The organism is Martinezella multihospitum (assembly GCF_900094585.1).
Lineage (GTDB): Bacteria > Pseudomonadota > Alphaproteobacteria > Rhizobiales > Rhizobiaceae > Rhizobium > Rhizobium multihospitium.
Genome location: NZ_FMAG01000009.1, coordinates 1 through 56385, shown reverse-complemented (window position 1 = coordinate 56385; position 56385 = coordinate 1). Strand labels below are relative to the sequence as shown.

The window sequence follows — 56385 nt, the reverse complement described above, 5'->3', positions numbered from 1 at the left end:
CCAAAGATCTGCATCGGGCTCAGCTGTTGGCCGAGCACTACCCATCCGAGGAGCACCGCCATGGTCGGGCTGAGAAAGCCAAGCGGCGAGACCACCGAAGGCTCGAGCCGCGAGAGACCACGGAACCAGAGAATATAGGTGAGCGCCGCGCCGATCAGCCCGAGATAGGTGAAGCCGAGAATGTTGGCGCCAGTCAGGTGCGGCAGCGGCGCCTCGAGCCACAGCGCGGCGGGCAATAGCAGCAGGCCGCCCGCCGTCAGCTGCCATGCCGTAAAGGTCAACGGCGAGACATCCGGACGCCAACGGCGGCTGAGCACGGTTCCGCCGGCCATCGAAAAGGCACCGGCAATACCGGCGACGATGCCGATCGAATCGAGCGTCGCATTCGGCGTCAAGATCAGCAGCGCGACGCCGCCGATACCGGCAATGGCAGCGACAATGGAGAGGCTGCGGATTGGCGAGCCTAGCAGCAACCGCGCCAGCACGATGACGATCAGCGGCTGGACCGCCCCGACGGTCGCCGCCACCCCACCGGGCAGCCGATAGGCCGAAATGAACAGCAGCCACCAGAAGATGGAGAAGTTCAGCGCGCCGAGCACCAGCGACTTCAGCCACCAGATCCCCTGCGGCAGCCTTCGAACGATCACAAGCAATAGCAGCCCGGCTGGCAGGGCGCGCAGCATGGCGACTGTTAGAGGATATCCGGCCGGCAAAAGCTCAGTCGTCACCAGATAGGTGCTGCCCCAGATCGCCGGTGCGATGGCTGTCAGCAGCAGGTCGAAATTGCGGTTCATGATCTTGGCCCCAGAATTTATCTTGACCTCAAGATAATACGAAATGTCTTGACGTCAAGATAAATCCATGGCGATGTCCAGACATGGATCGTATCGACAAAATTCTTGAGCAATGGCGCCGTGAGCGGCCGGATCTCGACACCACGGCCATGGGCCTCTTCGGGCGCATGCGCAATCTTACGCTCCACCTCTCGCGCGAAATGGAGAAGACCTTCGGCCGCTTCAACCTGAACTCGGCGAACTTCGACATGCTGGCGACGCTGCGCCGCTCCGGCGAGCCCTACACCCTCTCTCCCGGCGACCTGATGGATACGATGATGGTGTCATCGGGCACGATGACCAACCGCATCGACCAGCTGGAAAAGGCCGGCCTCGTCGCCCGCACCCAGAATCCCGAGGACGGCCGCAGCTTCCTGATATCACTGACGCCGAAGGGTTTCGACCTGATCGACGCAGCGGTGACGGCGCATGTCGAAACGCAGAGGCGTTTGATCTCGACCCTCTCGGAAGGCGAACGAAAAGCCCTTGACCGCCTGCTACGCAATTATTTAGCCGACTTTGAATCTCACTGATTGCTCCGAACGCAATTCGGCGCAGACATTGCGAATGCAGCCCCGCAGCCAGCGATGCGCCGGATCGGCATCCATGCGTGGGTGCCAAAGCAGCGAGATCATCACATCCGATGTCGGCACCGGCAACGCGAAACTGTGCATGTCGACCCGCAGATTGCCGGTATATCGCTCGGGCACGCTGACGATCAGGTCGGAGGCGCGCGCCAGAGCCAGCGCCGCCGAAAAGCTGCCGACGATCACAGCAATCTGCCGCTCCAGCCCCAATTCCTCCAACGCCACGTCGATCTGCCCTTTCTGCAAGCCACGCCGCGAGACGAGGATATGCTGGCCGGCAGCGTAACGCTCCGGCGTTATCACGCTCTCCCTGAGAGGATGGCCATTGCGCACCACGCCGATGAAGCGGTCGCGAAACAGCGGCTGCGTTCGCAATTCCGGGCCGGTATCGTCGCCCACAACACCGGTCTCCATATCGATCGTGCCGTCCCTGAGCAGCGTGCTGTCCTTGTCCAGCTTCTGCGTAAAATAGAGCCGCACGCCGGGCGCCTGCTCAGCGATGCGCGCGATCAACTCCGGCCCAAAATTTTCGACGAAGCCCTCGCGGGTGCGGATCGTGAAGGTCCGACCAAGCTGTTTCAGATCCAGCGTTTCGGCGGGCCGCAGGGCGGCCTCCGCCTCTTCGACAAGCGGGCCAACACGCTCGCGCAGTTCCAATGCCCGCGGCGTCGGCACGAGACCGCGCCCCGCCCTGACCAAAAGAGGATCGCCGGTTGTCTCGCGCAAGCGGGCGAGCGCCCGGCTCATGGCGGAGGGGCTTAGCCGCAAGCGCCGCGCCGCACGGGCGACGCTGCCTTCCGAGAGAAGCGCATTGAGGGTGACGAGCAGATTGAGATCGGGTGTGGACATGCCGGCGAACATAGCATGATTTCGCCGATATATAGCGTCATATGCACGAATGAAGTGCAAACGCTGCGCATTCCGCCACACATGCCAAAGAGCTACCTTTTCGCCGGGACTTTTTAATACGTCGCCAGAATTGGAGCTCATGTTGAAGCCGATCACTGAAAAACCGGACAAGACCGCATCCTCGGTCCGCTGGGCGCTTGCCAGCCTTTCTCTTTCCATGCTGATGCCTTCGCTCGATACCAGCATCGCCAATGTCGGCCTGCCGACACTCTCCGAGGCGTTCGGCGCCTCATTCCAGCAGGTGCAGTGGATCGTGCTTGCCTATCTGCTTGCCAGCACCACGCTAATCGTCAGCGTCGGCAAGCTCGGCGACATCGTCGGACGGCGGCGACTGCTGTTGACCGGAATAGCGCTGTTCACCCTCGCCTCGCTGTTCTGCGGGATCGCGCCGACATTGTGGCTGCTGATCGCGGCACGCGCCCTACAGGGCCTCGGCGCCGCCATGATGATGGCGCTGACGGTGGCGATGGTCGGCGAAACCGTGCCGAAGGAGCGGACAGGCAGCGCCATGGGCCTGCTCGGCACCATGTCCGCGATCGGCACCACGCTCGGCCCCTCGCTCGGCGGACTGCTGATCGCCTGGTACGGCTGGGAGACCATCTTCCTGGTCAACATACCATTGGGGATTGCGAACTTCCTGCTCGCCGCCCGCTTCCTGCCGGCAGATCGTCGGGACCGCAAGACGAGCAAGGGGCGACTGGATACGATCGGCACTTTGCTGCTCGCCCTGACGCTGGCCGCCTACGCACTGGCGATGACCCTTGGGCACGGCAGCTTCGGCGCGGTGAATATCGGCCTGCTGCTGGCGGCCGCGTTCGGCATCGCTCTCTTTGCGGTCACCGAAACGAAAGTGGAGTCGCCGCTGTTACGCCTTTCGATGTTCCGCGATGCGTCGCTGAGCGTGGGGCTTGCCATGAGCACCCTGGTTTCCACTGTTATCATGACGACGCTGGTGGTCGGGCCTTTCTATCTCTCCCGGGCGCTGAGCTTCGATGCCGCCCATGTCGGTGCCATCATGTCCGCCGGCCCACTGGTCTCCGCACTGACGGGCGTGCCCGCCGGCCGCATCGTCGACCGCTTCGGCGCCCACCGCATGACCATGATCGGTCTTGTCGGCATGGTTGTCGGTCTATCCTTGATGGCTCTGCTGCAAGGCAGGTTCGGCGCTGCCGGCTATATCGGACCGCTCGTCATTGTCACCTCGAACTATGCGATGTTTCAGGCGTCCAACAACACGACGATCATGAGCAACATCACGCCGGAGCGGCGCGGCGTCATATCAGGCATGCTGAGCCTGTCGCGGAACCTGGGCCTTATAACAGGCGCATCCGCCATGGGCGCCGTCTTCACGCTAGGGTCGGGAACAACTGACATCACCACGGCGCGTCCGGAAGCGATTGCAACGGGCATGCAGATCACCTTCGCAGTCGGCGCCCTGCTCATCGTCGCGACACTGGCCATCGCCATCACCAGCATGGCCCATGCAAGACGAATCGTCCTGTCGCCTAAGGAATTGTAGGATGCTTAACCGTATCTTCTGACGCTTCCCCGGCAGTGCGTAGAATATTAACCGACGTCAATTGTCATAAGCGCCGGGAATAATATTCAGGGTTGAGTTTCCGCAAATGCTCCTCGGAGAGGACAAGGTACCCAAGACGGCGCCTACCAAACTGACGCCATTGGAAGCGATGCGCGGCATCGCCTCCATAATCGTGATGTTTCACCACTTTTGCCTGGCCTTTCTGCCTTGGATCAAGGAGCCCTTTCCCAAGGGTTTGGCTGCGACGCCATTCGCCTGGCTTATGCGCGGCGAATCCGCGGTCACCTTCTTCTTCGTGCTATCCGGATTCGTTCTGGCTTTGAAATTCTATCGACGACCCGACTACAAGACGTTGCTGGCATCTACTTTGAAGCGGCTTCCGAGATTGATGGGGCCGGCCGCCATCTCGATCGGCTTCGGCTTTCTGATCTTATTTTTTCATCTCAACTATAACGCGGAAGCCGCCCTGATAACGGGATCGGATTGGCTCAGGACATTCGGCGACGCTCCTTTGCCGCCAGGCTTCACGCCGACACCGGCATCGGCAATCAGGCAATCCCTGCTCGTTTTCCTGCTGCCGGATCAATTCTGGTACAATTCCAATCTGTGGACGATGAGATTCGAATATTACGGCAGTCTCCTGGTCTTTCTGCTCTGCGCCCTGACCATGCGTGCATCGTCGATCGTGCAGCTTCTATCGATGATCGTTTCGGCCTACCTGCTATGGACCTACGTCCATCCTTTCCTGCCGTTTATCGCCGGAGCCTATCTGGCGTTTCTGGTTACCTGGAGCGGGCCGCGGGCCATCAATAACATCTGGATTGCAGCCTTTATCAGCCTCGTTTCGATCCTCCTGCTGTGCTCGCTGGATCAGCATCTGAAGGTTGCCGGATCCATCGGCCTATTGGTCAGCCTCATTTTTTGTCCCAAACTCGCGCGCCCATTGTCCGGCAAGCTCGGCCGGCTGTTGGGTCGCTTCTCCCTCCCCCTATACCTCGCCCATTTCCTGGTGATCGCATCGGCATCATCTTTCGGCTTCACCACCATATACGACTGGTCCGGCTCCTACGCATGGGCCGCCGTGATCGCGGGGATCATCACCATCCTCGTGAGCCTAGTTGCCGCAACTCCGCTGCTGCTTTTCGACGAGTGGTGGGTTGCAACGGTGAATACCGTGGCCGCGACATTGAGCAAGAGCGTGACGACCACCCGCCGAACGCACACTTTCCAATCGAGTTGAACGCTGAAATGCGCGGCACGCTCGGGAGTGTTGTGCGGCTGGGAGGATCGCTTCGTCGGTCGCCGCCACCCGGTCACACCGATCCGTGGCCGCCGAATTCTGCCGAAACGAAATCGAGAAAGCTGCGAAGCTTCGGGGTGACGCGGCGATCCGGCGCGTAGAGAACATGCAGCTGGCGCGTCGGCACGCTATACCCAGGCAGAAGCGGCACCAGCGCACCTGTTTCCAAACTGGATTGGATGAGCTCGGACGACTGCAGGACGATGCCGAGCCCGGCGACTGCAGCTTTCAGCAGCGCTTCGCCATTGTCGATCATCAGCCGGCCGGAGATCGGAACGCTCACATTCCCCTCCGGCCCCTCGAAATCCCAGTGCGTCCTCAGCATGGTATGCGAAAAGATCAGGCATTCATGATTTCGAAGATCATCCGGCGTGGAGGGGGTGCCGTGGGCGCGCAGATAGCTCGGCGCTGCGCAGACCACCAGGCGATAGGGGCCGAGACGGCGGGCGATCAATCCGCTGTCGGCAAGCTCACCGATGCGAAAGACCGCGTCGTAGCCCTCGTCGATCAGATCTACCATGCGGTTCGAGAGCGACAGATCGATCGAAACCTCCGGATTCGCACTCAGATATTGGGGAAGCATCGGTGCGAGCGCGTGAATACCGAAGGTGACGGGAGCGTTGACCCTCAGCTTGCCACGTGGCACGGCCCGGCTTTCCGCCGCCAGAGCCTCCGCAGCCTCGACCTCGGCCAGAATATTGCGCGAGCGCTCGTAGAACTGACTGCCGACCTCCGTCAGGTGCTGGCGGCGCGTGGTGCGGTTCAGAAGCCGAACGCCGAGATGCTGTTCGAGAAATTGCACATGTTTGCCGACGAGCTGCGGCGACATGTTCAACGCTTCCGCCGCGGCGCTGAACGAGCCGAGCTCGACCGCCCTGACGAAAATGCTCATGCTGGAGAAGCGATCCATTAGAAACAATCCGTTTCAAGTATTGCATCATATAGCTCATTTATCCGGATATGGCGATAATTGTATCTGTTTGTCAGCAACAACAAGGAGCTGACGGACATGAAAATCGCTGTCATTGGTACCGGAAACATGGGCGCGGGACTGGCCCGGCTGCTAGCCGGAGCGAGGTCTGACGTGGTCATCGGTCATCGCGATCCTGCAAAGGCCGCCGCCTTTGCCGCCGAACTGGGCGCGGGCGTCGAAGCAGGCGGGGTTGCCGCCGCCGTCAAGCTTGCCGATATCGTCCTGTTGGCGCTGCCTTACGGCGCTATCGCGGACATGCTGAAGGAAGCCGGAAATCTCAAGGGCAAGGTGCTGATCGACATCAGCAATCCCGTCACCGCAGATTTCCGCGGCCTCGTCGTCGGGCACTCGAGCTCGGCGGCCGAAGAGATCCAGGCGCTTGTGCCCGAGGCGACGGTGGTGAAGGCTTTCAATACGATTTTCGCGCCGCTGCTGCCCGCCGAAGGACGTAACGGCAAGGTACTGCAGGTCTTCATTGCCGGAGACGACGAGAAGGCCAAGAATGCCGTATCCCGCCTCGTCAAATCAATCGGCTTCGAGGCGGTCGATGCGGGTCCGCTCACCAATGCCCGCTTCATCGAGCCGATCGGCGAGATGAACATCCAGTTCGGCTTCTTCCTCGGCAAAGGCCCGACGGTGGCACCGGCCTGGGTTCAGCTCTGAAGACACGCGGCGCACCAGCAAAACGAAAGAGGCTCGGAATCTTTACTCCGAGCCTCTTTGCATAAACGGATGGCAACCTGTGATCAGAAACTCGCCGTCAGCGGATCCGGGCCGATACGGCCACCCGCCGAATCGAGCTTGGCCATGTCAGCCAGGTCGTCGCTGTCGAGCTTGAAATCGAAAACCTTGAGATTTTCCTCGATGCGGCTCGGCGTCACCGATTTCGGGATGACGATCAGGCCGTTGTCGATATGCCAGCGGATGATGACCTGTGCCGGCGTGCGGCCATGCTTGGCGGCGACCTTGCCGATGGCGGCGTTGGTGAGAAGCTTGCCTTGGCCGAGCGGGCTCCAGGATTCCGTCTTGATGCCGAGCTTGTCGTGAACGGCGCGCAGTTCCTTCTGCTGGAAGGTGGGATGCAGCTCGATCTGGTTCAGCACGGGCGTCACGCCAGTCTCGCCGATGATACGTTCGAGATGCGCGGCGGCAAAATTGGAAACGCCGATCGAACGGGCGCGGCCTTCTTCCTTCAGGCGCACGAAAGCCTTCCAGGTGTCGAGATAGCGGTTGCGGTGCGGCGATGGCCAGTGGATCAGGTAGAGGTCGACATAGTCGGTGCCGAGACGCTTCAGGCTTTCGTCGAAGGCTTTCAGCGTGGAATCGAAGCCCTGTGCCTCGTTCCAGAGCTTGGTTGTGAGGTAGATGTCCTTGCGGGCGACGCCGGACTGGCGCATGCCTTCGCCAACGCCATCCTCGTTGGCGTAGATGGCGGCAGTATCGACATGGCGATAGCCGGCTTTCAAAGCCGTGCTGACGGCCATCGGTGCGACATTCTCCGGCGTCTGCCAGACGCCGAGGCCGACCTGCGGAATGGAATTGCCGTCATTGAACGTGATTGTCGGTTGCGTGGTCACGATAAGTCTCCAAAGGATGAGAAGCGGGTGGAGTGAAGGCGTGATTTAAATTCTAAAAGAAAAGGGCCGGACCGGTCCGCATGGATGCACCAGTCTGGATGCCATATAGTGGAGAATGTTGGGATTTTAACCCCGACCGACATTTCAGACAACCCGAACGGTCGTACCTCTTCGCAGCGATGGCAGAATGCGCCTCATGTCGCGAAGGCTGACTGCGACACACCCGGCCGTCGGCTCATATCCCGGCCTGATCAGGTGAAAGAAGATCGCCGAGCCGCGATTGCGCCGGCGCGAGCTCACATTCCAGTCAAGCACTAGGCAGATATCGTAGAGGCCGTCGCCCCGCTGCAATTCCTCGTGGCTCGGCCTGAAAGGAGCCTTCACCAGCCTGTTGTAGTTGGGATCGTCGGGCTGGTCGCACCAAAGCATACCCTTCCGGATCCGCTGCATCGGCAAGGCTGTTTTCAGGGAACGGACCCGATCGCCCCGCGTGAAACCGTAGAGTAGTTTCATATCCGCGATCGGTGTCGCGCCGTCCCCTTCGCGCTTCAATATACTGCGTCCGGACCGGCCGATCGCCGCCGGCACGGTCATGCCTCCCACCTGCACCAGCGCCCGCGTTTTCTTACCCGGCTGAGCACGCACGACGATCGTCGAAGCGCTCCGCCTGGCCTCCGCCCTTGTCTTTTGCATTTTCCTCACATGTTTTTGCTTTGCGCGTGATTTCATTTGAAATCATAGCAGTTTCAACCAAACGACCAAGCCTGAGCCGCGTCGCGACTTGCTAAAAATGCAATTTGGCGTAGGACTTAAGTGGGATTAGAACGAGGACCCGAACGGCATGACCGCACGCACCATTCTCCTGGTGGACGATGACAACGACCTGCGTGAGATGTTGGTCGAGCAATTATCGCTTTACGAGGAATTCAACGTCCTGCAGGAGGCGACCGCCGGAAAGGGCGTGCAAACCGCGCGCACCGTGCCCGTCGATCTCCTGATCATGGATGTCGGCCTGCCCGATATGGACGGTCGCGAGGCCGTGAAGCTGCTGCGCAAGAACGGCTTCAAGGCGCCGATCATCATGCTGACGGGTCACGACACGGACTCCGACACCATCCTCGGCCTCGAAGCCGGCGCCAACGACTATGTGACGAAGCCATTCCGCTTCGCCGTGCTGCTCGCCCGCATCCGCGCGCAACTGCGCCAGCACGAGCAGAGCGAGGATGCGACCTTCACTGTGGGACGCTACCTCTTCAAACCGAGCCAGAAGCTTTTGACCACCGAAGACGGACAGAAGATCCGCCTGACGGAAAAGGAAGCAGCCATCATCCGCTATCTCTATCGCGCCGACCAGAAGGTCGTGACCCGCGATATCCTTCTCGAAGAGGTCTGGGGCTACAATTCCGGCGTGACCACCCACACGCTCGAAACGCATGTCTACCGCCTTCGCCAGAAGATCGAGCGCGATCCTTCCAACGCCGAAATTCTGGTGACGGAAAACGGCGGCTACAAGATCATTCCATAGGCGATCGATGGCGCTGAACGACGATATCCGACTGCTATCGCAATTGCCGCTGTTTCACGGCATGGGCGATGAGCCGCTGCGGCTGATCGCCTTCGGCGCCGATCGCCGCCATGTGAACGAGGGCCAGACGCTGTTCCGCGAAAAATCGCCGGCCGAATGCGCCTATGTCATCACGCGCGGCAGTTTCGAGCTCAGCACCATCGATGCCGACGGCCAGACGCAGGTGGAAGCGGTGGTCCAGGCCGGCACCATGCTTTCGGAGCTGGCAATGGTGACGCTGGTAGAGCGGAAATATACGGCTGTTGCCGCCGAGGAATCCGACGTGATCCGCATCACGCGCGCCCTCTTCCATCGGCTGATCGAAGAATACCCAGACGCCGGCCTGCTGATCCAGAACCGTATCCGCGAAAACTTCGCCGCCCTTGCCAGGCAAGCGGCCGCAATGCTTGGCCGCTTTTCCTAAAGCAGGCGCTCGCTTTTACAGATCGAAATGCGCCGTCACCGGCACGTGGTCGGACGGACGATCCCAGCCGCGCGCCGCTTTCAGGATCTCGATCCGCCGCAGATGCGGGCCAAGATCGGGGGACGACCAGATGTGGTCGAGGCGGCGGCCGCGATCGGCGGCCTCCCAATCCTTGGCGCGGTAGCTCCACCACGTATAGAGCTTCTCGCTTTCCGGCACCTGCTGCCGCATCAGGTCAAGCCAGGCACCGCGCTTCATCACCTCGATTAGGCCATCGGTCTCGACCGGCGTATGGCTGACGATCTTCAAGAGCTGCTTGTGCGACCAGACGTCATGCTCCAGCGGCGCGATATTGAGATCGCCGACGAGGATCGCCGAGGTGTTCTGCTCGGCATTGGCATGCAGCTTTTTCATCTCTTCGATGAAATCGAGCTTGTGGCCGAACTTCGGATTGATTTCCCGATCCGGCTCGTCGCCGCCGGCCGGGACATAGAAATTGTGCAGGCGGATACGACGGCCGCCACGCTCGAAGATCGCCGAGATATGTCTGCTGTCGCCGACATTGCAGTAATCCTGGCGATGATCCTCGGTCAGCGGGAAACGCGAGGCGATCGCGACGCCATGATAGCCCTTCTGGCCATGAATGATGATATGCTCATAGCCAAGCGCCCTCAGCGGCGCATAAGGGAAAAGCTCGTTCGGAACCTTGGTTTCCTGCAGGCAGAGAATATCGGGCCGGGCCTGCATGACGAATTGCTCGACGATCGGCATGCGCAGCCGCACCGAATTGATGTTCCAGGTCGCAATCGAAAATCCCATGCCCAAACCTTCCCCTTAGAGCAGTTCCAGGAAAAGTGCGCAGCGATTTCGCGTCCGGAATTGCATCAAAACAGACAGATGGAGCGGCTCGGCGATTCCTTTAAACGCTCCAGTCAGGCTAAGGCTTTAGACCGCCTGTGATGGAAAGAAAAGCGCCATTCGGCGCTTCTCCGCTACAAGGGCTGGAACGAGGTTCAGCGCGTGTAGTCGATGCGGAAAACGCTGTCGTCGAAGGCGACGTTCGTCTTCACATTGTTGATGATCACGTCGGTCGTCTTGCCCTGCGGATCGATGACGGTCCATTGGCGCAGATCGTAGGTCTTCGAATCGAAGATCATCGTGATGGTGGAATCGCCGAAGACAGTGCGATTGCCGAGCGTGATCTTGGTCAGATCCGGCTGCGAATCGACGTTACGCACCATGTCGGCGGAAAGGTCGATCTTGTTGGCGAGCAGCAGGCTCAGCGGCGTCTTCGACAGCTGATACATGTTTCTTGTCTGCGTCTGGTCGTTGATGACCTGTACGTTGTTGCCATCGCAGATGACGCGCATGCGCGACGGCAGATCGTAATTGAAGCGCATCTTGCCGGGCCGCTGGATGAAGAATGCACCGCTCATCTGGTCGCCGCGCGGCCCGATCTGCAGGAAGCCGCCCTTCATCGACTTGATAGACGAGAAATGATCGGCAATGGCCTGGGCAATACCGGGATTGAGGGTAGCTGCGGCTGCCTGCGTCTGGGCCTGCGCGAAAGCCGAAATCGGCAGAACGCCTGCCGCGCCAACCGCGACCACGGCGCCGAGAAGGTGCCGGCGGGTCAGGGAAAGTCGGCTGGACGGCTGCGCATCAAACTTTGTCATCGAATTCTCCTTCATGCTTCGTCCATGGCGCGCAAAATCGGCGTCTTCATGGCGCGGCGGCCCATGGCCGGTTGTGGACCGCGATCAAATTTCGCTGAACATTGGCTGGATACGCAATACCGGAAGACGGATCGCCTCAGCGATCCAGAATATCGGCCTCGGTCGGAACAAGGATTTCACGCTTCCCGGCATGATTGGCCGGACCGATCACGCCTTCCTGCTCCATGCGCTCTATCAGCGACGCCGCACGGTTGTAGCCGATGCCGAGGCGGCGCTGGATGTAGGAGGTCGAGGCCTTGCCGTCACGCAGCACGATCGCAACCGCCTGATCGTAGGGGTCTTCCGAATCGGAGAGGTTGGACGTACCTGCCGGGCCGTGGCCATCTTCATCCTCGTCATCATCGGCGGTGATGGCATCGAGATATTGCGGTGCGCCCTGCGTCTTCAGATAGGCGACGATATCCTCCACCTCGCCATCGGAGACAAAGGGGCCGTGAACGCGCTGGATCCGCCCGCCGCCGGCCATGTAGAGCATGTCGCCCATGCCGAGCAGCTGCTCGGCGCCCTGCTCGCCAAGGATGGTGCGGCTGTCGATCTTCGACGTCACCTGGAAGGAGATGCGCGTCGGGAAGTTTGCCTTGATCGTGCCGGTGATGACGTCGACCGACGGGCGCTGCGTGGCCATGATGACATGGATACCGGCGGCACGCGCCATCTGCGCCAGGCGCTGCACGGCACCTTCGATATCCTTGCCGGCGACCATCATCAGGTCCGCCATTTCGTCGATGATGACGACGATGTAGGGCATCGGCTTCAGGTCGAATTCTTCCGTCTCGTAGATCGCCTCGCCGGTCTGGCGGTCGAAGCCGGTCTGCACGGTCCGGCTGATCGCTTCACCCTTTGCGACGGCCTGCTCGACGCGCGTGTTGAAGCCGTCGATGTTGCGCACCCCGATCTTCGACATCTTCTTGTAGCGCTCTTCCATCTCGCGGACGGTCCATTTGAGCGCGACGACGGCCTTCTTCGGATCGGTGACGACGGGCGACAGAAGATGCGGGATACCGTCATAGACGGAAAGTTCCAGCATCTTCGGATCGATCATGATCAGACGGCACTGCTCCGGCGTCATGCGATAGAGCAGCGACAGGATCATGGTATTGATGGCGACCGACTTGCCCGAACCGGTGGTGCCGGCGACGAGCAGATGCGGCATCTTGGCGAGATCGGCGATGACGGGTTCGCCGCCGATCGTCTTGCCGAGCGACATGGCAAGCTTCGCCTTGGAGGTCTCGAAATCGCGGCTGGCGACAAGCTCGCGGAGATAGACCGTCTCGCGCGTCGAGTTCGGCAGCTCGATGCCGATGGCGTTGCGGCCGGGAACGACGGCTACGCGGGCAGCGATCGCGCTCATCGAGCGGGCGATATCGTCGGCAAGGCCAATGACGCGGGAGGACTTGATGCCGGGCGCCGGCTCAAGCTCGTAAAGGGTGACGACCGGACCGGGGCGGACATGGATGATTTCGCCCTTGACGCCGAAATCCTCCAGCACGCCTTCGAGCATGCGGGCATTCTGCTCGAGCGCATCGGCCGAAAGCGTCGCGTCGCGGGCAACGGCCTTCGGCTCGGCCAGCAGGTGGACGGCAGGAAGCTGGAAACCATAGGGGCGAATGAAGGAGGTCTGCGCCTCGCGCTCAGCCCGCGCGCCGGGCTTCGGGCGGGGCGCGGCAGGAGTAACGCGATGGCCGGCTACGGCTCCCTTCGCGGACGCGGGGGCTAGCGGCCAATCCTCGTCCTCGTCGTCAGGCAGGATATCGGCCGGACGACGCGGATCGCGATCATAGATCGAATCCTCGTCTTCATCCTCGTCGTCGCCAAGGCTGATCGATGGCGCGGACACGACACGGCGTGCGGCCGGGCCATCCATCGACGGATCGAGACGATCACCGCGGGCCATCGGCGCCTTGGCGCGTACCGGCTCGTTCAGCGTACCGAATTCGTCATCGTTGAAATCATAAGGGGCGTCGAAGGCATGGTCGCGGCGCTTGCGCGGCCCCATACCGAACAGCCGGCGCAGGCGGGCCTGCGTGTTGTACCAGGCATGCATGACCGCGCCATAGGCCATGAAATTGGCGAGGAAACCACCCCGGTCGTCATCCTCGTCCTCATCGCCGACCCGGCGCGCACGGCTGCGGGTTTCCTCGTAATCGTCCTCATCACCTTCGTCTTCCACGAGATTTTCGCCGATGGCGCCGGAGGCGAAGAGCATGAGCCAAATGGCCGGAACGGCGAGAACCGAACCGATGATGATGGCCACCACACCGCTCGGATAGGTGCCGATGAAGAGAGCTGGAAGACGCAGAAGAAGATCGCCGACAACACCGCCGATACCGTTGGGGATCGGCCAGGTCGGCGGCGCCGGGAAGCAGGCGATGGAGCCAGCCGCGACGATGCAGCCGCCGAACCACGCGCCGAGGCGCGAAGGCACCCGATGAAGCTTGCGGTTGGTAATCAGCGCAAAGGCCCAGGCGACGACGGGCAGCATCGCCAGAACCGAAGTGAGGCCGAGCGACTGCATCATGATGTCGGCAAAAGCGGCGCCGGGAAAGCCGAGCAGGTTGGTCGGCGCATTGGCAGTTGCGTAGGAATAGCTGGGGTCCATGACGTTCCAAGTCGCCAGCGCCGCAACCGCAAGCGCCAACAGGAACAATATTGCGAAACCGGTCAGGCCCTTGACCTGACGCCAAACCACGCTCGAAAGCGATAAACGGTCGGGGCGACCGCTCAACGCCGCCGAATTGCTTCTGCCCATGATATCCAGCCCCGTTCCTGTCCAAAGCGCAAACGAATCGGTCTATGCCCACTCGCCGGCAGGTTAGCCATACCTAATCAGAGGAGGGTTAATGGCATGTTAACCATGCACGCCAACCCCTCGAATCGCCTGCCATCTGAAGAAAAATGGCTGTGCACAAACGAAAAGGGCCCGAACCGAGGTCCGGGCCAAGGGCGCCTATTTGCGATGAAATAGGACGCGACGGGATGTTAAGCGAAACCGGAGAGTTTGCTCCGGTTTCGCAAGCTCCGATCAGGAATTGTGGTAGGCGGCTTCGCCGTGCGAGGCGAGGTCGAGACCTTCGCGCTCGGCTTCCGGAGCGACGCGCAGGCCGATGATGACGTCGACGACCTTGTAGAGGATCGCGGAGCCGATACCGCACCACAGGATTGTCGTGACGACGGCGGTCAGCTGCACGACGACCTGGCTGCCCATCGTGACGCCATCGGCATAGCCGACACCGCCGAGCGAGGCGCTGGCGAAGATGCCGGTTGCGATGGCGCCGAAGATGCCGCCGATGCAGTGTACGCCGAAGACGTCAGCCGTATCGTCGTAGCCGAACTTGTTCTTCACGACCGAGACGAAGAAGTAGCACAGCGGCGAGACGATCAAGCCCATGACGATCGCGCCCATCGGGCCGGCGATACCGGCTGCAGGCGTGATGGCAACGAGACCGGCAACCATGCCCGAAGCGCCGCCGAGCATGGAGGCCTTGCCACGGGTGAAGGTTTCGACCAGCGACCAGGAGATGATGGCGGCTGCGGTTGCGACGAAGGTGTTGACGGTTGCGAGCATCGCGCCGCCGGAAGCTTCGAGGTTGGAACCGGCATTGAAGCCGAACCAGCCGACCCAGAGCATCGACGCGCCGACCATGGTCAGCGTCATGGAGTGCGGAGCCATCATGTCCTTGCCGAAACCGACGCGCTTGCCGACGAGAATGGCGCCGACGAAGCCGGCAATACCGGCATTGATGTGAACGACGGTGCCGCCGGCGAAGTCGAGTGCGCCCATCTTGAAGAGCATGCCGTTGGAATCCCAGACCATGTGAGCGATCGGGAAGTAGACGAAGGTCGCCCACAGCGCGCAGAAGAGCACGGCTGCGCCGAACTTGATGCGCTCGGCGAAGGCGCCGATGATCAGGGCCGGCGTGATGGCGGCAAAGGTCATCTGGAACAGCATGAAGATGAATTCAGGAATGACGACGCCCTTGGAGAAGGTCGCAGCCGTCGTCGAGGTCGAAACGCCCGACAGGAACATCTTGGCCGTGCCGCCCCAATAGGGGCTGGAGCCGCCGCCGAAGGCGAAGGAATAGCCGTAGAGAACCCAGAGGATCATCACGACCGCACCGATCATCGTGCACTGCATGAGGACCGAGAGCATGTTCTTCGCACGGACGAGACCGCCATAGAACAGCGCCAGACCCGGCACGAGCATGAAGAGCACGAGAATGGTGGAGATGAACATGAAGGCGGTGTCGCCCTTGTCCGGAACCGGGGCGGCGGCGGTCGCAGCGGCGGCAGCCGGAGCGGTCTCCTGCGCAAAGGCGATTGCCGGCGCAAGCAAGGCCGCGGAAAGCACGCCCACCCGTGTCAAGGCGGAGGAAAGCTTGGAAAATGACATGCAAATAACTCCCTGATCAGCCGTGTCTTACAGAGCTTCTGAATCGGTTTCGCCCGTACGGATGCGCACGGCATGGTCAATCGAATAGACAAAGATCTTGCCGTCGCCGATCTGGCCGGTCTTGGCGGCCGACGCGATGGCCTCGACGGCCTTGTCGACGGTTTCGGATGCGACTGCGACCTCGATCTTCAGCTTCGGCAGGAAGCTGACGGCATATTCGGTGCCGCGATAGATCTCGGTATGCCCCTTCTGGCGCCCGTAACCCTTCACTTCGGTCACAGTCAGGCCCTGGATGCCGACAGCCGTGAGGGCCTCACGGACCTCATCGAGCTTGAACGGCTTGATAATGGCCATCACAATTTTCATCTGGTTTCCCATCCTTTGTTAGCCTCGGCACGGAGCCGACTCTCCTTGCCGCCGACGAGTGTTTCTGCAGCGACTGGCCATACACATTCAAAGGACGTGCCAGATTCGTGACACATTTATAACGTGTTGAAATAAAACAGATTTATTGCACAGACCCAATAAAGCGGCATTTCTCGTCGCGAGAGCCGCACAAATAAAGTGCAAATTTATAAGTTTGCCGCTTATTTAATCATTTGCCTTTTTACGAATCAGGCCTTCCTGCGCCACCGACGCAATCAGGACACCGGATCGCGTAAACAGGCTGCCGCGCGTAAATCCGCGCGCGCCGGAAGCGCTGGGGCTTTCCTGGCTGTAGAGCAGCCAGTCGTCGAGCTTGAACGGGCGATGGAACCACATGGCGTGGTCGAGGCTCGCCACCTGGACGGTCGGATCCAGAACCGACGTGCCATGCGCATTCAAGGAAACATCGAGCAGCGTCATGTCGGAGAGATAGGCGAGCACGGCATTCTGATAGAGCCGGTCGTCCGGCACCGGCCCCGTCACCCGGACCCAGATGTTCTGCCGCTGGCTCGGCTGCGCGCGCGAAAAATAGCTCTCGATCGAAACGGGCCGGATCTCGATCGCCCGCTTGCGTTCCCAATAGCGGCGCACATTCTCGGGCGCATGGGCGAGATAGCGCTGCTTGACCTGCTCCTCATCCATCAGCTCCTCCGGCATCGGCACGTCAGGCATATCGCCCTGATGATCGAAACCGGGCTCATCGACCTGGAAGGAGGCCGTCAGCGCAAAGATCGCCTTGCCGTGCTGAACCGCAAGCACCCGCCGCGTATTGAAGCTGGAACCATCGCGCAGGCGGTCGACCTGATAGAGGATCGGAACCGAGGGATCGCCGGGCAGCATGAAATAGGCGTGCAGCGAGTGTGCGAAGCGATCACTGTTGACGGTTCGCTGCGCCGCCATCAATGCCTGGCCGATGACCTGCCCGCCGAAGACGCGCTGCCAGCCGACCTGCGGGCTGTTGCCACGAAACAGGTTCATCTCGATCGTCTCGAGATCGAGCGTCGCCAGCACGGTTTCCATCGGGGTGAGCTTCTCGGTCTCTCGCGACATTTTGCTTGAACTCCAATGGTAGGAACCACGAACAGGATGCTCTATATAGAGCAGGACGTGACAGTAAGACACAGGGAAGCGCTATGTTGGACATGCTGGTAGTGGGTGGCGGATATGTGGGTCTTGCCACAGCGGTCGCAGTCAAGCAGGCCGCACCCCACCTCGACGTCATGATCGTGGAGGCCGCGCCGGAAACCGCCTGGAAGAAGGACATGCGGGCCTCGGCGATCATCGCGGCGGCTTCGAAGATGCTTGACGTCCTCGGCGTCTGGAACGAGATCGCGCCGGAGGCCGAGCCGATCACCCGCATGATCGTCACCGATTCGCGCACCGGCGATCCCGTCCGCCCCGTCTTCCTCACCTTCGACGGCGAAGTGACTGAAGGCCAGCCCTTCGCCCATATGGTGCCGAACCTCACCATGGTCGGTGCTCTGCGTGGCGCCTGCGAACGCCTGGGCATTACGATCAAGCACGGCCTCAGCGCCACGGATTTCGTCACCGACGACAATAAGACCACGCTCACCCTTTCGGATGGCAGCACGTTGGAAACGCGGCTTCTGGTCGCCTGTGACGGCGTGCGCTCCAAACTGCGCGACATGGCCGGCATCAAGACGGTCAACTGGGATTACGGCCAGTCCGGCATCGTCGTGACAGTCGAGCACGAGCGGCCGCATGGCGGCTGCGCCGAGGAGCATTTCCTGCCCTCCGGCCCCTTCGCCATCCTGCCCTTGAAGAACAACCGCTCCTCGCTCGTCTGGACGGAGCGCACCCCCGACGCCGAGCGGCTGGTCGCCTCCGACGATCTCCTGTTCGAAGAGGAACTGGAGCGCCGCTTCGGCCACAAGCTCGGGACGCTCACCACCGTCGGCGAACGCCGCGCCTTCCCGCTCGGCCTGACGATCGCCCGCGATTTCGTTGCGCCGCGCTTTGCCCTTGCCGGCGACGCCGCCCATGGCATTCACCCGATCTCCGGCCAGGGTCTCAATCTCGGCTTCAAGGATGTGGCGGCGCTGGCCGAAACCATCGTCGAGGCCGACCGCCTCGGCCTCGACATCGGCTCGATCAACACGCTCGAACGCTACCAGACCTGGCGCCGCTTCGACACCTTCCGCATGGGCGTGACGACCGACGTGCTGAACCGGCTGTTTTCCAACGACAGCACGCCCTTGCGCATCGCCCGCGACTTTGGGCTCGGGATCGTCGACCGGCTGCCCAGCCTCAAATCCTTCTTCATCGGCCAGGCGGCCGGCACCACGGCAAAGCACAATCCGCGGCTGCTTGCGGGCGAGGCGATCTGAGGGACCGGGGTCGAATCGCCAATCTCTGAAGAGGAAACTCTCTATTCGAGGTTCCGCATCTCGGCATCCATCCAGCTGCAGAATTGCCGAACCGCTCTCGATTCCGAACGGCGCCGGTAGCGATACGTGCCGGTTTCGACCGGTTCGTAACCAGGCAGGTTTACCAGCGCACCCGATTTCATTTCCCGGCCCGTGAGGATGGTCGGCGCAAGCAGCACTCCGAGACCGGCGACGCAGGCATGAAGCGCGGCATCATCCGTATCGAAGGCATGGCCGAAGGAAAGATCTGCCGGCGAAAAATGGAACGCCTCGCACCAAAGCTGCCAATCCCAGTTGCCCACGCAGCATTGCAGAGCTGGAAGGCGCGGAACGGCAATCTCCCGATCCTCGACGTCTCTTGCCAGCAGGCCCGGAGAAACGACGGGACGGCGCAGGTCGCGCGCAAGGAATTCCCATCCCTCGGCGACTTCCCCGATCCGGAAATGGCGAATGCTGACATCGGAGTCGGGAACGGCCGGAAATCCGCGCGCGGAACTCGTTTCCACCCGGACACGCACCTGCGGGCAGAGAGCGCGAAAGCGATCCAGCGACGGGATGAGCCAGCGCAGCGCGAGCGATGTTGTGGCGTGGACGCTGATTTCGTTTTCGTCGCGATAGAGAGCCTCGGCCGAACGCTCGATGAGCCCGATCGCCGGCGCCACCTCCTGATAGAAGCGTCGCCCCACTTCGGTAAGAGAGACGGTGTTGTTGCCTCGGCGGAAGAAGCTCACCCCAAGCTCGTCCTCGAGCTTTTTGAGCTGGTGGCTCACCGCACCGGAGGTCACGCCAAGCTCAGCGCCGGCCCCCGTCAGGCTTCCGGTACGCGCCACGATCGCAAACACCCGGATGGCATTGAGAGAAACACGATGCCTTCCCTGCATGAATTTTCCTCAAGCTCCCCTCAAATTCCTCGTTTGAGCATCATACGAAAATCCAGCACAAGCAGAGGCGCAAAACACCTAGAACCGATGGTGAAGCTAAACCAAGTTATGTCAAATCCAAAGCATGGCTCCCGTGGAAAACAGCATTACTTTCTTTGCGCTTTGTCCGCTGCCCAACCTGCCTGTCTTCGGCATTTCGCCGGAAACAGATCCGCTCCCGTATAAAGGTCCCTGATGCCTCCCCTTCGACATCGCTACCGCGACCCGATCGCGCTTTCCGCGCCGATTGGCGGGATGCCGTTCCGCTCGCCCACAGCTCGTGCCGTTGCCGCGCTGTCGCTCACGCAGCTCATCGGCTGGGGCTCAACCTTCTATCTGCCGGCGGTGATTGGGCCTGCCATAGCTCGCGAGCTGGGCGTCGGCCTGCCCACGGTCATGGCGGGGCCAACGATCATGCTTGTTGTCATGGCGATGGTGTCCTGGCCGCTGAGCTCAATCTTCGAACGCCACGGCACGCGGCCGATCATGGCTTTCGGCTCTGCTATGGGCGCAATCGGCCTGCTGCTGATGAGCCTGGCCAACGGTCCGGTGTCCTATGTCCTGTCGTGGATCATTCTCGGCCTTGCCGGCGCCTGCATGCTGACGACGCCGGCGCAGATCGCGGTGAGCGAAGTTGCCTGCGAGAAAACACATCAGGCACTTGGGGTATTGATTCTGGCTGGCGGGCTGACATCGACCATCGTCTGGCCGACTACGGGGCTTCTCCAGGCGCAATGGGGCTGGCGCATGACAAGCCTGACCTATGCCGCCTTGATGCTGCTTGTCTGTCTGCCACTGCATTGGATCGCGCTTGCCCGCCACCCTAGGGAACGATCGATCGTGACAGCGACAGCCGAACCTAGTCCCATCGACAGGCCGAGCTTCACTTTGCTGGCTTTAAGCTTCGCCGCCAATGGCTTCGTGACATGGGGATTTGCCCTCACCATCATCATCCTGTTCGAGGCTGCAGGTCTCGATCACGCCAGCGCGCTGGCAGCGGCGGCCTTCATTGGTGTCGCCCAATGGGCAGGACGCATGGTCGATTTCCTCGGCGGTCGGCGCTGGTCGGGCTTCGTCACCGGCCTTGCGGCCGCTGCCTTGTTTCCGCTGAGCTTCATCGTTCTTCTGTTGACCAGCAATTTCGCCGGCGCCATGCTTTTCACCACACTCTACGGTATGGCGAGCGGCATCACTGCCGTCACCCGCGCCACGCTGCCATTGCAGATTTTCCCGGCCGGCACCTATGCCCGTGCATCCGCGCGGCTGGGCGTGCCGCTCAATCTTTCCTTTGCGGCAGCACCGCCGGTATTCACTGCCATCATGACGTCTGCGGGTCCGCATGCCGCCCTATGGCTGGCCCTTGCGATCTCGATCTTTGCCTTTTTTGCGCTTCTCGGCCTCTTCCTGCTGCATCGGCGAATGAGGCACGCATTGCGATAGAACCGAAAAAAGCCTCAGTCCTCGATGCGGCGCGCTTCCGAGATAAGCATGATCGGAATGCCGTCGCGGATCGGATAGGCAAGGCGTGCCTTTTCCGAGATCAACTCGTTCTTTTCCCGGTCGTAGCTCAACCGCCCCTTGGTCAGCGGGCAGACCAGCAGGTCGAGCAGTTTCGGGTCCACCTTGCTGACCGTGACATCCATCAGAAAATTCCTATTGCAGCAGCGAATCGGTGTCGCCGGAGCCGGCGAGCACGATCTTGACGATGGCGATGAAGGTTTCCGCCCGGGTCTTCAGGTCGGGCGCTTCGAGAAGGGCCTGTTTTTCGGCCGGATCGAAGGGCGCCATCATCGACAACGAATTGACCAGCATCATATTGTCCGCGCGCTCGACACTTTCCCAATCCGCCTCCAGCTTGTTGGCCTCCAGATAACTACGGAAAGCCGAAAGCAATGCCGGGCGATCGACCGTTCCTTCCTCGTGGTGGGATTTCAGGTCGGAGATGAAGGGCGTGATGCGGAAGGTGCGATAGGGCTGGTGGGCAGTGATTTCATCCATCAGCCGGAAACGGCATATGCCCGTCAACGCGGCGATATAGCGCCCGTCGCCGGTTTCGGCGATGGAGGTGATGCGCCCGAGGCAGCCGACATGCGTCAGATTGGACGACTCCGCCGGCTCTCCGAGCGCTGGCTGCACCATGCCGATCAAACGATTTCCGGCAATGGCCGCATCGAACATGGCAAGATAGCGCGGCTCGAAGATATTGAGCGGAAGCTGTGCGCCGGGCAGCAGCAGCGCACCGGACAGGGGAAAGACGACGACCGATTCGGGCAGATCGCCCGGCTTCAGATATCTGGCATTGCCGACTTGCATCTTTTCCATCCCGCTAGATCGTCGCGACACGCTGCGCGCCGCAGTGAGCCGCGCAGGAACGACACACATCGCGGTCATCGCCCCTTTTCGCGCCGCGTCACCGACAATGTGAGCCCGTCTGCCGAAAACACAAGAGCATTTTCAATGAAAACGCTGATGGGGTCATTTGCCGGATACATAGGACGGCCGTCTAACAAGCGATCGCCATGCCCTTAGGACAACTGGCCCGTTACGAAAACAGGATAGAGGAAAGCTTGCGCCGTGCCGCGATCGTGGCGGGGTCCTTGGCACCCCATACCTCGAAGAATTCCAGCAGCTGGCGGCGCGCGCCGTCATCGTCGTGGCTGCGGTCCTTGCGCATGACGGTGAGCAGATGCTCCGCGGCCTCCTCGCGCTTGCCTTCGACATTGCGGATCTTGGCAAGCTTGATGCGCTGCTCGTGATTGTCGGGATTGGACGCCAGCTCCTGCTCGATCGCCACGGGATCGCCGAGCTTGCGGGCCTCGTCGATCTGGTCGAGCTTCTTGACCACGGCCTGGATGCCGGCGTCGTTGGCAAGCGTCTCCGGCAGATCGGCCAGCGCCTCGCGGGCACGCTGGCTCTGGCCGGCGGCGATCATGCATTCGGCCATGCCGGCAAGCGCCTTGGCATTTTCGGGATCCGCCTGCAGCACCGCGCCGAAAAGCTCGGCCGCACCATTGATATCGCCGTTGGCAAGCAGGCCACCGGCTTCTTCCAGAACGGCGGCAATCTCGGCTGCCTGATCGTCGGCGCCGCCTGCGGGGCCACCGAGGCGATCGATGAACTGGCGAACCTGGCTTTCCGGAACCGCACCCATGAAGCCGTCAGCCGGACGGCCGTTGACGAAGGCGATGACGGCCGGGATCGACTGGATGCCGAGCTGGCCCGCAATCGACGGATGATCGTCGATATTCATCTTGACGAGCTTCACACGGCCCTGGGCTTCGGTGACGACCTTTTCGAGTACGGGCGTCAGCTGCTTGCACGGGCCGCACCAGGGCGCCCAGAAATCGACCAGCACAGGCTGGTTGCGCGACTCCTCGATAACGTCCTTGGCGAAGGTCGCCGTCGTCGTGTCCTTGATCGGCGAAGCTCCCGATGCAGCCGGCGCGGCGCCATAGGATGCCGTGGCCGACATCTGGCCGCCGAAGGAAGCGTTATAGGGATTGTTCGAACCGCTCATGAGTGTCTCCCGCCTGCCGGCATCCTTGATTTTGTGAGGAGCATGATCCCGGACGAACCCGTGAGGTTCACCCGGCAGCACGCTCAATGAAATGAGCCAAAGCGAGCGAACAATCCGAAGACAAGCCGCCCGCTATAATCTTAGCGCTAAAATCGTACGTTAGCTCGTCACTTTCAAGACTAGCGGCGTATGACCCGTCGCCTCCATGAAGCGCAGGAGATCACCGCTGGCAATCGATGTCGTCGCATCGTTCGACAAAGGATGGCAATTGACGATGTCATGCGCCATCAGTTCGGCGTCGAGGATGAAGGTGACGTTCTTCTCCGTATCGTTGATGGCGCCGAAGGCCGTGACCGAGCCTGGGATGACGCCGAGATATTCCATCAGCTTTTCCGGCTTGCCAAAGGAGACCTTGCTGGCCGCGCCGATCAGCGTATGCACGGTCTTCAGGTCGACGGTCGCGTTTTCCTCGACGGTCAGCAGGAAGAAATTATCCTTCTTGTCTTTGACGAACAGGTTCTTCGTATGGCCGCCCGGAATCTCGTCGCGCAACGACACCGATTCGGCAACGGTGAAGACCGGGGCGTGATCCTTGGTGCTGTGGGTGATGCCAAGCCCGTCCAGAAAGCGGAAAAGATCGTCGCGGTTTTTCGGGCTGGTCTCGGTCATGGCGTCTCGCAATCAAGAATGGTCCGCCCCTGATACGTCGCCCACAATTTCATTGCAATCTTCGAGACGACAAAGCCCGGCGTTTCCGGGCTTTCCGACGGCTCACGAAAAGAAGATGCAATTTTTCTTCGCGAACTCGTCATTTCCCTGTTGCATTTGAAAAATGGTTAGGCCATATAGCGCCCGTCGCCGCAAGACGACGCCCAGCGGTCCAACACACTACCCCGGATCGCGACGGGAATGAGCGGGTGTAGCTCAGGGGTAGAGCACAACCTTGCCAAGGTTGGGGTCGAGGGTTCGAATCCCTTCGCCCGCTCCAGTTTCTCAAGTCTTTCTGCAAAGAAAAGAAGTCACGGCTCAGGCCGGGGCTGGTATTTTGCCGAAAAGGCAAATTGCCGTATTCCTGTTTCCTTCCCTTGCATCTATGCCTTGCCCATGTGCGCAGGGTCTCAAATCAGTCTCATTTGACGTTCAGGTCTGCGCATCGGATAGACGGACGGAACGCGGTATTGCTCGCATGAAAACAAAGATTTCCCTGCTGGTTGCGATCCTGTCGCTTCTGCCCGTTCCCGCACTTGCCCATCCGCACATCTTCATCGATGCCAAATTCGAGGTCGTCTCGGCGCCCGACGGCTCCATCAGCGAGCTGCGCAACGTTTGGAGCTTTGACGAGGTGTTCACCTCCTCCGTACTCATGGATTACGGCAAGAGCAGCAACCAGGCGCTGAGCGCGAGCGAGCTCAAAGCGGTCGGCAAGACGGTCCGGGATTCCCTGGCGCAATATGGTTACTATACGAACGTCACCAGCAACGGCAAAGCGGTACCGATGGCCAAGCCGGACGCGATCCAGGCCGACTATAAGGATGGTTCGCTGACGCTGACCTTTTCGCTGAAGCCCGAACAGAAGACCTTCCTCAAGGGAACCACCATCTTCGGGATCTACGACAAGACGCTCTATACGGCGGTGGATTTCGCCAACGACAACGATATGACCACATCAGGACCAGCCTTCGGCCGCTGCAAGCGCAAGGTGGTCAGGCCCAATCCCAAGGAAGTCATGGCGGAGAACCAGGCGGCGCTGACCAGTATGTTCTTCAGCGATCCGAAGGGCACGGATTATTCGCTGCTTGTGGCAACGCGCCTCGAAGTTCAGTGCTGATTCCGCCTCCGGGACTTCTGCCTAACGCCAAATTCACTCCAACGGCACTGCATCGCTGCGCGCGCCACCGCCATCTCTAGAAAACGATATATAGCGGCGAGCGATGATCCAGCAGGCGAGCGCCCAGGTCGCGCCGGCGCACCAGCCGCCGAGGACGTCGGTCGGATAATGGACGCCAAGATAGATCCGGCTCGCACCGATCATCAATGTCAGCAGGATGCCGGCCGCGACCGTGAAGACACGTGTCGAGCGATAGGTTCGCGTGCTTGAGATCAGCGCGGCAAGGGTCAGATAGGTCACGGCGGATACCATCGCATGGCCGCTCGGAAAGCTCAGATCGTGAACCTCGACCAGATGCGGTACGATATCCGGCCGCGGCCGCGCGACACCGACTTTCAAGGCCGCGCTCAGCGCCCATCCGCCCAGCACCGAAGCGAGGATGAAGATGGCGATGGCGCGCTGCCGGTCTAACAGCAGATAGATCGTCACCAAGGCCGTCATCAGCGCAAGCACGGTCGTCCCGCCGAGGCTTGTGATGTCCTTGACCGCATGGGTCAGCCAACCAGGCCCGATTGGAACAGAGAGATCGCCAGACTGACGAAGCGCCAGCAGGATCGCCTCGTCGAATCCCTTCGTGCTGCCTTCGAGCACCTCTCCTGTGAGGTAGATGAAAAGAAGAATTCCGCCCGAAAGCGCGGCGAACATCACAAGCAGCAAGGGCTCGTAGCGGTTCAACCATCCAGGGATACCCGATATGCCTAACGGCCGATCCTTCATGCGCTAAAACCCGCCTTGCCTGTTCTCATGTCGTTTCGTGCACGATCAAAGCCCGATATTGGGCAAATCCTATCTAGGAATAAAATGTGCGGGTTCCAACCGACCAAAGCCGGGATGATATGCTCGGTGGCGCGTGCGCTTCAGGTTCGTGACATAAAATGTCTCTATCGTAACGGGAATTTATGGCAGTCACTGCGGTAGCCACGACGGTATGTGGCTGGCTTCACTTTCTGCCTAGGGATGGTTCATGGGGCGTTAGCAATGAATGGAAGGCGAGCCGCGCCTTTGTTTCCACAAGCAATGCAGAAGCGTTCAGGCCCCAGGCTAGACGCCGTGTTTGCTTTCAAATTTTCCGCTATTTTCCAAGCCGCAAGCTGTGCTAGTAGTGCTGCAGGGGCGATCAGGCATCAGGTGTTGTCAGAGTGTTAAATGTTGGGACATCTTTCTCCGCCCGGCTGTCTGCGCTGGCCGGAACGGGGCTGCTGGCAGCATTTATGGTCGGTATGTTTCCCGCCTCTTCCAGAGCGGACGATACTCCCAAATCCTCATCCAATACCTGGGTCGTGACGCTCGGAGCCACCGTTGAGTACGGCCCCAGCTATGAAGGCTCGAAGCACTATACCTTCGGCGCCCTTCCCTCCTTCGACGTTCATCGTTTGGGTGATACGCCGGAACACAGCGCCCCGGACGACAATTTCGACTATCAGCTTTTCGATCTCGGCGGCCTCGAAATCGGCCCCGTGGTCGGCCTGCGGGATGACCGCTTCGATCTCAATGATCTGCACCTGCAAAGCCAGCGCAGGGTGCGTTGGAATTTCGATGCGGGCGGCTTCGCCCAATATTGGCTGATGGAAAATCAGCTCCGGTTCCGCACGGAAATACGCCAATCGCTTTGGGGCGGTGATGGTCTGGTGGGGGATTTCGCCCTCGACTGGTTCCAGCCCGTCGGAGACAAATGGCTGCTGTCAGCCGGCCCTCGCCTGTCGATGGCCAATTCAGTGTATATGCGCACCAACTTCGGCATCTCGGAGAGTGAAGCTGCGAGACATGGCCATATCAATGCCTTCGATGCCGGTGCCGGTGTGAAATCGGTCGGCTTCACCGTGGCTGCGACCTATACGATCTCCCCGGAATGGAGCGTGCAGGTCTATGAGAAATATAACCGCCTGGTGGGCGATGCAGCCGACAGCCCGATTACCTCGCGCTTCGGCTCACCCGACCAGAACATCATTGGCTTCACGCTGAACAGAACCTTCAACATCAACTTTTGAGGCGCTCTTCGCCTCATTCTCGGCGATGTAGTTGCGCGTCAGCGGAATGATGTCGTTGCGCTTGGCGATCTGGATCTGGAAAACGACGAGATCCTCGTAGCGGAAAGCGGCCTCCGCCGTCGAAAGATAATATTCCCACATCCGGCAGAAACGCTCGTCGTAAAGCTTGGCGGCATCGTCCCAGCGCGCCATGAAGCGCTCCCGCCACGCCTCGAGCGTCTTGGCATAATGCAGCCGCAGCACTTCGACATCGGTGATGGCAAGTCCGGCCGCCTCGATCTCAGGTACGATTTCGGAGAGTGCCGGAATATAGCCGCCCGGAAAGATGTATTTGTCGAGCCAGGGCGTGGTGAAGCCAGGGGTCGCCGAGCAGCCGATGGTGTGCAGCACCATGATGCCGTCATCCTCGAGCAATTCAGCGCATTTGCGGAAGAAGGTGCGATAGGACGCGAGCCCGACATGCTCGAACATGCCGACGGAGACGATCCTGTCGAAGCGGCCTGTCAGGCTGCGATAGTCCCTCAGCGCAAACTGAACCTCTGCCGGCGTTCCGCCCGCCCTGTCGGCGATGCGCTTCGAAGCATACTCGTGCTGCTCCTCGGAAAGGGTGACGCCGAGCACATAGCCGCCCGGTGCCTGCTCCGCCACATGCAGCGCCAAACCGCCCCAGCCGCAGCCGATATCGAGAATGCTGTTGTTCGGCTCGATCAGCAGCTTGGCGGCAAGATGTCGCTTCTTGGCAAGTTGCGCATCATCGAGCGATTGGTCCGCATGCTCGAAATAGGCGCAGGAATATTGCCGGTCCGGGTCGAGGAAGAGCTCATAGAGCCGGCCATCGAGGTCATAGTGATGCGCGACATTGGCCTTCGAGCGCCCAGGCAGATTGCGGTGACGGAAAATCCGCAGCTTCGTCCTGAGGTGATCGATGATGCGGGCAATAAGGGGATGGGTGGTGTTCTGCCCCTCCCTCAGCATCATCGCCACGAAATCGTAGAGCGTCCCCTGCTCTACGATGAAGCGCCCATCCATGAAGAGCTCGCCCAGCCGCTTGTCGGCATCGATGAGGAGCGCCCATTCGGCACGATCATCGGTGAAACGGACATGGACCGGCTCGCCGGTACCGTCGCCGAAGGTCAGCACACGACCGCTTGCCGTCGTCACGGTCAGCGCGCCACGCGTGACGATGGAGGAAAGTCCGCGTTTCACACACCAGTCGACAAGGCTGGAGAAAATGGCGGGGGTTTTGCCCTTCGGGCGGTTGTCAGCTTGCATATTGGACATCACCTATCCTTGCCGGTCCCCGTACGCAGTTCCTCCTGCTTCGGCTCCAATTCCTCATGATGCTCCTTCGTCTCGACACCCGCGCCTGCAATCAGCCAGACACCCGTCAGGATCAAGCCGCTGCCGACCATCTGCAGGGCGACCACCCGCTCGCCAAAGACGAACCAGCCGGTCGCGACGATCAGCACATAACTGATGCCCGTCAGCGGGAAGGCGCGGCTGAGATCGAGTTCGGCCAGTACATTCATCCAGATGAAGAAACCGACGATCTCGACGGCAATAGCCACCAATATCCATGGAGAGGAAAGGGCCTGCAACAGCCAGGCTTGCATACTCGCATCGTGCAATTGTCCGGCGCCAAGCTTGATGAGGACCTGGTACAGGGTGCTCAGCACCGGCACGGCAAGCCAGAAAAAACGCATATTGGGCATTACGCATCCGCCTCGTCTGTCGAGAACAGCGGCGATACCAGTCGCAGCACACTTTGAAGCAAGGGATTGCGATGGTGGAAATACATCGCATTGGCGGTCAGCTTGCTGCCGAGGCGCACCTTGTTTGCATAATGGGCCTGCCCGCTCTGATAACGGCTCAGGCCGTTCTCCAGGCAATAGCGCAGATTGGTAAACCAGCTGATGAAATAGAGATTATAGGGCCGTCCCTTTTCCCCATCCATGCAGAAGAACTTGTCGATGGCCACGCGCCCGTCATGCACGATCAGATTAGCGGCAAGCAGCTTGTTCTCGACGAAATAGAAGGCGCAGAAGGAGCGGCCGGGCATATGGGCGAGAATGCCCTGGAAATAGGCAGGCGTCAGCTCCTCGAACTGCCATTCGCTGCGATTGCGCGTGTCATGATAGAGCGCCATCACCTGAGGCAGGAACTCGCCGAAATCCGTCCGCATCTCGACCCTGACCTGGTCGAAGGATTTCATCTTGCGGCGCATATCCTTGCGGGTGCCGGCCGAAAGCCTGGCGAGATATTCGTCGATCGTCTTGAAATCGATGTCGAGCCATGCCGTCGGAAGTCCGCCGATCGAGGCATAGCCGCGTGCGGCAAGCAGATCGCCGAACTCCGCCGAAGCCTGCTCCGGAATGTCCTTGAGACCGATCAGCGCGCAACGCTCCGTCGCGGCGACCTGCTCGAAGAAGGACAACATCTCCGTCAGCAGTGTGCGACGACGCTCCTGCGAGATGTCGGGATGAAAGCCGATCGACCCGGTCTCGGTGCAGGGCGATCCCAAACATGCAAGGCGCAGCTTGAGAAAACCCGGAAAATATCGCTGCACGCTGCGCACGGACCGGCGCAGGAATCCCTCATCCAGCGTCGTATCGAGAGCGTAGAGACAGAGAAAGGCCGGCATGGCGACGCTCACGCGCCCACCTTCCGTAACGGTGATATAGCGCCATTCGAACCCTTCGAGGCCGGCTTCCTCGATCGCTAGCAGGCAATCGTAGTCCTCGACGTCGCTCGGGAAGCACGCGTTCCATGCGTCGCGACCGATGGCGCGGATACTGAAGTGAACTTCGGCCACCGGCTCCCCCATCGGCTGTGGCACGATTTTAAGCAGCGGCTGCGACATGACGCGCCTCGAAGAAGTCGGCCGTGAAATCGGCCACCTGCCGATGCTGCCGGTCGACATGGATCATGTGATAGCTGTCGGTGATCCATTTCAGCTCATGCGGAGCACCGATATGCTCGGAAATATAGCGCGCATGCTTCGGGCTGGCGAGATCGTCGTCTTCGGCATGCAGGATCAGCGTCGGCGTCTGCATCTGCGGCAGCAGGCTGCGAAGCGTCTTGCCCAGCCGATGCATCTCGACCAGGCCCTTGCCGGGGAATTTTTCCAGAACCCCTTCGCTCGCCATGCCTTCGATCAGCCGGCGCATGCGCTCGTCCTTGATCCCGAGCGACGTCGTCTCGCTGAAGCTCAGCCGATCGAGGAACGGAACGCGCGACAGCCAGCCGATCTGCGAGGCCAGCAGCGGATAGTAGAAGGGAACGTCCCAGCCGTCATAGCTGAAGCAGGGGGAGTAGATTGCGACGGCACTGATGGTCTTCTTCTGCTGTTCGGCAGCCAGCATGGCGAGCTTGCCACCAACGCAGATACCGGCGGCGAAGACCTCCTGCGTTCTGGATGCCAGCAGCTCCGATGCCTCGACGACCGAGGCAAGCCAGTCTTCCCAGCGGGTCTGGCGCAACGTCTTCGCATCGACGCCGTGGCCGGCCAGCAGTGGCGCATAGACGCTGTAGCCCTTGCGGTTCAAATGCCGAGCCACCAGCTTCATTTCGGCAGGCGCGCCCGTGAGGCCATGGACCAGAAGGACGCCCTTGCCATTTGAGCCCTCCATGAAGAAGCTCAATTCATCAGCTTTCATGAGATAGCTCCGACTGCCGGTTTTCCTTGGCCATGAAGCCAAGCGCATGGCAGGTGCTGATCACATGCGTGCCGTTCTTTTCCTGCTCTTCCTTGATCTGCTCGTGCAGCGCCGGAAGCTTCGTCCAGTGGGTGCGGGGACGATAATGGTGCTCGGCGTGATAGCCGTTGCCGAACCACAGCCAGTTATAGAAAGGCTGGTGGCTGGAAACACCCCATGCGATCGGCTCGTCCGGATCACCGTTCAGATGCTCGTAATAGCCGTTCAGCGACGACAGGCAATTGCCGATATAATAGAAGGGCACGAAGAACAGAACCGCCTTCCAGTCGTAGATCAGCGCGAGCGCGGCAAGCCCCAGAAAGAAATAGAGCTCGAACCGTCCCCAGGCAGCATCGAACGGACGGTTGCGGGCAATGGCCTTGTGAATATCGCCGAGACTGTCGCGGAAGAAGCTCAGGAACGTATAGGACCAGACGTTTTCCGGTTGGCCGTCGCGGCCATAGCGATAGATCGACAGCATGTCGATCGTCTCGCCCTTTTCGTTCGGACGGTCGCTGTTGCCCGAATGATGGCGCATATGCACCCAGTGATAATAGGTCTGCGAAAAGCCGATCGCGACCGACTCCAGGAGGCTGAAGCCGTAGTTCATCCAGCGCGGCTTGAAATAGGGCGTGTGGATGAAGTTGTGCGATATGCTGTTGATGTTCCAGGAGATCGAAACGGCGTAGAGGCAGCCGAGAATGGCCGAGAGCCAAAGCGGCCGGCTTTCGAAGCCGACGATCAGATAGACGTCGAAGGCGAGATGGGCGACGGCGGCAAGCACCGGTGCCAGGTCCCATCGGGTGTGCGCAAAGATTTTCATAGTCCTGTGACTCCCACGCAAACCACACCGGCGGTGACGAGAAACACGCCCGTCGCGTGGCGCAGGTTGATGTTTTCCTTGAAGATGACGGCGCCGGCGAGCACGATGACGACATAGCTCATCGCCATCAGCGGGAAAGCGATCGTCAGGGGCACGTGCTCCAGAACGGCCGTCCAGGCGAAAAGCTCCACGGCCCAGAGCAGAATGCCGAGCCAGGTGACCGGTTTTGCCAGCGCCTTGAGGGGGGCGTTCCCACTGGCCGATTGCTTGAAGCAGACTTCGCGGGCGGTTTCCGCGACCACGCAGAACAAGATGAGCCCAAGCATGGGAAGTGTCAGGCTGCCAGTCATTGCATATACTCCGCCAGCACCTCCAGCAGGGCGTGATTGGCCGCGCTGTTGATATTCCTCATTGTTTCGGCACCCTGCCGCATACGCGGCTGATCGATGAAGATCTCCGCGCGCTTCATGAACTGCGTCCGAAGGCTGCCAGCATAACTCGGAGTTGAATAATCCCCGATGACATCCGCGCCGATGATACGGTGACGGCTGCCGATTTCGCTGATCAGAGCCAGGAGATAGGGCAGCCGCATGCGGCCCTGATCCCAATTGGTAACGGCATCATCGGCCGCCAGCACGTCCTTGTCGATCGTAACATAGACGGCCTCGGTGCGAATGCGGCTGAGCATGTGGTCGATGAAATTTTCCTCGCCGATCTCGACGATCGATTTCCAGTGCAGCGCGCCTCTTTCCTGCCGGTAGCTGGCACCGGTGCCGTAATCGGCCACCACGCGGCTCGGCGGATGTTCGTAAGGATAGAGTTCCAGCTTGCCGTCGCCGAGCCAGTGCAGATTGGCGCCCTTGCGCTCGGGACTGCGAAGATCATGGCTGCAGACGCCGATCGTGATGACCTTCTGGATGCAGGGGTTGACAAGGGCGCGATTGACCCAGGAGCCGCAATGCATGCCGCCGTCGAATTTCACCCAGTCCGGATGGTTGTCGAAATGGATCAGCGTGGCCGCACCGGATTGTCGTTCGAGTGCGCCGTCGAGCAGCAAGGCCGTGACATGGTGGAAGTCGCCGGAACCCATGAAGCACAATTGCGGATCCTTGCCGGTCGTCGGCCTGTTCTTGACGATCTCGCGACTGAGATCGTCAAGGGCACCCTGCTTGCTCCACAGCCGAACCTGTTGCCCCGCATTCTTGCCGAAATACTGGTGCGCGCCAGCAAACTTGCAGGCGCGCACAAAGTCAGGCTGCAACTCCAAAGCATCATCGAGATGAAGAAGCAGCAGTTGCACCGTCTTATCTCCGGGCAGCGCGCGTCAGAAGCTGATCGAGAAGCGCAAGCGCCAGATCGATCTCTTCGCGGGTGATGAGCAGGTTGGGAGCAAGCGTGATGACGTTCTTGTGGTAACCGCCGACATCGAGCACGAGGCCGTAGGTCTTGCCACCGACCTGGAGGTCGCCCTTCATGCCTTCGTCGCACATCCAGTCCAACGTCGCCTTGTCCGGCGTGTAGCTGTCGTCCTTGCAGATTTCCATGCGCAGGGCGAGACCGAGACCATCGACCTCGCCGACGGTGGCATGGCGCTTCTGCAGCTGCTTCAGCCCGTCGAGGAAATGCGCGCCCTTCTCCATGATTGCCGCACCGAAATCCTGCTCTTCCAGCATCTTCATCGTTTCGAGCGCAACGGCAGTGCCCATTGGGTTGCTGGCGAAGGTCGAATGCGTGGAGCCGGGCGGGAAGATCTCCGGATTGATCATCTCTTCACGGGCCCAGACGCCGGAAAGTGGGTTGAGGCCGTTGGTGATCGCCTTGCCGAAGATCAGCGCATCCGGCGAAACGCCGAAGTGCTCGATCGACCAGAGCTTGCCGGTGCGGTAGACGCCCATCTGGATTTCGTCGACGACGAGCAGGATGCCGTGATCGTCAAGGACCTTCTTCAGTTCGACGAAGAAGTTCATCGGCGGAATGACATAGCCGCCCGTGCCCTGGATCGGCTCGATATAGAAGGCGGCATATTCGGACTTGCCGGCCTTCGGGTCCCAGACGCCGTTATATTCGCTCTCGAACAGGCGGGCGAACTTCTGGACGCAATAATGTCCGTATTCTTCCTTCGACATGCCCTTCGGGCCGCGGAAGTAATAGGGGAATTCAACGAACTGGGCACGATCGCCGAAATGGCCGTAGCGGCGGCGATAGCGGTAGCTCGAGGTGATTGCCGAGGCGCCGAGCGTGCGGCCATGATAGCCGCCTTCGAAGGCGAACATCAGGCTCTTGCCGCCCGTATAGTTGCGCACGAGCTTCAGGGAATCCTCGACGGCCTGCGAACCGCCGACGTTGAAGTGCACGCGGCCCTTATGGCCGAACTTGCGCTCGGCATCCTGGGCGATCAGCGCGGCAAGCTCCACCTTCTCGCGATGCAGATATTGCGACGCGACCTGCGGCAGCCGGTCGAGCTGGCGATGGGCGGCTTCGTTCAGGCGCTCGTTGCGATAGCCGAAATTGACGGCGGAGTACCACATCTGCAGATCGAGGAACGGCGTTCCGGTCCGATCGTAGACGTAGGAACCTTCGCATTCTTCGAAGAATTTGGGCTTGTCGGTGTAGTGAACCGTATCACCATGGGAGCAATAGAGCTCCTCGAGGGCGCGCAATTCCTCTTCGGAGCGGACGGACTCGGTCTCGCCGCTGAAGGCTTCGGCTACATTCGTTTTCATTCAATGCCTCTTGGTCTGGTTCACGCCGTCTTGACTTGCGGCAGTGCACGGGAGCGTCGCTCGACGCTCGGGAGAACGGCTTCCATCTTCGGAAGCAGATCGGAAAAATCATCGAAGCCGACATAGGGAATGCCGTTTTCTTCGCAGTAATCGACGAGCTTCGCCTTTGCGAAAACGAGGTCGACCTTGTCGGAAACGCAGAAATCGCTGCGGCCGTCGCCGATGTAGACCCGCAGGTCGTTGCTATCGACGACGCGGCACTTGCAGACGCCGGCACCGGATACGCAGCCCGTCGCCGTAAACGGCGGAAACAGCGAATAGGATTCGCGGCCCTGCGAAACGCTGCAAGTCAGCACATTGGCGATGATCGGCAGACCCTCGATGCCGTGGCGCGCCAGGATGCGCCGGATGAAATAGTCCACACCATCGCTGACGATTGTGACAGGCAATTCGCCGCGATGGCAAAAGGACAGGAAACTCTCGAAGCCCGAATCGATCGACAGCGTGTCGAGAAACCGGTCGAGCTCGCCCCGGCTTGCCTGGATGAGAGCGATCTGCCGGCGCATGCATTCGCCGGAGCCGATCAGCCCCTGCTTCCACAGCTGCTCGATATCTTCCCATTCGGAACCGGCGAAACGGGACAACACCATATCCGTCGCGTCTTCGATGGATATGGTTCCATCAAAATCGCAAAACACCTGCATGAAATACCCTTTCGCCTTATCCTAAGTTGCGTCTAACAACCTCAGATGAGCCGGGTATGAGCGGAAAATGATGCGAAAATGAAAAACGACGAGACGTTGTACTTTTAGCTCAACGGCAATCTTAGATCGACCTGAAGACCATTGCCCAAACGTGAAGTAGAAAGATCAACCATTGCCGAAAGACGGTCCGCCGTATCTGCAACAATAGCGAGACCAAGGCCGGCCCCTTCCGTGTGAAGCGTGTTGAGGCGATAGAAGCGCTGGAACACCGCCTCCCTCTCATGTGGCGGGATGCCGGGGCCGCTGTCGCTGATCGAAATGCGGCCGAAACCATCCTCAGAAGCGATCGAAACTTTGATTTCCCCACCGACAGGCGTGTATTTGATGGCGTTGTCGAGCAGGTTGGTGACCAGCATCCGCAGCAGCGACTCGTCGGTCTTGACCTGGATTGCCTCATCCCCCTCCAGCACCACATCGAGCTCGCGGCTGGTGATGATGTTGCCTAATTCGGCAATGAGCGACGCCATCCAGTGGTAAAGCGTAATCTCTGTCAGATTGAGGGGATGGTGGCTGACCCTGGCGAGCCGCAGCAGCTGCTCGATCAGATGGATAGTGCGGTTGTTGCTGGAAACGAGGTCGGAAATGATCGCCTGCCGCTCATGGTCGCTGTCGCTGTGTTCCAGCATCCGCAAAAGCAGCTTCACGCTCGCCTGCGGCGTGCGCAGCTGATGCGCGGCAAGGTCGGAGAAGCGCCGCTCCAGCGTCAGCGACTGGCCGAGCTTTTCCAGCAGCTGGTTGATCGACCGGCCAAGCGGCAGCAGATCGCGCGGCAGCTCTTCGACGGGAATGGCCGAGAGATCATCCGGCGACCGGGTACGGATCTGCCGCACCAGCCCGTGGATGGTGCGCAGGCCGCTATTGATGCCGAGCCAGATGAGGAAGCCGATGACCGGCACCAGCATCAGCAGCGGAAAGAACAGATTGAGGAGAATGTTGGAAACGAGCGTTTCGCGAAGCGCGATCTTTTCGCCAAGCTCGATCACGATGGTCGTGTTCGGGATCGGCAGCGAATAGACCCGCCACTCGTCCCCGCCATAGGTCAGCGTGGTGAAGCCAACCTTCTGCTGCGGCACGTCCGAGAGAAAGGCCGTGCTGCTGTAGAAGCGGATATTGCCATCGACCCAGGCGCGAAACATGTGCGCATCGGCATAATCATCGGCGTCTTCATTGAAGGCCAGCTGATTGTCCATGTTGAAGTCGATATCGTCGATCTGCTTTGCCGCATGGTCCGGATTCTTCTCCAGCGGACGGCGCAGCAGGCTCCAGATCACATTCGCATCGTCGATGAGCTGGGCATCGTAGATATTGTTGATCTCCCGCGTCGCGCTGTTGAAGGCGAACGCGGCGATCACGACGATCGTCACGACGACGACGGGCGCGATACGGAGAAATAGTTTGCGGGTAAGCGTGGAATTGTTCATCGCTCGATCATATAGCCGACGCCGCGGATCGACTTGATGAAATCGGTGCCGAGCTTCTTGCGCAGATTATAGATCGTCACTTCGATCGTATTGCTCTCGACGGTGTTTTCGGCGTCATAGAGCGCATATTCGATATCGTTCTTCGTCACATATCGGCCGCTGCGCTCCATCAGCAGCTTCAGGAGATGGAATTCCTTTGCCGTGGTATGGACTTGCACATTGTCCTTGCGCGCCACCATGGCGGAGGGATCGACCTCCACGTCGCCGCAGCGGATGACGCTTTCGGTCCGCCCGTCGCGCCGACGGATGAGCGCACGCAGCCGCGCCAGCAGCTCGTCGAGATCGAAAGGCTTGACCAGATAGTCATCGGCGCCCTCATCGAGGCCCTCGACCTTCTGGCGCACGGAATCCATCGCCGTCAGCAGTAGCACGGGCACGGAATTTCCCCGTTGGCGGATGCGGCGCAGCACCTCCATGCCGCTTAGCAGCGGCAGATTGATGTCGAGGACGATCGCCGCGAAATGGGAATGCGCCGCCGCCTCGAGGCCGGATTCGCCATCGCGCATCCAGTCGACGCCATAGGCGTGCTTTTCCAGCGCCTTCTTCAGCGATGATCCGAGGATATTGTCGTCTTCAACAAGCAAAACGCGCACGACCGACCTCATTTAGTCGAATATGTCTTAGTCGATGTGGGCCGCAATTGGAGCGGCGATGTGGCAAAGCTATGACGGATCATTTCCGTCTGGCAAGAGCGCAGGCGTCCTGCATCTTCCAAACAGGCCGAAAACGCTCCGCAACCCACCGGTGAAAAATGCTATCTCAATTTCCGCATGGAGGCCTCCAGCGCCTCGAAGATCCGGGGATCGGTCGACTGTGCAACATTGAACCGCATGAAGCGTCCGGCCGCATCTGAGAGACTGAAAACATTGCCGGGCGCAAGAACGATGCCCTCGGCAAGACAGGCACGCGCGACATCGGCAGCATCGAGCCCTTCCGGCAGTCGGCACCAGAGAAACATCCCGGCCCGGGGCTTCAGCCAAGGCACGATGCCGATCGCCTCCAGCCGCGTCGACACATCAGCCATGGTCTTGGCGAGCCGTACCCGCAGGGCCTCGACATGCCTGCGATAGCTGCCATCCTTCAGCGCGAGATAGACAAGCTCGGCCGACAATTGCCCGCAACTGAAGCTGCTGGCGACCTTGAGATCGACGAGCCCGTCGATCCAGTCCCGACGCGCCGCGATGAAGCCGCAGCGCACCGAGGCCGAAAGTGTCTTCGAAAAGCTGCCGATATGGATCACCCGGTCGAGCCCGTCATAGGCGGCAAGACGCGGCGCCGGAACATCCTCGAAATCGGCGAAGATATCGTCCTCGATGATCGTCAGCCCGGCAGCATCCGCGAGCTTCAGCAGCCGGTGTGCCGTCACGGGCGAGAGCGTCGCCCCCGTCGGATTGTGGATGGCTGAATTGGTGATGTAGAGCCGCGGCTTATGCTGTTCGAGGATCTGCCCGAACAGTTCGACATCCGGCCCTGTCGGTGTGAAGGGCACGGAGACGACATTGGCACGATGCGCCCGCAGGAGCGCATGGAAATTGAAATAGCAGGGATCGTCCACCAGCACGGTATCGCCGGGCTCGAGCAGGAAACGGCAGAGAAGATCGATCGCCTGCGTGCCGGATTCCGTCAGCAGGATCTGATCCGGCGGCACCGTGATGCCATGCTCGCCAAGGCGCCGGGCGAGCAGCTGCCGCAGCGGCGGCAGGCCGAGCGGCGTCCCATAATTGGCAAGTGCTCCCATGTCTCCGCGCGCAAGGGTTCGCATCGCCCGGCGCAACGCCGCCTGCGGCAGCCAGGAGGGTGGAAGCCAGCCGCAGCCGGGCTTCAGGACATCGTCGCCCACTTCGAGCGATTGCCTGGAAATCCAGAGCGGATCGACATTGCGATCTGATTTCGCCCCGGTCTCGGACAGAGAAAGCGGCGGCAGCGGGCCGCAAACGTAGAATCCAGCGCCCGGCCGCGAACGGATCGTGCCCTCTGCGGCAAGCCGCTCATAGGCCTCGACCACGGTGGAAACAGACACCTGCATCGTCTTTGCGAAGCTGCGCACAGAGGGAAGCCGTGCGCCCGGCATCAGGCTGCGGCTGGCGATACGGTCGGAAATCGCAGCCATCACTCCCTCGATGCGGGTGCTGCCGCCGGCGCTTGCCACCAACAGGCTATCCATCCGTACTGCCCCTCATACCATAACAGTTCCTATGAATTGTACTGCACCGTCTCTGGCTTGACCAGACAAATGCGTCGATACCGCGAAGATCAAGAAGGAGCATGCGCGATGGACAAGACGACGACGGGATGGATCTATGGTTTGACGGGAGTGGTGATCTTCAGCGGCTCGCTGCCGGCAACGCGGGTGGCCGTGATGGATTTCGACCCTCTGTTCCTGACCGTTGCCCGAGCCGCGATCGCCGGCCTTTTGGGTCTTGGCCTGCTGCTCGCCTTTCGCGAAAAGCGCCCGACCCGCGGCGATATCACCTCGCTCGTCATCGTCGCTCTCGGCTGCGTCGTCGGCTTTCCGCTCTTGACGGCACTGGCGCTCAAGCATGTCACGTCAGCCCATTCCATCGTCTTCATCGGCCTGTTGCCGCTGGCAACCGCCATCTTCGGCGTGCTGCGCGGCGGTGAGCGGCCACGCCCGGCCTTCTGGATATTTTCTGTGCTCGGCAGCGCGCTCGTCTGCGGCTATGCGCTTGCGCAAGGCGTGTCGGCCTCGCCGGTCGGGGATCTCCTGATGCTGGCAGCCGTGATCGTCTGCGGCCTCGGCTATGCCGAGGGTGCGGTACTCTCGCGTCGGCTCGGCGGCTGGCAGGTTATCTGCTGGGCTCTCGTCCTGTCGCTGCCTATCACCATCGCGCTCTGCTTCATGACCATGCCGCACAGCATTGACGGCATCGGCGGTCCTGCCTGGCTCGGCCTCATCTATGTCTCGCTCTTCAGCATGTTGATCGGCTTCGTCTTTTGGTATCGCGGGCTCGCCCAGGGCGGCATCGCAGCTGTCGGCCAGCTGCAATTCCTCCAGCCCTTCTTCGGCTTCGCGCTCGCCGCAGCCCTTCTTAAGGAAAGCGTCAGCTGGTCGATGCTCGTCGTAACCCTCGCCGTCGTCGCCTGCGTCGCCGGAGCGCGAAAATTCGCCCATTGAAGCCATCAGCTGGCAAATCACGGCACTTGATCTTCTAAACTGATCAGTCTATTAACGACAAATCGGTTTAGAAGGAGCACATCATGCCGACGCCTCTCGTCCCGCCTTTCACCCGCGAAACTGCGATCGCCAAGGTCCGCATGGCAGAGGATGGCTGGAACAGCCGCGATCCGGAGCGTGTCTCCAAGGTCTATACGGAAGACAGCCAGTGGCGGAATCGCGCCGAATTCCCGCGCGGCCGCAAGGAAATCGTCGAATTCCTGACGCGCAAATGGGCACGGGAGCTGGACTACCGGCTGATCAAGGAGCTCTGGACCTTCGAGGGCAATCGCATCGCCGTTCGCTTTGCCTATGAATGGCATGACGACAGCGGCCACTGGTTCCGCTCCTACGGCAACGAGAACTGGGAATTCGATGCCGACGGCCTGATGCAGCGCCGTTTCGCCTCCATCAACGACATGCCCATCAAGGAAGAAGACCGGAAATTCCACTGGCCGCTCGGCCGCCGGCCAGAAGATCATCCCGGCCTCTCCGATCTCGGCCTTTGAGATGGTGCGTACCGTCTTCGAAAAGCCGGATGCCATTGCCCTTGTAGCCGAAGTCTTTCGCGAACTCGGCTACGAAGGCGCATCGATGAGCGAGATCACCGCCCGCACGAAATTGTCGAAAGGCAGCCTCTATCATTTCTTTCCCGGCGGCAAGGAAGAGATGGCGGCGGAGATCATGGCCAATATCGACGCCTGGTTCGTGACGGAGATGTTCAAGCCGCTGGAGGAGAGCGAGCCACGTGCAGCGATCGCCCGCATGTGGGAAACGACGGACAGTTACTTCCGCTCCGGCCGCCGGGTCTGCCTGATCGGCGCCTTTGCGCTCGACGAAACGCGCGATCGCTTTTCCGCCGCCATCCGCGGCTATTTCCATCGCTGGATCGAAGCGCTTGCCGGCGCCTTGGTCAAGGCCGGCCTCCCCAGCTCGGAGGCGAAGGCGCTCGCCGAAGAGGCCATCATCGGCATCCAGGGCGTATTGATGCTGGCAAGAGCTCTCGGAGATGAGGCGGTGTTTGGCAGAACCTTGGCGCGGCTGAAGCGACGGCTGGAAACCGCGCTCGACTGAAGCCGTTTCATCGACGCGAATCACCGGACAGCCAATGACGCACGCCCTTGGCGAACGGACTCGTGCCAGCCGCTATTCGCCCGCCCCTGCTGCCGATATGGCCGAAAATCACCTGGAAAGGGCATTTTTCGACCCTCAAGGTTGGGGATGACGGCCCCCACAACCCGCTGATATTAAAGAATCCTCCACAAAAGTATGTCATCGTTAATCATCTTTGATTTGCAACTATCCAAGCTCCCATGTTCAGCAGGGAATGGGAGCATCGAGGAGATGGATAGAAGATGCTGCAGCAGGTAACCGAAACCGACGACGCGCTGATCGACCGCCTACAACGCTCGGCCTTCGACTATTTCATGCTTTACACCAATCCGGAAAACGGACTGGTGGCGGATACCTCCATCAAGACGAGCCATTGCAGCATCGCCGCGGTCGGCTTTGCGCTGTCGAGCTATCCGGTTGCTGTCGAGCGCGGCTGGATCAGCCGCGCCGATGCGGCCAAACGGGTGCTGGCCGCCCTCGATTTCTTCGCCAACAGCGATCAGGGTACCGAGCGTGGCGCCACCGGCCATCGCGGCTTCTACTATCACTTCCTCTACATGGAGACCGGCAACCGCGCCTGGAACAGCGAGCTTTCGACCATCGATACCGGTCTGCTGCTGATCGGCGTCCTGACGGCGGCTGCCTATTTCACCGGAAACAGCCAGGTCGAGCGCGATCTCCGCAAGCAGGCGAAATTCCTCTATGAGCGCTGCGACTGGCATTGGGCGCTGAACAGGGGCCAGACCATCAGCATGGGCTGGAAACCGGCCAGCGGTTTCCTGCGCTGGCGCTACCAGGGCTATGACGAAGCGATCTTCCTCTATGTGCTTGCGCTCGGCTCGCCCACGCATCCTGTCCCGCCATCGAGCTACGACGCCTTTGCCTCGACCTATACCTGGATGATGTTCAAGGACACGCCCTTCCTCTATGCCGGGCCGCTGTTCATCCACCTCTTCTCGCATGCCTGGATCGATTTTCGCGGCATCCGCGACAAGCATGTCGCCGACAAGGACATCGATTACTTCCGTAACACGCAGACGGCAATTGCGGTGCAGCGCGACTACACGGAACGCAATCCCGGCCATTTCACCGGCTATGCGAAGGACATATGGGGTCTTTCCGCCTGCGACGGCCCAAACCCCACCGGCACCAAACATAGCCTCCGCTACGCTCCGAAGGTCTTCGGCTATGCCGCCCGCGGCGCACCCCTCGGCCCGGATGATGGCACCATCGCGCCCTGGGGGCCGCTGTCTTGCCTGGCTTTCGACCGCCAGGCCGCACTTGACGGCACGCGGGCACTCCTGTCGACCTATCCCAACCTGCTGCTCGACGGCCGTTTCCCCGGCGGCTTCAACCCGAGCGTCAAGGGCACAGGTCCAGAAGGCTGGGTGGACGACCGCTCCGTCGCCATCGACCAGGGCCTGCTGGTCATGATGATCGAAAACGCCCGCACCGGCATGATCTGGAACCTGATGCGGCAATCGCCGATCCTCCGCACCGGCCTGGAGCGCGCCGGCTTTACCGGCGGCTGGCTGGACGAGAAGCCGGCCATCGCTTGATTCGTAGATTATGGGTGACCGTCAGGCGCCCTCATCCGTGTAGCGACCGTCTGCCTGGCCCTCACCCTAACCCTCTCCCCGCAAGCGGGGCGAGGGGATGATCGAGCCAAACAAATATCCTCTTATACAGGCAGACCTCATACATGCCGCGCATTGTTTTGCGCAGTAACCCCTCTCCCCGCTTGCGGGGAGAGGGCTGGGGTGAGGGGTCGTAACTAAAAGCGCGGCAAACGCACGCTCGCCCGACCATCAACCTCAGAGCTTCTCTATCGCCGCGATCACCTCATCCTCGACGGCGATGCCCTCTGTCCGCGCCAGCCGGCGTGAACTCTGCCCGCGCCGACCCGGCAGGCGGACATTGGGATCGTGGGTGATCTCACCCGCCAGCAAGGCCAGCCGCTCTGCCGTATCGGCAGCACTTGTCGCCGCCGGATTGATTGCGATGATCGTATGGCCGAGCGCCGGCGGCGCACCCCTGTCGTCAAAGAGCGACGAAGCCTCGAAGGCGTAGTTGGCGCCGGTGAGGCCGGCCGCCAGAATTTCGACCATGAGAGCCAGTGCCGCACCCTTGGCATCGCCGGCCGGGATCATGGTGCCGGCCAAAGCTTCTTCGGCATCCGTAGTCGGCCTCCCCTCGCGGTCGAAAGCCCAGTCGGATGGAATGGAAGCACCCTGTTGCCGCGCCGCCATCACCTTGCCACGCGCCACCTTCGACAGCGCCAGGTCGATGACAACAGGCTCGTCACCCGGAAGCGGCGCGGCGAAAGCAATCGGGTTGGTGCCGAAGACCGGCGTCTTGCCGCCCCAGGGCGCCATCGAAGCCGGCGCATTGGCGACCATCAGCGCCACCAGCCCCTGATCGGCAAAACGCTCCACCGTCAGGCCCATGACGCCGGCATGATGCGAGCGGCTGATGGCGGCAAGCGCAATCCCCTGCTCACGGGCGATGGCTGGAAGCTCGGCAACGGCGAGATCGAGAGCCGGATAAGCATAACCGTTGCCGGCATCGATGCGCAGCACGGCCGGAAAGGGCCGGCTCAGCTGCGGTGTAGCGAAACCATCGGTCTTGCCGACCTTGGCCTGACCGGCATAGGCGGGTACGCGGCGCAGACCATGACCACCCTGCCCAGCAGCCTCCGCCGCCACGAGCGCGACAGCCACGGAACGAGCGTTCTCGGCACTAACCCTGTTTCGCTGCAAAGCCTCCATGATCAATGTTTCGGCTTCGGCAAGCGACAGATGCATGGGACAAGACCTTGAAAACAAATGGGAGGACAAAGGCTTTCTACGCCCTCATCCTCTCCATCGCAATGCAGCAAGGCTCTTGCGCTATGCCACGTCGAACTTGACGCCCTGGGCCAGCGGCAGCGTGCGGCCGTAATTGATCGTATTGGTCGCCCGGCGCATATAGGCCTTCCAGGCGTCGGAACCGGACTCGCGCCCGCCGCCGGTTTCCTTCTCGCCGCCGAATGCGCCGCCGATCTCGGCGCCGGAGGGGCCGAGGTTGACATTGGCGATGCCGCAATCCGAACCGCGCGCCGACACGAACGTCTCGGCCTCGCGCATGTCATTGGTGAAGATCGAAGACGACAGGCCCTGCGGCACGGCATTATGCAGCGCCAGCGCCTTGTCGAAATCGCTGTACTTCATGACGTAGAGGATCGGCGCGAAGGTCTCCTGCTCGACCGGACCCGTCTGTTCGGGCATCTCGACGAGAGCAGGACGGACATAGAAGGCGTCGGCAGACCCGTTTTCGACGCGCTCGCCACCCGTCACCGTGCCGCCGGCCGACTTCGCTGCGGCAAGCGCCGCCTGCATCCGATCGAAAGCCTGCTTATCGATCAGCGGGCCGACGAGGGTTCCGGCCTCAAGCGGATTGCCTATTGTCACCGAACCATAGGCGTTCTGCAGGCGCGGAACGAGCTGCTCATAGACGCTGTCGTGAACGAAGAGGCGACGTAGCGTCGTGCAGCGCTGACCGGCCGTGCCCATGGCGGAGAAGGCGACGCCGCGCAGGGTGAGGTCGAGATCGGCCGTCGGGCAGACGATCGCAGCATTGTTGCCGCCAAGCTCAAGGATGGCGCGGGCGAAACGGCCGGCAAGACGCGGACCGACCGCGCGGCCCATCGCCGTCGAGCCGGTCGCAGACACCAGCGGCACTTGGCGATGATCGACCAAGAGCTCGCCGAGATCGCGGCCGCCGATCAGCAGGGTCGAAAGATTGGCGGGTGCCTCGCCACCTTCGGCCACGTAGCGCTTCAGCGCCTTCTCGAACAAAGCCTGCACGGCAAGCGCCGTCAGCGGCGTCTTTTCCGATGGCTTCCAGATGGTGGAATTGCCGCAGACGATGGCGAGCGCCGCATTCCACGACCAGACGGCAACCGGGAAATTGAAGGCGGAGATGATGCCGATCGCCCCAAGCGGATGCCAGCTTTCCATCATCCGGTGCTCGGAGCGCTCTGTGGCAATGGTCAAACCGTAAAGCTGACGGGACAGCCCTACGGCGAAATCGCAGATATCGATCATCTCCTGCACTTCACCGAGGCCTTCGGAGGTGATCTTGCCGACTTCGATGGACACGAGACGGCCGAGAGCCGCCTTGCCGGCACGCAACTCCTCGCCGAGCAGGCGGATCAGCTCGCCGCGTTTCGGCGCCGGCACATTCCGCCATGCGAGAAACGCCTCGTGCGCCGCCGCGATCGCGCCCTTCGCCTCGCCGGCCGAATGCTCCTTCAGCCGGCCGATCTCGGCGCCGGTGACCGGCGAGGTGACGGCCAGCGTTCCGCCGGTGTAGCGATCGGCCGATACGCCAAGCTCCGTCAGTATAACTTTGGTTTCGGCAGCAAGATCTGATGTCGCGGTCATCTTGTTTCCTCTTCCCGTAATGCAGGCTCGTTGGATTGTTCTATCTATTTTGTCGCAATTCCGGACGGAAAACCGCTGTGCACTTTTCCTGGAATTGCTTTAGACCCGTGCGCCGACGAAATGCGCGGCCTGGGCGCCGGCCTCGTACCACATTTCCTTTGCCGCCCTGAAGCTCGGCTCGACGATATCGGTCACCGGCAGCGGCAGATCGGCCTCGGAAATCTGCCCGAGAATATGACCGGCCAACACCTTGCCGAACACCGTGCCCGGCGCGATGCCGCGGCCATTATAGCCGGAGAAGCCGACGACATTCTGATCCAGTTTGTGGAAGCGCGGCAGGGCATTGTCAGTCATGCCGATCTTGCCGTACCATTCGCATTCGAAGGGAATGTCACCGAGCTGCGGAAAGAGCTTTCTGATCGAGCGCCGCGCCCAGCTCTTATGGATGGCAAGACCGGTATTGCGCAGCGCGCCGACGCTGCCAAAGACCAGCCGGCCGGCCTGATCCATGCGGAAGGACGAGAGGACTTCCTTCGTATCCCAAGCGCCCTCGCGGCCAGGCAGGACGGACTTGCGCAAATTGTCGCCGAGCGGCACCGTCGCGAAATTGAAATAGGGCAGATGCACCTGCTCGTTCCGCACCATCTCCCAGGGGCCGGTGCTATAAGCATCCGTCGCAACCACGATCCAATCGGCGCTGACCTTGCCGCCATCGGTCGAAACCATCCATTTCGCACCGTTTCTTTCCGTCGACGTCACGTGGCTGCCGGTGTGGATTGTAACGCCTGCTTTCACCACGGCATGGGCAAGGCCACGCGCATAAGCAAGCGGCTGCAGCGTGCCGGCGCGCATGTCGAGCAGCGCCCCGGCATAAGCCGAGCTGCCGACGCGGCGCTCCGTCTCCCGCGCATCGAGCACCGTGACCGGCGCACCGCGCTTGCCCCATTGCCGGGCGCGCTCCTCGATTTCCTTCAAGCCTTCGGGGCCGACGGCGCAATGCAGCGTGCCGTTGCGCTCGAGCTCGCAGGCGATGCCATGCTTGTCGATCAGCTCCATGACAAGCTTCGGCCCGTTACCGAGCAGCTCAAGAAGGCGCTCGCCATGAACAGAGCCGAGTTCGCCCGGCAGGTCGTCCGGCATCACCCACATGCCGGCATTGATGAGGCCGACATTGCGCCCGGCGCCGCCGAAGCCGATTTCATTGGCTTCCAGCAGCACGACATTCGTGCCGGCTTCCGCCAGATGCAGCGCCGTCGAAAGCCCGGTATAGCCGCCGCCAACCACCACGACATCGGCGGATACCTCGCCGGAAAGCGGCTTCGTTGCCGGCGGTGGTGGGGCAGTCTTTTCCCAAAGACCATGGGAGCGCGGGTCATTCAGCATGAAATCGGTCCAATCGACAGAGATAATCGCGCCAATCTAGCGCTATGCGCGAAGTTGCGGAAGCGGCAAGAACGACATCCGGTGGACAGAGCATGATGCCGAAAAGTGTGATCGGTTTTCAGACGACATCACGCTCCACTTCTTTGGTCCAAGAGCGGATTCAGATTTTAGGTCGAACAGACCTAAAATCATCCGCTCTGGAGAAAAACTTGCATGGTGAAAGCGCTTTCGACCATTATAGAGAAAATGCGGGCCGCTATCGTGGCCGCAGATAAAAGCAGGACACACTCATGAAGCCTATTTTCGTTCAGCTCCAATGCTCCCCCGGCAAGACCTACGAGGTCGCCGATGCAATCTACCAGACGGAGCTGGTTTCGGAGCTGTATTCCACCAGCGGCGACTACGACCTGCTGATGAAGGTCTACATCGCCGAAGAGCAGGATATCGGCAAGTTCATCAACGACCACATCGCCAATATCCCCGGTATCATCCGCTCGCTGACGACGCTAACCTTCCGAGCATTTTGAGAGGTCCGGGTTTCGATTCGACACATAAGAGTTGAAGCCACCTTCGTGGCATTGCCCCTCACCCCAGCCCTCTCCCCGTTCTGACGGGGAGAGGGCGTTCATTAAGTTTTGTGGTCGTGGCAAAAGCTCGCGGCAAACCCTGGACCAGTCCCCTCTCCCCGCAAGCGGGGAGAGGATTAGGGTGAGGGGCGGGCCATAAGAGCAACCACCAACCAGAATAGCCCGACACCACCGCACCCACCCGACGACAAGCTCCTCCTCACCGCAAGTCGCCCCGATATTAACCCTCTTGCCCGAAACGGCAGGACTTTCCATGCGCGATTAAACCCTTTTTAACCGACCCAATGATCTGCTTTACCGACTGATCAACGGGCGGCGCGCTGGAGCGCTGGATTGCCGACGCGCGGCGTGGCAAAGAGGTCGAGGGTGGATCGATGACATCGGCTGTTGCGGATATTCAGGCAAACAAACAGACCGGGCCGCTGATCGTGCATGTCGTGCGTCAGTTCCTGCCGAACAAGGGCGGATTGGAAGACGTCGTTGCCAATCTCTGCCGCCAGCTGGTTTCCCGCGGTTATCGCGTGCGCGTCGTCACCTGCAATAGCCTGTTTTCCGACCCCGGCCGGGAACTTGCCGAAAGCGAGACCATCGATGGCATCGAAATCGTCCGCATTCCCTGGTCCGGCTCCAGCCGCTACCCGCTGGCGCCGAAGGTCTTCCGCCATCTGACCGATGCCGACCTCGTTCATGTCCACGCCGTCGATTTCTTCTTCGATGCGCTGGCCTGGGGCAAGCTGATGCACGGGCGGCCCATGGTTGCCACCACCCATGGCGGCTTCTTCCATACGCAGAAATATGCTGCCATCAAGAAGGTCTGGTTCAACACGGCAACGCGGCTTTCCGCGCTCGGTTATGCCTCTCTCATCTGCTGCAGCCAGTCCGACGCGCGGCTCTTTGCGCAGATTGCCGAAAGTCGCGTCCACCTGATCGAAAACGGCGCCGACGTCGGCAAGTTTTCCAATTGCGCCGCCTTGGAAGCACGTCGTCGCATCGTCACCATCGGCCGTTTCTCGGTCAACAAGCGGCTCGATCACCTCCTCGACGTCATGAAGGTGCTGGCAGGCCGCCATGAGGACTGGCATCTCGACATTATCGGTGCCGAATCGGATCTCGATCGGGCGACGCTGGAAAAGGAAATTGCCGTCCACGGTCTCGAACGCAATGTCGCGCTGCATGTCTCGATCGATGAAGGCTCGATCCGCAACATCATCGCCCGCGCCTCGCTCTTCGCCTCGGCCTCCGAGTATGAAGGCTTCGGTCTGGTGGCGATCGAAGCGATGAGCGCCGGCCTGCTGCCGGTGCTGAACGCCAACGAAGCCTATAAGGCCATGGCCGAAACCCACCCGGCCCTCATGCTCTCGGATTTCTCTGATCCGGAAGCCGCCGCCGATACGCTGACCGCCGCGTTCGAGCGCCTGCAGGGCGACGACATGAGCCTGCGACAGGAGCTGTTGAGCGATGCCCGCGCCTATGCCTGGGACGAGGTGGCCCAGCGCTACATGGATATCTATGCGGAAACCCTGACGCCGAAAGGCAAGTCGCCTCAGTTCCTGCGCCAGCGCGGCCAGGTGGCATAACCTTCCAGAATGCCCATTAGCCAGGCGTGCTTGTAGCGGGCCGCATCAAGATTGAACCGCGCCAGCGCTGCCAGCCAGCCGGCGACCGGGCGAAACAGGCGGTAGCAGACATAATACAAGGGAAATGCCTGCTTGCGCATCAGCGCGCCGAAGCCGCGCCCATATTTGCGCGCCCGTTCCATCTGCCGCGGCCCGTATTCGCTCGTGACCTGATCGTGATGGACGATGAGCTCGGGAAAGAACATTGCTTGTCTGCCGACGCCAAGCGCGCGCAGCAGGAAATCCGCCTCTTCGCCGCTCTGGAACGGTGAGTCCGAACCGACGCCGAGATCCTCGTCGAAACCACCGATATCGGCCAATGCGGCACGGCGCACGAAGATGCCATTGGAATTGCCGCACTTCAGATAGTTCCAGCGCGTCAGCGCAAGCCGCGTCTCGCCCGTCGGGCTGACGGAGGCCAGACCTTCGGCATCGAGCGTTCGGCCGGTGACGATCGCAAGGTCGGGGTGCTCGGCAAACAAAGTCGCCGCCGTCGAAAGCGTATCGGCCTCATACCAGCAGTCATCGTCGGGAAAACAGACATAGTCGCCCTCCGCGACCGCCATGCCGTTGTTGCGCGCCCGCGAAAGTCCCTTCGGCGAACGGACGTGACGAATGAGGAAGGAGGAGGAAAAGCGGTCGATGAGCCCGTGCAGCCGGTCGTCGAGGTTCTGATCGACGACAATGACCTCGAAATCCTTATGACTCTGCCCCACCAGCGAACGGAATAGCCGCTCCAGCTGATCGAACCGATCGATCGTGCAGACGATGAGGCTGAACAATGAGACCCTCCGCACAAGCCTTGGGGCGACCAATATCAGAGAGAAAGAATATTAGCCGAAGTAAAAAACGAACTTAGTGCAGCATTAAACCCTAAATATTAAGGCATATGAAATAGAGCTGACGCTATCCCCACGAAAAGCCGGGCATGTGCGGTAGGTTCCGGCAATTTGAGGAACGGTCTATCTTCATGACGAAGAGCATAATGGCAAATTCGGTTTTGAACGCGGCGGCGGGATTGACCCTGCTCGCGACCGGCTTTGCATGTTCGATCATAGCGGCGCGCCTGCTAGGGCCAGAGGCCAACGGCATCATCGCCTTTTCCCTGTGGCTGACGACGACCGGCGCGCTGATCGCCGAACTCGGCGCCGGCGTTACCCTGCTGCGCATTCTGCCCCAGTTGAAGGGGAATGGCTATTCTACCGAAGAACGGCTTGGTTTTGCCGCTTATCTCCTGCAGCCGACGATTCTCGCAACCGTGATCCTGCTTGCCGGCTATGCCGCCTATTATTGGGATGCGGAGCGGCTGCATTGGGCGGGCGATGCATCTGAAGTCATTGCCATCACGGGCGTATTCTTCGTTCTTCAGTCTCTCGGCGCCTACAGCAAGAATTATCTGATCGGCGAGCAGCAAGTCGGCGCGTTCCTGCGCATCACCATAATAAGTTCGGCGCTGCAGCTCGTTACCGTCCTTGCGGGCGCGATCTTCTTCGGCGTCAGCGGTGCGCTTGCCGGCTATGCGATTGGGCAGCTGCCCATGTTCATCGCGACGCTCCGGATTGCGATCGCACGCAAGAACAGCTGCGGCGTCGGCCTTTCCGCTCTCATCGGCTCGTCGCTCATCCTCTCGATCGAGCTCATCAACAGCTCGATTTTCCTCAATCGCATCGAGCTCGTCTTCCTGCAGCGCTACTGGGGTATCGAAGCGGTCGGCTTTTATGCCGTCGGCCTGTCGCTCGCCAATCTGGCACTGCAGCTGCCCGTACAATTGAGCGGCAGCCTTCTGCCCTATTATTCCGAACAGATGCATGCGCGGGCATCGGACAAGCTGCCGGTCGAGGTCTTCGCCGGCGTTGCGCGCAGCATAGCCTATATCACCCTGCCGATGAGCTTCGGACTTGCCGCCATTTCGCCGGAGCTTGTCGTGACGATCTTCGGCCCGGCCTTTGCGCCGAGCGGCGGCATGGTGGCGCTGCTGTCCCTGACCGCGGTGCCCTATGTCTTCATGCAGATATGCACGCAATATCTGTATTCGCTGGATCGCGTGCGTGAACGCACCGTCCTCGGCGTCATCGCCAGCATTATCATGGTCATCGGCTGCGTCATCGCCGTACCCTTTTACGGAGGCGAGGGTGCGGCGCTGGTTCGTCTGCTCGCCTTTGTCGCCCTGTGTCTGATGACGGTACGCCGCATGGAATTCGAAGGATCGACGCACGGTATGCTCATCAACCTTGCAAAAGTCACGGTTGCTGCCATTCTGTGCGCGGTTGCAGCCTATGGTTTCGTTCAGGCGCTGACCGGTGTTGCAGGTCTCGTAGGCGCCATCATCGCCGGCGCGCTAGCCTATGGCATTGCGCTCAGAATGCTGAAAGCCGTTCCAGCCGAAGATATCGAGGTCATGCAGAAGATCGCGACGCGATTGCCTGCACGTATCAATCCGATTGCCACTCAGGCTCTGGCCCTATTGGCCCCACGCCGAATGTGAGGAGACTAGCATGGCTGGTTGGGGAGCCGCCGAGGAAAAAGACAAAAGAAGGCAGTCAAGATCGGCAGCGGCTCCGGTAACCTTCGCCGGAACGGTCGGCCTGTTTACATCGGCCATGGCACCTTCACATGGCACCGCCGTCCTGTTTCTCAGCCCCTGGGGTTTCGAGGAAATGTGCGTGCGCAAGTTCTGGCGGATTCTGGCGGAAGATCTCGCCGATATCGGCGTCGCCAGCCTCCGCTTGGATTATGCCGGCACGGGTGATGCGCTTGATCTGGCCGATGAAGGCAAAGGTCTGGAGCCGTGGCATGAAACCGCTCTCGCGGCAGCGGCAAAGCTGAAGACGCTTTCCGGCTGCGAACGGCTGATCCTCGTCAGCCAGGGCCTCGGCGGAACCATCGCCGCCACACTCGCCGAACGGCTTGCCAGCATTGACGGCATCGCCTTTCTTGCGCCCGTCGTCTCGGGCCGCGCCTATCTTCGCGAACTGACCGTCTGGTCAAAAATGATCGATGAGAGCATGGGGCTTTCCGAAGCGCAGCGTCAGACCGAGGGCGTCACCGTCGCCAGCCTGCGCATGCCCGACAGCGCCGCCGACGCAGTCAGGAAGCTGAACCTCATGACGCTTGACCGATTGGGCACGCCGAATTGCCTGGTGCTGACGCGCCCCGGGCGCCCGGGAGATGACGATTTTGCGCGTCATCTCGAGACGCTCGCCCCCCAGGTCACGCAGGCCTCCTACGATGGTTACGACGATCTCGTCTCGAACCCGACCATCGCCACCATGCCGATGACGGCTGGCCAGAAAATAATCGAATGGGTGCAGTCGGTCGCCGGAAATACCACTGAAATCGCATCGACCGATCTTACGCCGCCGGTGGCGGAACCTCTCATCGGCGAAGGCTTTTGCGAGACGCCGCTGCGTTTCGGCGCGGGAAACCGCATGTTCGGCATTCTCTGCGAGCCGCAGGGTGCCCGCACGGGTGCGACCGCGCTGCTCCTGACCACGGCCTATGACAGACATGCCGGCTGGGGCCGGATGTCGGTCAGCATGGCGCGCGCGCTTGCCCGGGACGGCATTGCCTCGCTGCGTTTCGATACGGCCAATGTCGGCGACAGCCCGCCGCTTTCCGGGGCGCCCGAGCAGGTGCTCTATTCCCGCGAACAGCATCTCGATGTCGCCGAGGCACTGGATCTTCTGGAGAAGCGGGATCTGCTGCCGGCCTATGTGGTGGGACGTTGCAGCGGCGGCTATCTCGCCTTTCAGGCGGCGTTGCGCGATGCGCGCTGCGGCGGCCTCATCACGGTCAATCCCTACAGCTTCCATTGGGATGAGAGCCGATCGGTCGATGAAGCGTTGCGCTTCGCTCCCCGCTCGCTCGAAACCTATGGTCGCAAGCTCCTGCAGATGGAAACGCTGAAGCGGCTCTTCGGCGGCCAGATCGATGCAAAGAGCGCCATATGCAACATGGCGACGGGGCTCGGTCGGCGGGCAGTACGAACGGCTCGCCAGCTGCTCGGTGCGTTCCCCGTCTTCGCTGCGGCTCAGGGACCTGTGCTGGGTGGTTTCCGCACCCTTGCCAAGCGTGGGGTCGACATGTCTCTGATCTACAGCGCCCATGATATCGGGCTCGATCATCTGCATGACCAGTTCGGCGAGAACGGCGCGGGCCTGAAGCATTTTCCGGACATACGCCTCACCATCATTCCCGAAGCCGACCACAATCTGACCCCGCCATATGCACGCAAGGTCTATCTGAGAGAGGTCAGGGAGATGGGCCTGAGGCTCGCCAACCGATGATCCACTGGCTGGAAAACCGCCGGAAATGTTCGCCATATCCGACACTTGCTGTATAGTCGCGCCATGAGGCTCCTGATCGTCGAAGACAACCGCGAACTGGCGTCCTGGCTCGGCAAGGCGCTGCGTCAGGCGCAATATGTCGTCGACATCGCCTATGACGGCGAGGATGCCGAGCACATGCTGAAAGTGGCGGCCTATGCCATCGTCATCCTCGACCTGTCGCTGCCGAAAATGGACGGCCTGACACTGCTGAAGCGGCTGCGCCAGAGCGGCAACAAGGTGCCGGTCATCATCCTGACGGCCAATGCCAGCCTCGACGGCCGCGTTGCCGGCCTCGACAGCGGCGCCGACGATTACCTCGCCAAGCCTTTCGAGATTGCCGAGCTGGAAGCCCGCATCCGCGCAGCCGTCCGCCGCGGTCACGACCGGGCCGCTCCGGAGATCGCCGTCGGCGACCTGGTGTTCGACGGTGGGACGCGGCAATTCTATCTCGCCGGCGAGGCTCTGGCGCTGACGCCGCGCGAGCACGCCGTGCTCGAACATCTCGTCATGAAGGCCGGCACGACCGTCACCAAAGCCACATTGTCGGAAAGCGTCTTCGGCTTCGACGATCTCGCCGATACCAGCGCCATCGAAATCTATGTGCATCGCGTACGCAAGAAGCTGGAAGGCAGCACCGTGCAGATCGCGACGCTGCGCGGCCTGGGCTACCTCCTCCGCCATGCACAATGACGAGGCTTCACCACCAAAGGGAGTCCTGAGCCGCGCCATCGGCGCAGTGACGTCGAGCCTGCGGGCGCAACTCTTCGCCTGGGTCGTGCTGACCCTGATCGGCGCCATCTGCATCAACCTCTATCTGAGCTTCCGCTCGGCCGACGCGACCGCCAATCTCGTCACCGATCATACATTGCTCGCCTCGGCGCGCGTCATCGCGGAGGCCGTCCGCGTCGATGCCAGCGGCACGGTGCAGATCGACATTCCGCCCGCCGCATTGGAAATGTTCGATACCGGCTATGGCGACCGCGTCTTCTATCAGGTCGTAACCGCGTGGGGAAACCTCGTCGCCGGCTTCCCCGATCTGCCGCGGGCGGATCGTGACCAGATCGGCGAAGACAGAACCTTTCGGACCGACGGCGTCCGCGTCCTCATGCTCAGCCATCCCGTCGTTGGCCTCGACCAGGACGGCACGATTTCCGTCACAGTCGCCGTCACCCACAACAGCCAGTATGCCATGCGCCGCAGGCTGTGGCTGTCGGACTTCACCAAACAACTCGCGCTTGTCCTGCTTGCCGGCCTCGTGACCATCATCGGCCTGCAGCGCGGCCTCGCGCCGGTGCTGCGACTGCGCGACGCCGTGCGCGAGCGCGGCCGCCAGCGCCTCGATCCGTTCGATCCTCACATGGTGCAGAACGAGCTTCGGCCGCTCGTCCACGCCCTCAACGATCATATGGAGCGGGTGCAGAACCAGATGGCGGCGCAGCGCCGCTTCGTCTCGAATGCCGCCCATCAGCTGCGCACGCCGCTCGCCCTGATCTCGACCCAGGCAAGCTTTGCCGCGCGAGAGACGGACAATATCAGGCGCGACGAGGCACTGACGGCATTACGATCCAGCACGCGGCAGGTGACCCGCCTTGCGAGCCAGCTCCTGACGCTTTCACGCGCCGAGCCCGGCAGCCGCCGGCCGCGAAGCGATACGATCGATCTGGCGGAAACCGCCCGACGCGTGCTGGAAACCCTCGCCGAGGAAGCCTTGCGCCGCAATATCGATCTCGGGCTGGAAGCCGGCGGCACGGCGGTTCATATCGAGGGCGACGGCACCATGCTGCGCGAAATGCTGGTCAATCTCGTCGATAATGCGCTGCGCTACACGCAGGCAGGCGGTCGTGTGACGGTCGGCGTCGGCCGGGAAGGCGATACGGCCCTGCTATGGGTCGAGGACAATGGCCCAGGCATTCCGGAAGCCGAGCGCGCCCAGGTCTTCGAACGCTTCTATCGCATCATGGGCACCGAGCCGGAAGGCAGCGGCCTGGGGCTTGCCATCGTCCGCGAAGTCGTCGACGGCGCCGGCGGCTCGGTGAGGCTTGGTGATGCCGCCGGCGGCGGGCTGCTTGTCAGCGTGCGGCTACCGGCTGCGTGAACGGCGGCCCAGAAAACAACGGCGCGACGCGTCAAATCGGGAAGTGTGGCGGTCTCGCATTCCTGCATCGAGAATGATGATCATGATGCGGATGAGAGCACAATTGCAGGGTAGTCCTCTCTCCCCGCTTGCGGGGAGAGGGTTAGGGTGAGGGGCTATTCGCGGAAGACGCTAGAGCGTTTCATATTTTGTTTGAAGCGTATCCAGCATTGACAATGTAACTGGCGCACTCGTGTGGACCGATTGTCTGGACGAGTGAGCCGAGATATCGCCAGGTGTCTTCGATGGTGCGTGTTTGTGCTTTTCGCATCCAATGTTTGATCTTGGCGAAAGCCTGTTCGATTGGATTGAGGTCTGGTGAATAGGGCGGCAGAAACCAGAGCCTTGCGCCGGCGGCCTTGATCAACTGGCGTATCTGCCTGGATTTGTGGCTGCCCAGATTGTCCATGATGACGATGTCGCCTGGTCGCAGCGTCGGGACGAGTTGTTGCTCGACATAGGCCTTGAAGCATTGGCCATTGATCGGGCCGTCGAAGACGCAGGGTGCGGTGAGACAATCGGCCCGTAGCGCGCCGACGAAGGTCAATGTGCGCCAATGGCCATGCGGAGCAAAACCACGCAGGCGCTTACCCTTAACACCCCAGCCGTACAGCGGAGCCATATTGGTTTTAATCCAGGTTTCGTCGATGAACACGAGCCTTCGAGGATCAAGTCGCGTCTGCCATGACTGCCAGCGCTTGCGCCGACGGACGATGTCAGTGCGCGCCTGCTCAAGGGCAAACATCGTTTTTTTTGAAGCGCAGTCCCTCGCGGCGCAGGAAACGCCAAACGGCGTCATGTGAGACGATGACGCCTCTCACCGCCAGTTCGTCCTTGAGGCCGTGCAGGCTGATCTGCGGGGTCTGTGCAATCCGCTCGGCAATGAAAGCGCGATGCGGTTCCAAAAGGCGTTTGCGATGCCCTCCCATCTGACCGGGCGCGACGGAACCGCTGCGGCGATACCGCTGCGACCACTTCACAACAGATGAGACCGAGACACCAAACCGCGCCGCCACCGAGCGGCAGCTCTCTCCCGCCACAACAGCACCAACCACACGTTCACGCAGATCATTCGAAAGAGGTGCGACCATCAATGCTGACCTCCTCTCAGCCAGCATCTTGAATCACATTCGACACCAAAAGGGAATCCACGATTCAAACAAAATCAGAAACGCTCTAG

General features: G+C 60.9%; 54 protein-coding genes and 1 tRNA gene (1 of these 55 only partly in view). 21 read left to right on the top strand and 34 right to left on the bottom strand.

Annotated features, from left to right (window positions below):
• Nucleotides 1-794, bottom strand: partial view of an EamA family transporter gene (locus GA0061103_RS28450; protein WP_092717275.1) — the 5' portion only. The gene continues 103 nt to the left of window position 1, outside the view; only the first 794 of its 897 coding nucleotides appear in the window; it begins with the start codon at nt 792-794; its stop codon lies off the left edge, out of view.
• Between the two features lie 83 nt (nt 795-877).
• Between GA0061103_RS28450 and GA0061103_RS28445 the strand changes: the two genes are divergently transcribed.
• Nucleotides 878-1366 carry a MarR family winged helix-turn-helix transcriptional regulator gene (locus GA0061103_RS28445; protein WP_092717273.1) on the top strand — a complete coding sequence of 163 codons (489 nt, stop codon included), beginning with the start codon at nt 878-880 and terminating at the stop codon, nt 1364-1366.
• Here the strand turns inward: GA0061103_RS28445 and GA0061103_RS28440 are convergent.
• A complete protein-coding gene (locus GA0061103_RS28440) occupies nt 1343-2269 on the bottom strand; it encodes a LysR family transcriptional regulator (RefSeq protein WP_092717885.1) in 927 nt (308 codons plus the stop codon). The two genes, GA0061103_RS28445 and GA0061103_RS28440, sit on opposite strands and share 24 nt — an antisense overlap.
• Nucleotides 2270-2408: 139 nt before the next feature.
• Here GA0061103_RS28440 and GA0061103_RS28435 point away from each other — a divergent pair, with 139 nt between their 5' ends.
• Nucleotides 2409-3848 (top strand): MFS transporter, encoded by a 1440-nt coding sequence (locus tag GA0061103_RS28435; protein WP_092717270.1) that lies wholly within the window; start codon nt 2409-2411, stop codon nt 3846-3848.
• 106 nt (nt 3849-3954) lie between these two features.
• A complete protein-coding gene (locus GA0061103_RS28430) occupies nt 3955-5109 on the top strand; it encodes an acyltransferase family protein (protein ID WP_092717267.1) in 1155 nt (384 codons plus the stop codon).
• 73 nt (nt 5110-5182) lie between these two features.
• Here the strand turns inward: GA0061103_RS28430 and GA0061103_RS28425 are convergent, their stop codons facing one another.
• Complete coding sequence (locus GA0061103_RS28425) at nt 5183-6079, bottom strand: LysR family transcriptional regulator (protein WP_092717265.1); 897 nt, start codon at nt 6077-6079, stop codon at nt 5183-5185.
• Between the two features lie 66 nt (nt 6080-6145).
• Here GA0061103_RS28425 and GA0061103_RS28420 point away from each other — a divergent pair, with 66 nt between their 5' ends.
• Nucleotides 6146-6805, top strand: coding sequence for an NADPH-dependent F420 reductase (locus GA0061103_RS28420; RefSeq protein ID WP_280949805.1), 660 nt, complete (start codon nt 6146-6148; stop codon nt 6803-6805).
• An 83-nt stretch (nt 6806-6888) separates the two neighbouring features.
• Here GA0061103_RS28420 and GA0061103_RS28415 read toward each other — a convergent pair whose 3' ends face one another.
• Together GA0061103_RS28415 and GA0061103_RS28410 are read right to left on the bottom strand one after the other, a co-directional pair.
• Entirely contained in the window at nt 6889-7719 is an 831-nt protein-coding gene (locus GA0061103_RS28415) for an aldo/keto reductase (RefSeq protein WP_092717262.1), read from the bottom strand.
• A gap of 144 nt (nt 7720-7863) precedes the next feature.
• Nucleotides 7864-8412 carry a L,D-transpeptidase family protein gene (locus tag GA0061103_RS28410; RefSeq protein ID WP_092717259.1) on the bottom strand — a complete coding sequence of 183 codons (549 nt, stop codon included), beginning with the start codon at nt 8410-8412 and terminating at the stop codon, nt 7864-7866.
• A 148-nt stretch (nt 8413-8560) separates the two neighbouring features.
• Between GA0061103_RS28410 and GA0061103_RS28405 the strand changes: the two genes are divergently transcribed.
• On the top strand, nt 8561-9244 hold the full coding sequence (locus GA0061103_RS28405) for a response regulator transcription factor (RefSeq protein WP_092717256.1): 684 nt from the start codon (nt 8561-8563) through the stop codon (nt 9242-9244).
• A gap of 7 nt (nt 9245-9251) precedes the next feature.
• Nucleotides 9252-9707, top strand: a complete 456-nt coding sequence (locus tag GA0061103_RS28400) for a cyclic nucleotide-binding domain-containing protein (protein ID WP_092717254.1) — start codon at nt 9252-9254, stop codon at nt 9705-9707.
• A 15-nt stretch (nt 9708-9722) separates the two neighbouring features.
• Here the strand turns inward: GA0061103_RS28400 and GA0061103_RS28395 are convergent, their stop codons facing one another.
• The 6 genes from GA0061103_RS28395 to tesB all read right to left on the bottom strand — a co-directional run bounded on the left by GA0061103_RS28395 (nt 9723) and on the right by tesB (nt 17309).
• On the bottom strand, nt 9723-10526 hold the full coding sequence (locus GA0061103_RS28395) for an exodeoxyribonuclease III (RefSeq protein ID WP_092717252.1): 804 nt from the start codon (nt 10524-10526) through the stop codon (nt 9723-9725).
• Between the two features lie 194 nt (nt 10527-10720).
• A complete protein-coding gene (locus GA0061103_RS28390; RefSeq protein ID WP_092717880.1) occupies nt 10721-11383 on the bottom strand; it encodes an outer-membrane lipoprotein carrier protein LolA in 663 nt (220 codons plus the stop codon).
• A gap of 136 nt (nt 11384-11519) precedes the next feature.
• On the bottom strand, nt 11520-14192 hold the full coding sequence (locus GA0061103_RS28385; RefSeq protein ID WP_092717250.1) for an FtsK/SpoIIIE family DNA translocase: 2673 nt from the start codon (nt 14190-14192) through the stop codon (nt 11520-11522).
• Nucleotides 14193-14465: 273 nt separating this feature from the next.
• Nucleotides 14466-15833: an ammonium transporter gene (locus GA0061103_RS28380; protein WP_092717248.1), complete on the bottom strand. Its 1368-nt coding sequence runs from the start codon at nt 15831-15833 to the stop codon at nt 14466-14468.
• Between the two features lie 27 nt (nt 15834-15860).
• Nucleotides 15861-16211 carry a P-II family nitrogen regulator gene (locus GA0061103_RS28375; protein WP_015341499.1) on the bottom strand — a complete coding sequence of 117 codons (351 nt, stop codon included), beginning with the start codon at nt 16209-16211 and terminating at the stop codon, nt 15861-15863.
• A gap of 213 nt (nt 16212-16424) precedes the next feature.
• On the bottom strand, nt 16425-17309 hold the full coding sequence (tesB, locus tag GA0061103_RS28370; protein WP_092717246.1) for an acyl-CoA thioesterase II: 885 nt from the start codon (nt 17307-17309) through the stop codon (nt 16425-16427).
• A gap of 83 nt (nt 17310-17392) precedes the next feature.
• Between tesB and GA0061103_RS28365 the strand changes: the two genes are divergently transcribed.
• On the top strand, nt 17393-18607 hold the full coding sequence (locus GA0061103_RS28365; RefSeq protein WP_245304895.1) for a ubiquinone biosynthesis hydroxylase: 1215 nt from the start codon (nt 17393-17395) through the stop codon (nt 18605-18607).
• Nucleotides 18608-18648: 41 nt separating this feature from the next.
• Here the strand turns inward: GA0061103_RS28365 and GA0061103_RS28360 are convergent, their stop codons facing one another.
• Complete coding sequence (locus GA0061103_RS28360) at nt 18649-19527, bottom strand: LysR substrate-binding domain-containing protein (protein WP_092717240.1); 879 nt, start codon at nt 19525-19527, stop codon at nt 18649-18651.
• A 234-nt stretch (nt 19528-19761) separates the two neighbouring features.
• Here GA0061103_RS28360 and GA0061103_RS28355 point away from each other — a divergent pair, with 234 nt between their 5' ends.
• Entirely contained in the window at nt 19762-21006 is a 1245-nt protein-coding gene (locus tag GA0061103_RS28355) for an MFS transporter (protein WP_245304894.1), read from the top strand.
• Nucleotides 21007-21020: 14 nt separating this feature from the next.
• Here the strand turns inward: GA0061103_RS28355 and GA0061103_RS28350 are convergent, their stop codons facing one another.
• The 4 genes from GA0061103_RS28350 to GA0061103_RS28335 form a co-directional block, all read right to left on the bottom strand.
• Complete coding sequence (locus tag GA0061103_RS28350) at nt 21021-21209, bottom strand: Trm112 family protein (RefSeq protein WP_037154712.1); 189 nt, start codon at nt 21207-21209, stop codon at nt 21021-21023.
• 10 nt (nt 21210-21219) lie between these two features.
• On the bottom strand, nt 21220-21879 hold the full coding sequence (locus tag GA0061103_RS28345) for an LON peptidase substrate-binding domain-containing protein (protein WP_092717871.1): 660 nt from the start codon (nt 21877-21879) through the stop codon (nt 21220-21222).
• A gap of 229 nt (nt 21880-22108) precedes the next feature.
• Nucleotides 22109-23083: a thioredoxin gene (gene trxA / locus GA0061103_RS28340; RefSeq protein WP_092717237.1), complete on the bottom strand. Its 975-nt coding sequence runs from the start codon at nt 23081-23083 to the stop codon at nt 22109-22111.
• A 159-nt stretch (nt 23084-23242) separates the two neighbouring features.
• The gene (locus GA0061103_RS28335) at nt 23243-23752 is read right to left on the bottom strand and encodes a prolyl-tRNA synthetase associated domain-containing protein (RefSeq protein ID WP_092717234.1); all 510 of its coding nucleotides are present in this window, start codon (nt 23750-23752) and stop codon (nt 23243-23245) included.
• Between the two features lie 244 nt (nt 23753-23996).
• Here GA0061103_RS28335 and GA0061103_RS28330 point away from each other — a divergent pair.
• Together GA0061103_RS28330 and GA0061103_RS28325 are read left to right on the top strand one after the other, a co-directional pair.
• A tRNA-Gly gene (locus tag GA0061103_RS28330) sits at nt 23997-24071 on the top strand.
• A 198-nt stretch (nt 24072-24269) separates the two neighbouring features.
• On the top strand, nt 24270-24911 hold the full coding sequence (locus GA0061103_RS28325) for a DUF1007 family protein (protein WP_092717231.1): 642 nt from the start codon (nt 24270-24272) through the stop codon (nt 24909-24911).
• Nucleotides 24912-24944: 33 nt separating this feature from the next.
• Here the strand turns inward: GA0061103_RS28325 and GA0061103_RS28320 are convergent, their stop codons facing one another.
• Nucleotides 24945-25688, bottom strand: a complete 744-nt coding sequence (locus GA0061103_RS28320) for a phosphatase PAP2 family protein (protein WP_092717229.1) — start codon at nt 25686-25688, stop codon at nt 24945-24947.
• A 494-nt stretch (nt 25689-26182) separates the two neighbouring features.
• Here GA0061103_RS28320 and GA0061103_RS28315 point away from each other — a divergent pair, with 494 nt between their 5' ends.
• Nucleotides 26183-26959 (top strand): MipA/OmpV family protein, encoded by a 777-nt coding sequence (locus tag GA0061103_RS28315; protein WP_245304893.1) that lies wholly within the window; start codon nt 26183-26185, stop codon nt 26957-26959.
• Here the strand turns inward: GA0061103_RS28315 and GA0061103_RS28310 are convergent.
• The 12 genes from GA0061103_RS28310 to GA0061103_RS28255 form a co-directional block, all read right to left on the bottom strand.
• Entirely contained in the window at nt 26900-28231 is a 1332-nt protein-coding gene (locus GA0061103_RS28310; protein WP_425349558.1) for a class I SAM-dependent methyltransferase, read from the bottom strand. The two genes, GA0061103_RS28315 and GA0061103_RS28310, sit on opposite strands and share 60 nt — an antisense overlap.
• Nucleotides 28232-28239: 8 nt before the next feature.
• A complete protein-coding gene (locus GA0061103_RS28305) occupies nt 28240-28671 on the bottom strand; it encodes a DMT family transporter (RefSeq protein ID WP_092717220.1) in 432 nt (143 codons plus the stop codon).
• A complete protein-coding gene (locus GA0061103_RS28300; RefSeq protein ID WP_092717217.1) occupies nt 28671-29819 on the bottom strand; it encodes a peptidogalycan biosysnthesis protein in 1149 nt (382 codons plus the stop codon). The genes GA0061103_RS28305 and GA0061103_RS28300 overlap by 1 nt, the downstream gene beginning before the upstream one ends.
• Nucleotides 29800-30615, bottom strand: coding sequence for an alpha/beta hydrolase (locus GA0061103_RS28295; protein ID WP_092717215.1), 816 nt, complete (start codon nt 30613-30615; stop codon nt 29800-29802). The genes GA0061103_RS28300 and GA0061103_RS28295 overlap by 20 nt, the downstream gene beginning before the upstream one ends.
• Complete coding sequence (locus GA0061103_RS28290; RefSeq protein WP_092717212.1) at nt 30605-31477, bottom strand: fatty acid desaturase family protein; 873 nt, start codon at nt 31475-31477, stop codon at nt 30605-30607. The genes GA0061103_RS28295 and GA0061103_RS28290 overlap by 11 nt, the downstream gene beginning before the upstream one ends.
• The gene (locus tag GA0061103_RS28285) at nt 31474-31827 is read right to left on the bottom strand and encodes a DMT family transporter (protein WP_092717209.1); all 354 of its coding nucleotides are present in this window, start codon (nt 31825-31827) and stop codon (nt 31474-31476) included. The genes GA0061103_RS28290 and GA0061103_RS28285 overlap by 4 nt, the downstream gene beginning before the upstream one ends.
• Nucleotides 31824-32777 carry an arginase family protein gene (locus GA0061103_RS28280; RefSeq protein ID WP_092717207.1) on the bottom strand — a complete coding sequence of 318 codons (954 nt, stop codon included), beginning with the start codon at nt 32775-32777 and terminating at the stop codon, nt 31824-31826. The genes GA0061103_RS28285 and GA0061103_RS28280 overlap by 4 nt, the downstream gene beginning before the upstream one ends.
• A gap of 4 nt (nt 32778-32781) precedes the next feature.
• Nucleotides 32782-34200, bottom strand: a complete 1419-nt coding sequence (locus GA0061103_RS28275; protein WP_092717204.1) for an aspartate aminotransferase family protein — start codon at nt 34198-34200, stop codon at nt 32782-32784.
• A 20-nt stretch (nt 34201-34220) separates the two neighbouring features.
• Nucleotides 34221-34904 carry an MtnX-like HAD-IB family phosphatase gene (locus GA0061103_RS28270; protein ID WP_092717201.1) on the bottom strand — a complete coding sequence of 228 codons (684 nt, stop codon included), beginning with the start codon at nt 34902-34904 and terminating at the stop codon, nt 34221-34223.
• 104 nt (nt 34905-35008) lie between these two features.
• Complete coding sequence (locus GA0061103_RS28265; RefSeq protein ID WP_092717198.1) at nt 35009-36385, bottom strand: sensor histidine kinase; 1377 nt, start codon at nt 36383-36385, stop codon at nt 35009-35011.
• A complete protein-coding gene (locus GA0061103_RS28260; protein ID WP_092717195.1) occupies nt 36382-37038 on the bottom strand; it encodes a response regulator transcription factor in 657 nt (218 codons plus the stop codon). The genes GA0061103_RS28265 and GA0061103_RS28260 overlap by 4 nt, the downstream gene beginning before the upstream one ends.
• A 161-nt stretch (nt 37039-37199) precedes the next feature.
• Nucleotides 37200-38609, bottom strand: coding sequence for an aminotransferase-like domain-containing protein (locus GA0061103_RS28255; RefSeq protein WP_092717192.1), 1410 nt, complete (start codon nt 38607-38609; stop codon nt 37200-37202).
• Nucleotides 38610-38717: 108 nt separating this feature from the next.
• Here GA0061103_RS28255 and GA0061103_RS28250 point away from each other — a divergent pair, with 108 nt between their 5' ends.
• From GA0061103_RS28250 to GA0061103_RS28235, 4 genes are all read left to right on the top strand, one after another.
• Nucleotides 38718-39581: a DMT family transporter gene (locus GA0061103_RS28250; protein WP_092717188.1), complete on the top strand. Its 864-nt coding sequence runs from the start codon at nt 38718-38720 to the stop codon at nt 39579-39581.
• 83 nt (nt 39582-39664) lie between these two features.
• The gene (locus GA0061103_RS28245; protein ID WP_092717185.1) at nt 39665-40129 is read left to right on the top strand and encodes a nuclear transport factor 2 family protein; all 465 of its coding nucleotides are present in this window, start codon (nt 39665-39667) and stop codon (nt 40127-40129) included.
• Nucleotide 40130: 1 nt separating this feature from the next.
• Nucleotides 40131-40694, top strand: coding sequence for a TetR/AcrR family transcriptional regulator (locus GA0061103_RS28240; RefSeq protein ID WP_092717182.1), 564 nt, complete (start codon nt 40131-40133; stop codon nt 40692-40694).
• Between the two features lie 281 nt (nt 40695-40975).
• Nucleotides 40976-42292, top strand: coding sequence for a glucoamylase family protein (locus GA0061103_RS28235; protein WP_092717179.1), 1317 nt, complete (start codon nt 40976-40978; stop codon nt 42290-42292).
• Nucleotides 42293-42547: 255 nt separating this feature from the next.
• Here GA0061103_RS28235 and GA0061103_RS28230 read toward each other — a convergent pair whose 3' ends face one another.
• The 3 genes from GA0061103_RS28230 to GA0061103_RS28220 form a co-directional block, all read right to left on the bottom strand.
• On the bottom strand, nt 42548-43537 hold the full coding sequence (locus GA0061103_RS28230) for an Ldh family oxidoreductase (RefSeq protein ID WP_092717176.1): 990 nt from the start codon (nt 43535-43537) through the stop codon (nt 42548-42550).
• A gap of 84 nt (nt 43538-43621) precedes the next feature.
• Complete coding sequence (gene amaB / locus GA0061103_RS28225; RefSeq protein WP_092717174.1) at nt 43622-45157, bottom strand: L-piperidine-6-carboxylate dehydrogenase; 1536 nt, start codon at nt 45155-45157, stop codon at nt 43622-43624.
• A gap of 99 nt (nt 45158-45256) precedes the next feature.
• Nucleotides 45257-46540 (bottom strand): NAD(P)/FAD-dependent oxidoreductase, encoded by a 1284-nt coding sequence (locus GA0061103_RS28220; protein ID WP_092717171.1) that lies wholly within the window; start codon nt 46538-46540, stop codon nt 45257-45259.
• Between the two features lie 290 nt (nt 46541-46830).
• Here GA0061103_RS28220 and GA0061103_RS28215 point away from each other — a divergent pair, with 290 nt between their 5' ends.
• Complete coding sequence (locus tag GA0061103_RS28215; protein ID WP_047630985.1) at nt 46831-47067, top strand: Lrp/AsnC ligand binding domain-containing protein; 237 nt, start codon at nt 46831-46833, stop codon at nt 47065-47067.
• A 434-nt stretch (nt 47068-47501) separates the two neighbouring features.
• Nucleotides 47502-48704 carry a glycosyltransferase family 4 protein gene (locus GA0061103_RS28210; RefSeq protein WP_092717168.1) on the top strand — a complete coding sequence of 401 codons (1203 nt, stop codon included), beginning with the start codon at nt 47502-47504 and terminating at the stop codon, nt 48702-48704.
• Here GA0061103_RS28210 and GA0061103_RS28205 read toward each other — a convergent pair.
• A complete protein-coding gene (locus tag GA0061103_RS28205; protein ID WP_092717165.1) occupies nt 48671-49525 on the bottom strand; it encodes a glycosyltransferase family 2 protein in 855 nt (284 codons plus the stop codon). The two genes, GA0061103_RS28210 and GA0061103_RS28205, sit on opposite strands and share 34 nt — an antisense overlap.
• A gap of 188 nt (nt 49526-49713) precedes the next feature.
• Here GA0061103_RS28205 and GA0061103_RS28200 point away from each other — a divergent pair, with 188 nt between their 5' ends.
• The 4 genes from GA0061103_RS28200 (at nt 49714) to GA0061103_RS28185 (ending at nt 55166) form a co-directional block, all read left to right on the top strand.
• Nucleotides 49714-51228, top strand: a complete 1515-nt coding sequence (locus GA0061103_RS28200; protein WP_092717162.1) for a lipopolysaccharide biosynthesis protein — start codon at nt 49714-49716, stop codon at nt 51226-51228.
• A gap of 10 nt (nt 51229-51238) precedes the next feature.
• On the top strand, nt 51239-53029 hold the full coding sequence (locus GA0061103_RS28195; RefSeq protein ID WP_092717159.1) for an alpha/beta fold hydrolase: 1791 nt from the start codon (nt 51239-51241) through the stop codon (nt 53027-53029).
• Between the two features lie 63 nt (nt 53030-53092).
• Nucleotides 53093-53761 carry a response regulator gene (locus GA0061103_RS28190; RefSeq protein ID WP_092717867.1) on the top strand — a complete coding sequence of 223 codons (669 nt, stop codon included), beginning with the start codon at nt 53093-53095 and terminating at the stop codon, nt 53759-53761.
• Nucleotides 53751-55166: a sensor histidine kinase gene (locus GA0061103_RS28185; protein WP_092717156.1), complete on the top strand. Its 1416-nt coding sequence runs from the start codon at nt 53751-53753 to the stop codon at nt 55164-55166. Before GA0061103_RS28190 ends, GA0061103_RS28185 begins: the two co-directional genes overlap by 11 nt.
• Nucleotides 55167-55347: 181 nt before the next feature.
• On the opposite strand, the gene GA0061103_RS28180 is transcribed toward GA0061103_RS28185, so the two are convergent.
• Nucleotides 55348-56296 (bottom strand): IS630 family transposase gene (locus GA0061103_RS28180; protein ID WP_092711274.1). Its coding sequence is split into 2 segments (ribosomal slippage): nt 55348-55959 and nt 55961-56296, totalling 948 coding nucleotides; the frame shifts between segments, so codons are not numbered across the junction.
• Between the last annotated feature and the right edge of the window lie 89 nt (nt 56297-56385).

Coding starts and splice junctions, on each gene's coding strand:
- GA0061103_RS28445 (WP_092717273.1), top strand. CDS start 878: ATGGATCGTATCGACAAAATTCTTGAGCAATGGCGCCGTGAGCGGCCG.
- GA0061103_RS28440 (WP_092717885.1), bottom strand. CDS start 2,269: ATGTCCACACCCGATCTCAATCTGCTCGTCACCCTCAATGCGCTTCTC.
- GA0061103_RS28435 (WP_092717270.1), top strand. CDS start 2,409: ATGTTGAAGCCGATCACTGAAAAACCGGACAAGACCGCATCCTCGGTC.
- GA0061103_RS28430 (WP_092717267.1), top strand. CDS start 3,955: ATGCTCCTCGGAGAGGACAAGGTACCCAAGACGGCGCCTACCAAACTG.
- GA0061103_RS28425 (WP_092717265.1), bottom strand. CDS start 6,079: ATGGATCGCTTCTCCAGCATGAGCATTTTCGTCAGGGCGGTCGAGCTC.
- GA0061103_RS28410 (WP_092717259.1), bottom strand. CDS start 8,412: ATGCAAAAGACAAGGGCGGAGGCCAGGCGGAGCGCTTCGACGATCGTC.
- GA0061103_RS28405 (WP_092717256.1), top strand. CDS start 8,561: ATGACCGCACGCACCATTCTCCTGGTGGACGATGACAACGACCTGCGT.
- GA0061103_RS28400 (WP_092717254.1), top strand. CDS start 9,252: ATGGCGCTGAACGACGATATCCGACTGCTATCGCAATTGCCGCTGTTT.
- GA0061103_RS28395 (WP_092717252.1), bottom strand. CDS start 10,526: ATGGGATTTTCGATTGCGACCTGGAACATCAATTCGGTGCGGCTGCGC.
- GA0061103_RS28390 (WP_092717880.1), bottom strand. CDS start 11,383: ATGACAAAGTTTGATGCGCAGCCGTCCAGCCGACTTTCCCTGACCCGC.
- GA0061103_RS28385 (WP_092717250.1), bottom strand. CDS start 14,192: ATGGGCAGAAGCAATTCGGCGGCGTTGAGCGGTCGCCCCGACCGTTTA.
- GA0061103_RS28380 (WP_092717248.1), bottom strand. CDS start 15,833: ATGTCATTTTCCAAGCTTTCCTCCGCCTTGACACGGGTGGGCGTGCTT.
- GA0061103_RS28375 (WP_015341499.1), bottom strand. CDS start 16,211: ATGGGAAACCAGATGAAAATTGTGATGGCCATTATCAAGCCGTTCAAG.
- tesB (WP_092717246.1), bottom strand. CDS start 17,309: ATGTCGCGAGAGACCGAGAAGCTCACCCCGATGGAAACCGTGCTGGCG.
- GA0061103_RS28365 (WP_245304895.1), top strand. CDS start 17,393: ATGTTGGACATGCTGGTAGTGGGTGGCGGATATGTGGGTCTTGCCACA.
- GA0061103_RS28360 (WP_092717240.1), bottom strand. CDS start 19,527: ATGCAGGGAAGGCATCGTGTTTCTCTCAATGCCATCCGGGTGTTTGCG.
- GA0061103_RS28355 (WP_245304894.1), top strand. CDS start 19,762: ATGCCTCCCCTTCGACATCGCTACCGCGACCCGATCGCGCTTTCCGCG.
- GA0061103_RS28350 (WP_037154712.1), bottom strand. CDS start 21,209: ATGGATGTCACGGTCAGCAAGGTGGACCCGAAACTGCTCGACCTGCTG.
- GA0061103_RS28345 (WP_092717871.1), bottom strand. CDS start 21,879: ATGCAAGTCGGCAATGCCAGATATCTGAAGCCGGGCGATCTGCCCGAA.
- trxA (WP_092717237.1), bottom strand. CDS start 23,083: ATGAGCGGTTCGAACAATCCCTATAACGCTTCCTTCGGCGGCCAGATG.
- GA0061103_RS28335 (WP_092717234.1), bottom strand. CDS start 23,752: ATGACCGAGACCAGCCCGAAAAACCGCGACGATCTTTTCCGCTTTCTG.
- GA0061103_RS28325 (WP_092717231.1), top strand. CDS start 24,270: ATGAAAACAAAGATTTCCCTGCTGGTTGCGATCCTGTCGCTTCTGCCC.
- GA0061103_RS28320 (WP_092717229.1), bottom strand. CDS start 25,688: ATGAAGGATCGGCCGTTAGGCATATCGGGTATCCCTGGATGGTTGAAC.
- GA0061103_RS28315 (WP_245304893.1), top strand. CDS start 26,183: ATGGTCGGTATGTTTCCCGCCTCTTCCAGAGCGGACGATACTCCCAAA.
- GA0061103_RS28310 (WP_425349558.1), bottom strand. CDS start 28,231: ATGCAAGCTGACAACCGCCCGAAGGGCAAAACCCCCGCCATTTTCTCC.
- GA0061103_RS28305 (WP_092717220.1), bottom strand. CDS start 28,671: ATGCCCAATATGCGTTTTTTCTGGCTTGCCGTGCCGGTGCTGAGCACC.
- GA0061103_RS28300 (WP_092717217.1), bottom strand. CDS start 29,819: ATGTCGCAGCCGCTGCTTAAAATCGTGCCACAGCCGATGGGGGAGCCG.
- GA0061103_RS28295 (WP_092717215.1), bottom strand. CDS start 30,615: ATGAAAGCTGATGAATTGAGCTTCTTCATGGAGGGCTCAAATGGCAAG.
- GA0061103_RS28290 (WP_092717212.1), bottom strand. CDS start 31,477: ATGAAAATCTTTGCGCACACCCGATGGGACCTGGCACCGGTGCTTGCC.
- GA0061103_RS28285 (WP_092717209.1), bottom strand. CDS start 31,827: ATGACTGGCAGCCTGACACTTCCCATGCTTGGGCTCATCTTGTTCTGC.
- GA0061103_RS28275 (WP_092717204.1), bottom strand. CDS start 34,200: ATGAAAACGAATGTAGCCGAAGCCTTCAGCGGCGAGACCGAGTCCGTC.
- GA0061103_RS28270 (WP_092717201.1), bottom strand. CDS start 34,904: ATGCAGGTGTTTTGCGATTTTGATGGAACCATATCCATCGAAGACGCG.
- GA0061103_RS28265 (WP_092717198.1), bottom strand. CDS start 36,385: ATGAACAATTCCACGCTTACCCGCAAACTATTTCTCCGTATCGCGCCC.
- GA0061103_RS28255 (WP_092717192.1), bottom strand. CDS start 38,609: ATGGATAGCCTGTTGGTGGCAAGCGCCGGCGGCAGCACCCGCATCGAG.
- GA0061103_RS28250 (WP_092717188.1), top strand. CDS start 38,718: ATGGACAAGACGACGACGGGATGGATCTATGGTTTGACGGGAGTGGTG.
- GA0061103_RS28245 (WP_092717185.1), top strand. CDS start 39,665: ATGCCGACGCCTCTCGTCCCGCCTTTCACCCGCGAAACTGCGATCGCC.
- GA0061103_RS28240 (WP_092717182.1), top strand. CDS start 40,131: ATGGTGCGTACCGTCTTCGAAAAGCCGGATGCCATTGCCCTTGTAGCC.
- GA0061103_RS28235 (WP_092717179.1), top strand. CDS start 40,976: ATGCTGCAGCAGGTAACCGAAACCGACGACGCGCTGATCGACCGCCTA.
- GA0061103_RS28230 (WP_092717176.1), bottom strand. CDS start 43,537: ATGCATCTGTCGCTTGCCGAAGCCGAAACATTGATCATGGAGGCTTTG.
- amaB (WP_092717174.1), bottom strand. CDS start 45,157: ATGACCGCGACATCAGATCTTGCTGCCGAAACCAAAGTTATACTGACG.
- GA0061103_RS28220 (WP_092717171.1), bottom strand. CDS start 46,540: ATGCTGAATGACCCGCGCTCCCATGGTCTTTGGGAAAAGACTGCCCCA.
- GA0061103_RS28215 (WP_047630985.1), top strand. CDS start 46,831: ATGAAGCCTATTTTCGTTCAGCTCCAATGCTCCCCCGGCAAGACCTAC.
- GA0061103_RS28210 (WP_092717168.1), top strand. CDS start 47,502: ATGACATCGGCTGTTGCGGATATTCAGGCAAACAAACAGACCGGGCCG.
- GA0061103_RS28200 (WP_092717162.1), top strand. CDS start 49,714: ATGACGAAGAGCATAATGGCAAATTCGGTTTTGAACGCGGCGGCGGGA.
- GA0061103_RS28195 (WP_092717159.1), top strand. CDS start 51,239: ATGGCTGGTTGGGGAGCCGCCGAGGAAAAAGACAAAAGAAGGCAGTCA.
- GA0061103_RS28190 (WP_092717867.1), top strand. CDS start 53,093: ATGAGGCTCCTGATCGTCGAAGACAACCGCGAACTGGCGTCCTGGCTC.
- GA0061103_RS28185 (WP_092717156.1), top strand. CDS start 53,751: ATGCACAATGACGAGGCTTCACCACCAAAGGGAGTCCTGAGCCGCGCC.